The sequence below is a fragment of the Lentibacter sp. genome, from assembly GCF_965658795.1.
Classification (GTDB): domain Bacteria; phylum Pseudomonadota; class Alphaproteobacteria; order Rhodobacterales; family Rhodobacteraceae; genus Lentibacter.
This window is the reverse complement of the sequence record NZ_CBFHTG010000016.1, coordinates 24,370-66,111: the sequence shown is the minus strand read 5'-3', so window position 1 is coordinate 66,111 and position 41,742 is coordinate 24,370. Positions and strand designations below refer to the sequence as shown.

41 protein-coding genes and 1 riboswitch are annotated in these 41,742 nt (G+C 58.9%); of the genes, 21 read left to right on the top strand and 20 right to left on the bottom strand.

Annotation, left to right across the window (positions count from 1 at the left end; all coding sequences use genetic code 11):
• Positions 1-99 precede the first annotated feature (99 nt).
• Complete coding sequence (locus ACTG3X_RS11510; RefSeq protein WP_439111415.1) at positions 100-744, bottom strand: hypothetical protein; 645 nt, start codon at positions 742-744, stop codon at positions 100-102.
• Positions 745-910: 166 nt separating this feature from the next.
• Here ACTG3X_RS11510 and ACTG3X_RS11505 point away from each other — a divergent pair, with 166 nt between their 5' ends.
• Genes ACTG3X_RS11505 through ACTG3X_RS11495 form a run of 3 tightly spaced genes read left to right on the top strand, consistent with a single transcriptional unit; the run spans position 911 to position 3,425 of the window.
• Positions 911-1,459 carry a hypothetical protein gene (locus tag ACTG3X_RS11505; RefSeq protein ID WP_439111414.1) on the top strand — a complete coding sequence of 183 codons (549 nt, stop codon included), beginning with the start codon at positions 911-913 and terminating at the stop codon, positions 1,457-1,459.
• Positions 1,456-2,415, top strand: a complete 960-nt coding sequence (locus ACTG3X_RS11500) for a glycosyltransferase family 2 protein (protein ID WP_439111413.1) — start codon at positions 1,456-1,458, stop codon at positions 2,413-2,415. Before ACTG3X_RS11505 ends, ACTG3X_RS11500 begins: the two co-directional genes overlap by 4 nt.
• Positions 2,409-3,425, top strand: a complete 1,017-nt coding sequence (locus ACTG3X_RS11495; RefSeq protein WP_439111412.1) for a hypothetical protein — start codon at positions 2,409-2,411, stop codon at positions 3,423-3,425. The genes ACTG3X_RS11500 and ACTG3X_RS11495 overlap by 7 nt, the downstream gene beginning before the upstream one ends.
• An 11-nt stretch (positions 3,426-3,436) precedes the next feature.
• Here the strand turns inward: ACTG3X_RS11495 and ACTG3X_RS11490 are convergent, their stop codons facing one another.
• The 3 genes from ACTG3X_RS11490 to ACTG3X_RS11480 are packed head-to-tail and all read right to left on the bottom strand — an operon-like array spanning position 3,437 to position 5,358.
• Entirely contained in the window at positions 3,437-3,751 is a 315-nt protein-coding gene (locus tag ACTG3X_RS11490; protein ID WP_439111411.1) for a hypothetical protein, read from the bottom strand.
• Positions 3,738-4,073, bottom strand: coding sequence for a hypothetical protein (locus ACTG3X_RS11485; RefSeq protein ID WP_439111410.1), 336 nt, complete (start codon positions 4,071-4,073; stop codon positions 3,738-3,740). Before ACTG3X_RS11485 ends, ACTG3X_RS11490 begins: the two co-directional genes overlap by 14 nt.
• A gap of 10 nt (positions 4,074-4,083) precedes the next feature.
• On the bottom strand, positions 4,084-5,358 hold the full coding sequence (locus ACTG3X_RS11480; RefSeq protein ID WP_439111409.1) for a DUF2793 domain-containing protein: 1,275 nt from the start codon (positions 5,356-5,358) through the stop codon (positions 4,084-4,086).
• A gap of 150 nt (positions 5,359-5,508) precedes the next feature.
• Between ACTG3X_RS11480 and ACTG3X_RS11475 the strand changes: the two genes are divergently transcribed.
• Positions 5,509-6,489, top strand: coding sequence for a glycosyltransferase (locus ACTG3X_RS11475; RefSeq protein WP_439111408.1), 981 nt, complete (start codon positions 5,509-5,511; stop codon positions 6,487-6,489).
• 5 nt (positions 6,490-6,494) lie between these two features.
• Here ACTG3X_RS11475 and ACTG3X_RS11470 read toward each other — a convergent pair whose 3' ends face one another.
• The 3 genes from ACTG3X_RS11470 to ACTG3X_RS11460 form a co-directional block, all read right to left on the bottom strand.
• A complete protein-coding gene (locus ACTG3X_RS11470; RefSeq protein WP_439111407.1) occupies positions 6,495-7,364 on the bottom strand; it encodes a hypothetical protein in 870 nt (289 codons plus the stop codon).
• A 207-nt stretch (positions 7,365-7,571) separates the two neighbouring features.
• Positions 7,572-8,753, bottom strand: a complete 1,182-nt coding sequence (locus ACTG3X_RS11465; RefSeq protein ID WP_439111406.1) for a hypothetical protein — start codon at positions 8,751-8,753, stop codon at positions 7,572-7,574.
• A gap of 35 nt (positions 8,754-8,788) precedes the next feature.
• On the bottom strand, positions 8,789-9,937 hold the full coding sequence (locus ACTG3X_RS11460; protein ID WP_439111405.1) for a hypothetical protein: 1,149 nt from the start codon (positions 9,935-9,937) through the stop codon (positions 8,789-8,791).
• A 152-nt stretch (positions 9,938-10,089) separates the two neighbouring features.
• Here ACTG3X_RS11460 and ACTG3X_RS11455 point away from each other — a divergent pair, with 152 nt between their 5' ends.
• Entirely contained in the window at positions 10,090-11,895 is a 1,806-nt protein-coding gene (locus ACTG3X_RS11455) for a glycosyltransferase (RefSeq protein WP_439111404.1), read from the top strand.
• Positions 11,888-12,901, top strand: coding sequence for a glycosyltransferase (locus tag ACTG3X_RS11450; protein ID WP_439111403.1), 1,014 nt, complete (start codon positions 11,888-11,890; stop codon positions 12,899-12,901). Before ACTG3X_RS11455 ends, ACTG3X_RS11450 begins: the two co-directional genes overlap by 8 nt.
• On the opposite strand, the gene ACTG3X_RS11445 is transcribed toward ACTG3X_RS11450, so the two are convergent.
• Positions 12,840-13,661, bottom strand: coding sequence for an ABC transporter permease (locus tag ACTG3X_RS11445; protein ID WP_439111402.1), 822 nt, complete (start codon positions 13,659-13,661; stop codon positions 12,840-12,842). The genes ACTG3X_RS11450 and ACTG3X_RS11445 overlap by 62 nt on opposite strands.
• Positions 13,662-13,767: 106 nt before the next feature.
• Between ACTG3X_RS11445 and ACTG3X_RS11440 the strand changes: the two genes are divergently transcribed.
• From ACTG3X_RS11440 to ACTG3X_RS11425, 4 genes are all read left to right on the top strand, one after another.
• Positions 13,768-14,961, top strand: a complete 1,194-nt coding sequence (locus ACTG3X_RS11440) for a sugar transporter (protein ID WP_439111401.1) — start codon at positions 13,768-13,770, stop codon at positions 14,959-14,961.
• A gap of 5 nt (positions 14,962-14,966) precedes the next feature.
• Complete coding sequence (locus ACTG3X_RS11435) at positions 14,967-15,620, top strand: ABC transporter ATP-binding protein (protein WP_439111400.1); 654 nt, start codon at positions 14,967-14,969, stop codon at positions 15,618-15,620.
• 122 nt (positions 15,621-15,742) lie between these two features.
• On the top strand, positions 15,743-18,250 hold the full coding sequence (locus ACTG3X_RS11430) for a hypothetical protein (protein WP_439111399.1): 2,508 nt from the start codon (positions 15,743-15,745) through the stop codon (positions 18,248-18,250).
• A 125-nt stretch (positions 18,251-18,375) separates the two neighbouring features.
• On the top strand, positions 18,376-19,764 hold the full coding sequence (locus ACTG3X_RS11425) for a M10 family metallopeptidase (RefSeq protein ID WP_439111398.1): 1,389 nt from the start codon (positions 18,376-18,378) through the stop codon (positions 19,762-19,764).
• Between the two features lie 49 nt (positions 19,765-19,813).
• On the opposite strand, the gene galE is transcribed toward ACTG3X_RS11425, so the two are convergent.
• Positions 19,814-20,827 (bottom strand): UDP-glucose 4-epimerase GalE, encoded by a 1,014-nt coding sequence (gene galE, locus ACTG3X_RS11420; protein ID WP_439111397.1) that lies wholly within the window; start codon positions 20,825-20,827, stop codon positions 19,814-19,816.
• A 172-nt stretch (positions 20,828-20,999) separates the two neighbouring features.
• On the opposite strand from galE, the gene ACTG3X_RS11415 reads away from it, so the two are divergent.
• Genes ACTG3X_RS11415 through ACTG3X_RS11405 form a run of 3 tightly spaced genes read left to right on the top strand, consistent with a single transcriptional unit; the run spans position 21,000 to position 22,918 of the window.
• The gene (locus ACTG3X_RS11415) at positions 21,000-21,638 is read left to right on the top strand and encodes a glutathione S-transferase (protein WP_439111396.1); all 639 of its coding nucleotides are present in this window, start codon (positions 21,000-21,002) and stop codon (positions 21,636-21,638) included.
• A 3-nt stretch (positions 21,639-21,641) separates the two neighbouring features.
• Positions 21,642-22,262 carry an FMN-binding negative transcriptional regulator gene (locus tag ACTG3X_RS11410; RefSeq protein WP_439111395.1) on the top strand — a complete coding sequence of 207 codons (621 nt, stop codon included), beginning with the start codon at positions 21,642-21,644 and terminating at the stop codon, positions 22,260-22,262.
• Positions 22,263-22,321: 59 nt separating this feature from the next.
• On the top strand, positions 22,322-22,918 hold the full coding sequence (locus ACTG3X_RS11405) for a glutathione S-transferase (protein ID WP_439111394.1): 597 nt from the start codon (positions 22,322-22,324) through the stop codon (positions 22,916-22,918).
• A gap of 63 nt (positions 22,919-22,981) precedes the next feature.
• Here ACTG3X_RS11405 and adh read toward each other — a convergent pair whose 3' ends face one another.
• The gene (gene adh, locus ACTG3X_RS11400) at positions 22,982-24,505 is read right to left on the bottom strand and encodes an aldehyde dehydrogenase (protein WP_439111393.1); all 1,524 of its coding nucleotides are present in this window, start codon (positions 24,503-24,505) and stop codon (positions 22,982-22,984) included.
• Between the two features lie 127 nt (positions 24,506-24,632).
• Positions 24,633-25,604 carry a GAF domain-containing protein gene (locus ACTG3X_RS11395; protein ID WP_439111392.1) on the bottom strand — a complete coding sequence of 324 codons (972 nt, stop codon included), beginning with the start codon at positions 25,602-25,604 and terminating at the stop codon, positions 24,633-24,635.
• 254 nt (positions 25,605-25,858) lie between these two features.
• On the opposite strand from ACTG3X_RS11395, the gene petA reads away from it, so the two are divergent.
• The 4 genes from petA (at position 25,859) to ACTG3X_RS11375 (ending at position 30,153) form a co-directional block, all read left to right on the top strand.
• On the top strand, positions 25,859-26,419 hold the full coding sequence (petA, locus tag ACTG3X_RS11390) for a ubiquinol-cytochrome c reductase iron-sulfur subunit (protein ID WP_439111391.1): 561 nt from the start codon (positions 25,859-25,861) through the stop codon (positions 26,417-26,419).
• Positions 26,420-26,430: 11 nt separating this feature from the next.
• On the top strand, positions 26,431-27,756 hold the full coding sequence (gene petB / locus ACTG3X_RS11385; protein WP_439111390.1) for a cytochrome b: 1,326 nt from the start codon (positions 26,431-26,433) through the stop codon (positions 27,754-27,756).
• 17 nt (positions 27,757-27,773) lie between these two features.
• Positions 27,774-28,559: a cytochrome c1 gene (locus tag ACTG3X_RS11380; protein WP_439111389.1), complete on the top strand. Its 786-nt coding sequence runs from the start codon at positions 27,774-27,776 to the stop codon at positions 28,557-28,559.
• Between the two features lie 376 nt (positions 28,560-28,935).
• A complete protein-coding gene (locus ACTG3X_RS11375; RefSeq protein WP_439111388.1) occupies positions 28,936-30,153 on the top strand; it encodes an MFS transporter in 1,218 nt (405 codons plus the stop codon).
• Positions 30,154-30,298: 145 nt separating this feature from the next.
• Here the strand turns inward: ACTG3X_RS11375 and ACTG3X_RS11370 are convergent, their stop codons facing one another.
• From ACTG3X_RS11370 to thiB, 3 genes are read right to left on the bottom strand one after another with little or no spacing between them, the layout of a single operon-like run.
• Positions 30,299-30,994 (bottom strand): thiamine ABC transporter ATP-binding protein, encoded by a 696-nt coding sequence (locus ACTG3X_RS11370; protein WP_439111387.1) that lies wholly within the window; start codon positions 30,992-30,994, stop codon positions 30,299-30,301.
• The gene (locus ACTG3X_RS11365; RefSeq protein WP_439111386.1) at positions 30,981-32,525 is read right to left on the bottom strand and encodes a thiamine/thiamine pyrophosphate ABC transporter permease ThiP; all 1,545 of its coding nucleotides are present in this window, start codon (positions 32,523-32,525) and stop codon (positions 30,981-30,983) included. Before ACTG3X_RS11365 ends, ACTG3X_RS11370 begins: the two co-directional genes overlap by 14 nt.
• Complete coding sequence (gene thiB / locus ACTG3X_RS11360) at positions 32,501-33,484, bottom strand: thiamine ABC transporter substrate binding subunit (protein ID WP_439111385.1); 984 nt, start codon at positions 33,482-33,484, stop codon at positions 32,501-32,503. Before thiB ends, ACTG3X_RS11365 begins: the two co-directional genes overlap by 25 nt.
• Positions 33,485-33,521: 37 nt before the next feature.
• Positions 33,522-33,620, bottom strand: a riboswitch (TPP riboswitch).
• Between the two features lie 147 nt (positions 33,621-33,767).
• Here thiB and aroC point away from each other — a divergent pair.
• Both aroC and ACTG3X_RS11350 read left to right on the top strand, forming a co-directional pair.
• Positions 33,768-34,883: a chorismate synthase gene (gene aroC, locus ACTG3X_RS11355; protein WP_439111384.1), complete on the top strand. Its 1,116-nt coding sequence runs from the start codon at positions 33,768-33,770 to the stop codon at positions 34,881-34,883.
• Positions 34,883-35,827, top strand: a complete 945-nt coding sequence (locus ACTG3X_RS11350) for an AEC family transporter (RefSeq protein ID WP_439111383.1) — start codon at positions 34,883-34,885, stop codon at positions 35,825-35,827. Before aroC ends, ACTG3X_RS11350 begins: the two co-directional genes overlap by 1 nt.
• On the opposite strand, the gene ACTG3X_RS11345 is transcribed toward ACTG3X_RS11350, so the two are convergent.
• From ACTG3X_RS11345 to ACTG3X_RS11325, 5 genes are all read right to left on the bottom strand, one after another.
• Entirely contained in the window at positions 35,822-36,229 is a 408-nt protein-coding gene (locus tag ACTG3X_RS11345; protein WP_439111382.1) for a thioredoxin family protein, read from the bottom strand. The two genes, ACTG3X_RS11350 and ACTG3X_RS11345, sit on opposite strands and share 6 nt — an antisense overlap.
• Before the next feature lie 16 nt (positions 36,230-36,245).
• Entirely contained in the window at positions 36,246-36,959 is a 714-nt protein-coding gene (locus tag ACTG3X_RS11340; RefSeq protein WP_439111381.1) for a cytochrome c biogenesis CcdA family protein, read from the bottom strand.
• 58 nt (positions 36,960-37,017) lie between these two features.
• Positions 37,018-37,893, bottom strand: coding sequence for a DMT family transporter (locus tag ACTG3X_RS11335; protein WP_439111380.1), 876 nt, complete (start codon positions 37,891-37,893; stop codon positions 37,018-37,020).
• Positions 37,894-37,972: 79 nt separating this feature from the next.
• The gene (locus ACTG3X_RS11330) at positions 37,973-38,260 is read right to left on the bottom strand and encodes an HU family DNA-binding protein (RefSeq protein WP_298803265.1); all 288 of its coding nucleotides are present in this window, start codon (positions 38,258-38,260) and stop codon (positions 37,973-37,975) included.
• Positions 38,261-38,388: 128 nt separating this feature from the next.
• On the bottom strand, positions 38,389-39,858 hold the full coding sequence (locus ACTG3X_RS11325) for an AMP nucleosidase (protein WP_439111379.1): 1,470 nt from the start codon (positions 39,856-39,858) through the stop codon (positions 38,389-38,391).
• A gap of 100 nt (positions 39,859-39,958) precedes the next feature.
• On the opposite strand from ACTG3X_RS11325, the gene ACTG3X_RS11320 reads away from it, so the two are divergent.
• A complete protein-coding gene (locus ACTG3X_RS11320) occupies positions 39,959-40,381 on the top strand; it encodes a VOC family protein (RefSeq protein WP_439111378.1) in 423 nt (140 codons plus the stop codon).
• A gap of 92 nt (positions 40,382-40,473) precedes the next feature.
• Here ACTG3X_RS11320 and ACTG3X_RS11315 read toward each other — a convergent pair whose 3' ends face one another.
• Positions 40,474-41,412 (bottom strand): GlxA family transcriptional regulator, encoded by a 939-nt coding sequence (locus ACTG3X_RS11315; RefSeq protein ID WP_439111420.1) that lies wholly within the window; start codon positions 41,410-41,412, stop codon positions 40,474-40,476.
• Between the two features lie 75 nt (positions 41,413-41,487).
• Between ACTG3X_RS11315 and ACTG3X_RS11310 the strand changes: the two genes are divergently transcribed.
• Positions 41,488-41,742: acyl-CoA dehydrogenase family protein (locus ACTG3X_RS11310; RefSeq protein WP_439111377.1), on the top strand; the 255-nt coding region annotated here is incomplete at its 3' end.

Genomic DNA, 41,742 nt, shown 5'->3' with positions numbered 1-41,742 from the left:
AAAGATTGCTCATTATACCCCCAAAGCTTTGGGAACTTGAATCACGCTACCCTGATGGTCTCAAGCGGATTAATGGGTCAAGAGCCTAGTTCAAACTTTTCACACAAGCTTTGCAAGCGCCTTGTCATAAGCCCCGCTCTCTCCGACGAAGCTTGCCATCATAAACGTCGCGACGATCTCGCTCAGGTCCTGAAGGGTCACGAGGCCGGGTTTGGCTTCAAAGACGGCCATGCGCCCCACGGTCTCGCTGGGTTTTATGTAGCGCTCCACCACATGGTAGCTGGGGCGCTCGGTGTAGTCGTCAAACAGGATGGTCACAGGCTTTGTGATCCGCGCCAGTGTTGTCATCAGGCAGGCCACGCGAAAGCGGCCATCGATCAGCACCACATCGGGCTCAAGGAAGTAGGGCTGGTCCCAGATTGCCAAAGGGTAGGTGTGGAAAAGCTGCCAGTGCGACCCGTCCAGCGGGCGGCCCCAGGCGCCTGTCGGCCCGATGTCGGCGTGGTAGAGCGTTGTTGGCGAGGGCAGGTCCTGTGCATCGATCTGGGTCTGGAGCCGCAAGGCCCAGGCTTTATCAGACTCAACAGAAAACACGCGTTTGCCCGCCAGACTGGCCGCAAGGGTCGTCGAGCCGCCCGAACCATACTCCAGAATAACCCGCGCGCCGCTATAGACGCCGCGCAGATACGACGCCTCGGCATCGGGCAGAGAGAGTTCGGGCCAGAGATCTTGCGTATTGGTCATAGGTAAATCTTGTCTAATTTTTCGCAGAATAAAAGAGCTAACACAGAGAGGTTAGCGAACTGTGGCTAAACATGCTCAACCCCGTGCCACTGTGAACGCACAGATATTTGAGCTTGTGCTTGCAAGGGCTATAATCCACAAACTTTGCAGACCCGAGGAGACCTATATGTTCAGAAAATCACGTGCGAACCTTGTTCCTGGTCCTGACGGGCAAGCCAACTACAGCCTTGGCGTTCTGCGCGAAAAGGCAGCCCATGGCCCACTGGGCACGAGCACAAAGTTCATCGAAGGTTTCTCTTTTCAAGCCGATCCGCTCTTGAAGATGGGGGGAGACTACCGCTCACCCGTTGGAAGGCTTCTGGACATATCCGCCAAGCCCGCCTCTGACGCGGGAAGCTGGTGCGCGCTTCACCTCAGCCTTCCGGCCCGTGACCTGAGCGAAGACAGTCTGATCGGCTTTGTTGCCCGTATTGCCGCGCCGGAGATCGCCGTTGCACGTGTCAGCCTGCGCAGCCAGACGTCCGAGGGGTTTGTGGACAGTTTCTTTGACAAACACATGCTCTTCCGCCCCGAAGACTCAACACACATGGACGTCATGCAAGCCCATTTCAGCGCCGAGGTGCCTGCACGCGCAGACTGGCGCGAACTTGTGGTCTTCTTACCCGTGCAAGCCTTTGACATCTCGTTCCTTGACCTGCGTGTCTTTGTGATATGAGCCTCGCCCTGATCATACCTGTGCGTGATGATCAGGCCAACCTGACACGCCTGCTCACGCAGGCAAAAACCCTCGGCATCTTTGCGCAAATCATTGTGGTTGATGATGGCTCAGAGGCCCCCGTAAACGTGCCTGACCCTGTTGAACTTCTGCGACACAGTGTGAGCAAGGGCGCAGGAGCTGCGCGCAACAGTGCTATCGCGCATCTTCGGTGTGACCACGTAATTTTCTTTGACAGCGACGATATGTTCACGCCCGAGTTTCCCTGCCTCTGGGCAGAGCTTGAGGGGCGGCTGTTTGATTTTTGCATCTTCCGCCACCACGACAGCGGGCTAGAGGCCAGCGGTTACAGCGGCCAGCTTCCCTCTGACACGGGGCTTTGGCAACTTGCTGGCAGCCTCTCGGCGCCGCTTAAAACAGTCACCCCCGAGGCGCATTGGATCTTGGCAGAGACAAGCAACTACCCCTGGAACAAGATTTACCGCACCGCATTTATCCATGCTCACGGCCTGCGCTGCACAGAGACCACCGTGCACAACGATATCGAGCTGCACTGGCGCAGTTTTCTGGCCGCAGACACAGTGCTCTCGTCCAGCCGCATTGCTGCGCTGCACACCACAGCGCCAGAGGGTGCACGTATCAGCAACACCAAAAGCAGAGCACGGCTGGAAATGTTCGTTGCGCTCGAAAGCTTGCGGCTCGCATTTGAGGCCGCCCCCGAACAGAGCATCGGCCAGCTGGCTTTCTTGAGGTTTTGCAGCAACCTGTTTCTCTGGGCTGAAAGCATGGTGACAGCCGACATATTGCCAGAGCTGCGCAGCAGAGCCGCTAAGTTTATCGCTGCAAGTCTAGCTCCAGCCACCTATGAAAAACTCGTCAAGACCGATCCCAAACTGGCGCTACAACTCGCCCTTCAAATGCAGGCAGAACCGAAAGCAGAGGCCATCGCATGTTAACACTTTGCCTCATTCTTCAGGACGATGCCGCCGATCTTGAGCTGGCTCTGCCAAACTTGGGTCAAGCCATTGCAGCAGGCTGCGCTTGTGTGGTGGTTGATCGCGGCTCATCAGACGCAAGCCTCGATGTTTTGCATGGGTTCTTGCGGCGCACTGGCGCTCAGCTCATGCGCGCAGAGCGCTCTACTTCTGCGGCAGAGGCGCTTGCACTCGCGGCAAGCGTAGTCGACGGCACCAGCGTTCTCCTGCCTATTTCGGCGCAAGAGCGCATTTACCTAGCAGGTATCGATGCACTCTTGTTACGACTGGCAACAAACAGCTCTCAGCTCCTGATCACGCGGCGCGCTCTTTATGTCGCTGACCCAGATCACCCTGTGCAAGCACCCGAGGCCAAGCGCTCTGGTTTGACGGGCCCAAGCGTATCATCTTTGCACCCCGATATGCGCCAGATTTTGCGCCACGCCAAAGACATGCGTAAGCCTGAGCCAACCCAAACACTTGCCCAAACATGGGCTGCCTTTCACAGCTTGGTTCAGTCAGAGAGCCTCAGCTTTTTTGCCGAGACCCCCCTTCTGCTGCGCCCCATACCGAAGGCCAGCGCCGCCCACGCCTTTCAAGCGGCCACAGCTTTTGTAGCAGAGGGCAGCGAAGCAGACGCGCGGCTGGCACACTGCCTGCCCTGGCTAGACGACGCGCTCGCGCTCTCCCCCCCTGAAGCCGCATTTGAAACACTCGCCGAGGCCAAGAGCTTTCTGGCAAGTTTGCCCGCACCGCTACAGGCCAAAGCAACTGATGCTACAAGCGTTACCTCGCGGCTGTTGCACAGCCTCGCACAAGACAAAAAGAGCGAGGCGCTCGCGCAACTCGCTCTTCTGGGGCAGGCTCGCTCCAACATGATCAATGATGCACTTGCCCAGAGCCAGAGGGCTCTTTTGCGGGTGGTGGATCGGGCTTTGCCAAGCTCTGACTATCTGAGAGACCTATACCACCGCACACGCGGCGACATCTGAGAGCTTTGGCGTCAGAACTCCCACGCCAGCGCAACCAACCCTGCGGGCACCTCTGGCCACTCGGGCACACCGCCCTCGGCTATCGCTGCGCGGCAGGCTTGCTGCATGTCACGCACCCAAGCGAGCCCTGCGCGCATAACATCCATTTGCCCCGCATCAAGCTCACCTGCGATCGCTGCACCCTGCAGGTTTAGCGACGTTGTCACGGTCATGACCGCGCTGATCTGTGCAGCACAATCTGCCTTGATATCTGCGGCACGCTGGCGGGCGGCTTGTTCCGCGCGCGTTTCGGCATCCACGATCTGGCCAAAATCAATCTTGCCCATTTTGAGCCTCCTCGTTGTTGTCGTTGCTGTCGTATGGCGGCGTCGGAACCGGCCCGTCTTGTGACATGATCACAGGCGCGGGAAACAGCGTTTCATCCGGAGCATGTGCCCCGTGGGGCAAGCGGACAGACAGGTGGAGAACCCCGCCCTCACGGCGCACAACACCTGTAAACCAGTCGCTCTCAATCGCCTCGGCTGATAGCTCTGCACCCTCCGGCAGCGGCGCAAAGTCAAACGCCTCTCCATTGATCACAAGGCTATCGCCACGGCGCTCAAGCACCACTTCTTCCTTCATACGGCTGGGGGTAAATTCTAGTCTCATCTGGCTCTCCTCAATACCAACGGCCAATGGCCGTCACATGCAAAAATCCTGTGTGGATCGGATCCCCCGCGACGAGCAGAAACCCGCGGCGCGCACTTGATGTGCTGTGGCCACTCGCAATCATGGCCCAATGGCTATGAGCCCCTGTTTCGCGCAGAGCTGTAGCCGTCGTCACAGGCGAGCTGACAAAACTGGCCGGAAAATCCCAAACAAATGCGTTTGACGCATGAAAGCCCGTTGACCCAACCGCAAAACTATTGGTCTGCAACGCGGGCGAAACATGGTGGCAGATCTGCGTACCATCGGCAAAACGGGTGTAGTGACCGTTCGCGTTTGTCCCATGTTCAGGTACGAGCGCCACCCAATCTGTCCAGCCAGCACCGGATTTGGTGCGCATAAAGTTTGCACCCGGTGTGCTCACGCTGACAAACATCTGGTGCTGCCCGTTTGCAGAGCGGCGCGTATGCGCAATGAAGCCCGCCCCGGCTGGGCGGTTGGCCGCCGAGCCACTATAGTACCATCCTGTGCCAACAAGATGACCATCGTCCAGATCTCCGACAGGCCAGTCGGGCGCAGCGCCGCCAAGGCCAAAAGCCCCCGTTGTCATCAGCTTGCCGCTGCCTGCATCTATAGCGTCTGACTGAACAGCAGCCCCGCTTGCAAGCCCGCTTGTGGCGTTGAGCAAAAGCGCCTCGGTCCAGCCATTGCCGTCGGCGGAGACTTTCAGATGAAAGTTGTCATCCCCCGCAAGACCCAGCTCCGCGCGCCCTGAAAACCCCGTTTGATAGAGCAACGCAGCCGTGTCAGAGGCACTGGCCTTGTTGATCTTGAGTTGGTGGCCCGCGCCATCATGGGTGAGTAAAGTCGCGTCACTGGCCACAGACAGCTTGTTGGTGCTGTCAAAGCTCGTGTTGATGCCAAGACCGGCCATATTCTGAAAATCGCCGGTAGCTGGGCTCCAGCCACTTGGCCCCAAGACAAGCAATTGGGCTGTGGCCTGATCCCATGCGCGCCACCCCTCTTGAGGGGTGACAAAATGCCAAGCGTTGTTTTGCCAGAAAGCAATCTGACCACTCTGGCCCGCCCAGTCTCCGCTCGGGCTGGCCCCGATGGCATAGGCCTGCCCCTCTTCCACCGTGGTGGGCGGGGTGACCTCATCAGCCCCCGCAAGCGTAAGCTGCACCAAGCTATCGAGCCGTAGCAGCGCTTCATTGTGGGTGACATGTTTCTGAGCTTGGGACGGCACGATAAATGGCAGTTCCAGCCGCGCAGATACTTCAGGCATTGGGCTCTCCTAATTCAATCAGATTGCCCAAGGCTTAGACGCGCGCTGTTTAACATCTGTTAACCCTGCGTTCGCAGCCTTGCCGTTTGACCTGCCCTTGGCGAATAGCCTATTGCTCTGGCAAGGCCAGACGCGGCCAGGGAGCCTGCAATGCAAGAGAAACAAACCAAAGGGGCAACACTCGTTGCCGTGGTTGTGACACACAACAGGCTTGCGCAGCTCAAAACCACCCTGAAGCGCCTGCGCGACACACCTGCACAGGCTCTTGCCGCTGTGGTCGTGGTCAACAATGCCTCAAGCGATGGCACAGAAGCCTGGCTGAGCTCTCAAACAGACCCCCGCCTGACCTGTCTGCACATGCGCGAAAACCTAGGTGGTGCAGGTGGCTTTGAAGCCGGACTGCGCAAGGCGGTAAACGCCTACAACCCCGACTGGCTTGTTGTCATGGATGATGATGCGCGCCCAACAGCCAGCGCGCTCACCGATTTTGTCTCACAAGACCGGTCAAAAGCCGAGGCTTGGGCCGCAGCCGTCTACCACCCAGACGGGCGCATCTGCGATATGAACCGCCCGTTTCGCAACCCGATGTGGCACAGCGGCCTGCCCCAAAAAATCCTCACAGGGGGCCGCAATGCCTTCTACCTCAGCGCGCAAGACTATAGCCAGACGGTCACAGCCAAACCCGTTGACGGGGCCTCTTTTGTTGGGCTTTTTGTCTCGCGGCGTGCGATCGACCGTGTTGGCTACCCCAATGGGAACCTCTTCATCTACGGCGATGATGTGCTCTATACGCTCGGGCTCTCCAAGGCCGGCGGCACAGTTTTGTTTGATCCCTCACTGCGGTTTGAGCACGACTTTGAGAGCCAGCCCGCCGCACGTGGCCGCTTCTCTCCCTTGTGGAAAAGCTATTACCACCACCGCAACCTGATCCTCATCTATCGTCTGACGATGGGCTGGCTGTTTTGGCTGGCGCTACCGCTCGTTGCCGCCAAATGGGCGCTGAAAGCCCGTCGCTACAAAGGTGAGCGTCTGCGCTACCTCATGCTAACCGCGCGCGCACTCGTGCACGGGCTACGGGGCAAAACCAACGTGCCTCATCATACAGTTACCGCCTGGGCACAGCGCAGCTAGTGCGCTCAGCGCTTGGTCGAGGTCTCAGGCAAAACAAGCTTATCATCTTGCAAAAGTTGCATCAGCATCGGGCCGACATAGCGCGCAACAACGGCTTCGCTCTCGCTCGGGATATCCAGTGTTGCGAGCGGTGTTTCAGGCTTGGGCAGCGGATCAAGAAACAGATCTTGGCGCCCAAAATAGCGTTTTGCCACACGCCTGTTGCCCGCAGCATACTGCTCCAGAACATGGCTGCGCGCCTCTGGTGACATCAGCCGCTCGCTCTGCTTGGCGGTGTGTCCAAGGACACTGCGGTCAACACGGTCAAGCGCATTGCGAAAAACAGCACGCGCAGAGGTCTCGACCGCATCCAACGGCAGGTGGCGCAAAAATTCCGTCATCTCGGCAGAGAGTGACGAGTTCACATGCGGAGGCGTAGAAAACCCGTCCAAATCCGTCAGGCCCAACTGGTGGCAAAACCCTACAACCGGTCCTTCTGGCATCTGACGTTTTTCAAAGACCGAGAGCAGCAGGTTTTCACGGCCAAACAAAGCCTCAAGCCGCCCCAAATGCGCAGCATAATCGATCCAATGGAACTGTTCACGCACGCCTAGAAAGGCATCCCATGTCAAATGGCTCAAAGCGGGGTTCCACTGCCATTTCACGTTCTGAAAATACCAGCTCTCCAGCCAGATATCCTGTCGCCGCATCGAGAAAATGATTTTAACATCAAAGAAATGGCGCAAGCCCTGAAGCAGCTCAAGATTGGTTTTCTGGCTGATATCTTCATCGCTCAACACGATCTTTGCCGCTGCGCCCACATGTTCCAGCGCCCCGGCGTGCAGCTGCTCGGCAAACTCTTCAACACTCAATTCGCCGTCAAAAAGCCGGCTCACAAACGCGCTTTGACGGCCCCGCCCAAAGGGTAGGTAGTAGCCTCGCTTTGCCAGCAAAGCCGCGTTGGTTCTTAGGTAGTTCTGAATAGAGGTTGTCCCGGTTCTGTGGCACCCGATGTGCACAAAAAGCTGCTGCCCGAACTTAGGTGCAAACTTGGGCTGGGGCCGAAGCCAGCTTGGGAGCTTCATCGCGCTCAACATATCCCCTTACACCCCCTGCACAGCGTCTTGCAGCGTCTCTTCAGGCAACATGAGCTCTGCCAGCTCAGCCACCAAAGCCCATACCTGCGCGATGTGCTTATCTTGCAGCTTACGAACAAGCTTGGTTGCAAGCGTGTCCTCAAACTGGCCTTCCTGAACAAGCCTGTCCTGCATCCAGTCTTTTGGCCGCTCTTTCAAAATCACGCTCAATGCGTCAGCAGCTCTCCGGATTCGAGCCAAGCGCCCTTCTGAGAAATACACCTCCGGCTTCACATTCGGGAATGTGGCTGTCGCCTGTGCCGCCGCCTGCTGCATCGCCTCTTGCAAGACAGGCGCGCCAAAGAAATGGTCGTCCATAGCGCGCGCATCAGAGCCGAATTTTTTCACAATCTCGCTGGCATCACGCGCGGTGAGCTCCAGGCGCCGTTCAAAGCGCCCGTTCAAGCCGCTCAAGGCATCACTTACCGCACTGCCAACCTGGTGGCGCAGACTTCTGTCAAGCGACTGCTCTATGAGCCGCACATGCAGATGGCGCAAAGCGGCCATCTCTTCAACAGCCAAGGCCTCGTTGATCCGAAACGCGCCTGACAGCTCAAACGCAGCCCCCTCCAGAACCACGTTAAAAAAGTCCTCCACAATATCGCCGCGAAAAAGAGCGCTGCGCACAAAAGGGCGCAGGGTAAAGTTTGCGCCGAAACACGCCTCCCAAGCCTTAAAGCGCGGCAGATAGCTGAGGAACTCGTTCTCAATCAGCTTTTTGGCGAGCTGCTTTGGCGGCCCTGTAAACGCACCTGTCTTGATCCGCTGGCCATAGGCCGAAACAAAGCGCCCGCAGTGCGGGCGTACATAGGCCAGAATGCGCACATCTTGCGCAAGCTCTGGCACAAACTCTTCCAATGCGCTGCGCAAATCCTGGGGCGCTACACGCTCAAAAAACTCGCTTGAAACCACGCCAATATCAGCGTCCGACTGCCGCGCCCAGCGCGCGAGGCGGCTAAACTGTGCCACGCGGTCATGTGGATTGCCGCTTTTGGGCGCAAGCGACTTGCCCAACCCCACCGCGTTAAGCTCTTTTTGCGGCCAGATCGTTACGCTGGCGCAGTGACACGCCCCCGCCTGCAGAGCCGCCTGAATAGACGAAGTGCCCGTCTTCGGGTCACCAATATGAATAAGCAGTCTCTTTATCATCCGTCTCAAAACATCCTGAACATATACCGCCACACTCAGTTGAGCATCAATTTACTCAACTTATGGATCAAAGCCCAAACGTGTTTGGCGTTTTTCATCCGCTGTCGGGCGTCTGGCCCGTCTTTCAACGCAACAAACCTCTGCCCGCGCAGATACTGATAGTCGGCGCGCCATGCGCCAGGCACAGCCTCAAACGCATCGGCTATCTGGCCTGCCACTTTGCGCATTTTGGCAATTCGTCGGGCACTATAGTAGGCCTCGGCCTCAAAGCTCTGTTCGACCTGAGCGGCCTGCGCAACGGCTTCTTCCTGCGCACGCATGAGGATCGGAGCCTCAAAAAAGAGGCGGTCTGTCTCGGCAGCATCCTTCGCATAGCGCGCAAAAAGCGCCTCTGCGTGTAGCTTGGTCAAGACAGGCTTGCCGCCCAAGCGCTTTGCATGTTGCGGCATAGCGCGGCCCAAAGCGCCCCCGAGAGAAAGCCTGAAATAACGCGCGATTCCGCGGTCTGTCAGCACATCCTGAATTTGGCGCATCGCGGCAAGCTCGGGCACTGTCAGCGCTTCGTTCACCTTGGGCATCGGGCGCAGCGAAAAAGCTTCCCCCTGCAAAGCCTGATTGAAGAAATCTTGCACAACATCATTTTTAAAAAGTTCGCTGCGCACAAACGGGCGCAGAGTGAAGCGCTCACCGAACACCTCGCGCCATGCCGCGAAACGCGGCGCATAGTTCCAACGCGCCTTGTTGAGCGCTACAGGCAAAAAAGCGTCCATATCGCCTTGAAAACCACCTGCTTTCACACTCTGTGCATAGACAGAAACAAACCGGTCTGAATGCGCGCGCGCATAGGCCAATATGCGTGTCTGTTCGGTATGCTCTGGCAAAAAGTCTTGTAGCGCGCCGCGCAGAGCCTCTGGCGATACCCCCGAAAAAAACTCAGCCGATATCAGGCCCAGATCTGCCGTTTCCTCCGTGGCCCACTGCGCCTTATCGCTAAAGTGTTTGCGACGTTTTTCGGCGGTGCCTTTGGGTTGTTTGAGGGAGTTGGCCAAGGCCGAAGCGTTGGCTTCTCTTTGCACAGCCAAAGAAACAGTCGGGCAGTCACAGGCCCGCGCCTGCATAGCCGCCTGGATTGACGTTGTCCCCGTCTTCGGATCACCGATGTGAAAGAGCAACGATTTAATCATACAATTTTGCTACCTTTAAAAACACACCAGTCAAACCGTTTTAACGGTTTGATCACATCACCCAACGCCATGCAAGCGCTGGACAAAAACGTACCGACACACTAGGCGCTAGATATAAAGATTTCGTTTTCTTGACTGTTTAGGGCCGCGTAATGCGAGTAAAAACACTGTTACAAGCCCTGTTATGGCCCAATCCCCTGCTTGATCCGAGCCTTGCGTCCTATCTGCGGCTCAGCGCAGGAGCCGATTATACTCCAGACACAGCCCAAATCGGCTTTGCCAAAGGCGACAGCCTGCGCACAGATACATATTTCAACATTTTCAACTATGGCAAATGGGCCCGCGTCGCGCCGCTCCAATCGCTCATGCTCACCTTGGCAGGCCATGGCAAGTTTCGGCTCACGCTCTTTGCCGCATCGGGCGAAGCCCCAGCAGAGGCGCTGCACACAGAAGAAGTTTCGCTCACCGAAAGCACCAATGTTAGCTTACCTGTGCCCCTTTCAAAGCTGGCAGGCCGCGCTTCGGCGCTGTTGTTTTTTGAGCTGCAGTGCCTGTCTGAAAGCGGCACCCTGACAGCCGCAGACTGGGCCACGCATGACGCGCCCCGCCGCACACCCAAACTTGCCCTCTGCATCACAACATACCGCCGCGAAGCGCAGGTGCACAAAACAGTGCAGCGCTTTGAAGCCTTCGCCAGCGCCTCCCCGATTGGGGCAAACCTCAGCCTGATCGTTGTAGACAACGGACAGTCCCTCACCTTGCCACCCAGCCAGTACGTCACTTGTGTGCCCAATGAAAACCTTGGCGGGTCGGGAGGCTTTGCGCGCGGGTTTCTTGAGGCCGAAAGCGCTGGCGCCACCCACTGCCTTTTCATGGATGACGACGCCTCGGTGCATATGCCCGCCATCGCAAGAACATGGGCCTTTCTGGCCTACGCCAAAGACGAGAGCGTCGCTGTCGCCGGCGCAGTTGCACAGTCACAAGCGCCCCACAAGCTCTGGGAAAACGGCGCACGCTTCCACATGATTTGCCGGCCAGAGCTTCAGGGGCTGGATCTGCGCAAGGCAGAAGAGGTGCAGCGCCTCGAAAGCGCGACGACCCCGCGCAACCCAAGTGATTTCTACGGCGGCTGGTGGTATTTTGCCTTTAGCGTTTCCGCGCTCAAGCATATGCCCTTCCCCTTCTTCGTGCGCGGAGATGATGTGAGCTTCTCACTCGCACACGACTTTGACATCGTCACATTACCCGGCGTCTTGTCCTATCAGGATGAGGATTTCCCCGTGAAGGAAACGCCCCTCACCGTCTATCTCGACCTGCGCTCCCACCTTGCGCACCATCTCGCTCTGCCCGCCTTTGAGATCGGGCGCATCGGGATTGCCAAGATCATTGCGCGCTTCTGGCTGCGTAGCCTACTGGCCTGCCACTACGAAACACTCGCTGCCGCAAAACTGGCTGTTGATGATGCCTTCGCAGGGCCCGAGCTTTTTGCGCGGACAGCAGATGTCGCCGCGCGGCGCGCAGAGATCGCGGCGCTCACACAGACAGAGCGCTGGCAACCAGTCGACAGCCTGTCACCCCCCAAGGAGACGGCCCACGCGTCTCTGCCTTGGCGCCTGCTTATGAAGCTCACGTTCAATGGCCACCTGCTGCCCGCGTTCTCCTGGCTTGGCAAAAGCATCACCTTGCCAGCCGAGCAGCGCGGCGCGCGGCGCCCACTCTGGGGGGCGCGTCAGATCACCTATATCTCACCTGAGACATCCCGCGCCTACACAGTGCGCCACAATAAGGCCAAGGCTCTCGCGCTCAGCCTCCCGTTCTTTGCCGCAATGGTCGTCGCTCTGACACGTTACCAAGCGATCAAAGAGCGCTGGCGCACTGGCTATCCAGCCTACACCCAGCGTAGCTTCTGGCAAAACCGCCTCGCAGTAGAGACACAGAAGCGAGACGCACATGACTAGCCCCCAGCGCCTCACGGCGATTGTCGTGACCTACAACAGGCTTGAAGCGCTCCAAACGACGCTGGCGCGCCTGCTGGCCCATGATGCAAAAACGCTTTCAAAGCTGATCGTCTGCAACAACGCGTCGACGGATGGCACAGATGCCTACCTTGCCACGCTGAAAGACCCGCGCCTCACCGTGCTGACGCTACCCACCAACACAGGCGGCGCAGGCGGCTTTGAGGCGGCCCTACGCCATGCCGAGGCCACAGAGCCCAGCGACTGGTACGTGTTGATGGATGACGATGCCTTCCCCGACACAGGCGCACTGGCCCGGTTTCATGCAGCACCGCGTGATGACCACGATGTCTGGCTGTCAGCCGTGCGCTACCCCAACGGGCGCATCTGCGAAATGAACAAGCCTTGGCGCAACCCGTTCTGGAGCTTACCGCTGTTTGGCGCATCGCTCCTCAAAGGGCGCAACGCTTTTCATATCGGGCCACAAGACTACGCCCAAAAGCAGCCGCTCGATGTTGATGGAGGGTCTTTTGTTGGCCAGTTCATCTCACGCCGCGCCATTTCCAAAGCCGGCTTTCCGCGCGGTGAGCTTTTCATCTACGCCGATGATGTGCTCTTTACCCTCGCCGTGCGCCGAGCGGGCGGGCGCGTGGGCTTTGACCCGCGAATCGCATTTGTACACGACTGCGAGACCCTGTCAGAAAGCGATATGCTGATTTCCCCTTTGTGGAAGGTCTACTTCTACCATCGCAACGTCACGCTGGTGTATCGCAAGGTGGCAGGGCCGGTGCTGTTCTGGCCGCTTATCGCACTCAAGGCTGTATCGTGGCACAAGCGCGCAAGGCTATATGGCGCCGAGCGCCCACTCTATCTGCGGCTGCTCAAACTTGCCCTGAGCGATGCACTTGGCAAGCGCGTCAGGTATACGGCTGCTGACATCAAAGCGCTTATCTCGCCTCAAGAACACGCAGATGATAGCGGCGCAAAAGCACCAGACCAAACGCCGTAAACGCAATCGAAATCCCAAACACATAAGCGGGTGATACAAATTGCGGGCTGTAAGTTGGATAGATACCCTGACGGAACAATGTGGTGAGGTGAATGAGTGGGTTGTAATAGATCACATCCTGCGCCGCGCGCGGCAGATCTTCATAGATGTACAAAACCCCCGAAGCCAACAAAAGCGGGCGCGTCACAATCCCCCAGATAGAGCGCCAGACAGGCAGAAGGCCAAACAAAACCGCGTTGATAAGGCCCACACCAAACCCGAGAAGCACCATCCCGATCATCGAAACAAAGAGGTACTCAAGGTGCAATTGCTGGCTGCTTTCCACAAAAATCATGATGCCCGTCAAAACCACAGCCGTCACGGTCACACCTGTCAACACGTGCAAAAAGAGCCGGGCAAAAATGGCGTCAAGCCAAAGAACGCTCGGATATTGCAACAAGGCTTTGGAAAAGCCGAGCGCATTGCCGATCACCCGCGCGATGGTCTGAAACATCAGGAACGGCAGCATCCCCGTTGCATAAAACAACAGAAAGCTCGTGCCCAAAGAGGGGCTGCGCAGCACCAGAGAGAAGGCCACCGACAATATGACAATCGCCCCCAGCGGCTCAATGATCGCCCAGATATATCCGCCGGGATTCTTCCCATAGAGCACGGCCATCTCACGCAAAACGAGCGCAAACATAGTCCGCAGCCGTTCGCGCCACAGGTTTGTATCAAGCCCGCGCCGCGCGGGAAGAGTATTTTGCTTACCGTCTGGCATATTCGCCTTTTGCGCTCCATAAAGCTGGCATGTAATACGCCAGCTATGTAATTTAATTGTGAAAAGATCAAACCAGCAGATCGACTTGGCAGAAGAAAGACACCCCATGTCTCAGAGCAGCAACGATACCTCCGGCGCAAGCGACACCACGCAAGCGGCCCCACCCGTGCCGCCAATGGCACAAGCCGCGGAGATGAAACCGCGTCACTGGGGCCTGCTGATCAGCTTTGTGGCGCTGGTCGTGCTGCCCATTTTGCTCAGCGCTTGGTATCTTTGGGCCCGCGCCGATGACCAATACGCCTCGACAGTCGGCTTCACAGTGCGCAAAGAGGGTGGCCCCTCGGCCTCCGATATCTTTGGCATCGCCTCGCAAATCACCGGCGGCTCGACACAGTCTGACACCGATGTTTTGTTTGAATATCTGCAAAACCAGAACATCGTTGAAAGCATCGACAGCGAGATCGATCTTGTTTCACACTACTCCGCAAATCACGCAAGCAACCCGTTTTTCACGCTCGCCAGCGACTCAAACCTTGAAGAAAAGGTCGACTTCTGGAGTAAGATCGCCCGCATATCCTATGACCGCGCAGCAGGGCTCATCGAGGTTCAAATCCTCGCTTTTGACCCTGACACAGCTTTCGCTATTGCCAACAGCGTTCTGAAAAATTGTCAGAACTTGATCAACAAACTCAACGCAACCGCGCGACAGGACAAAATCAAATACGCCCAGGAAGATCTCAACCTTGCGGTTGAACGCCTGCGCAAATCACGGGAAGATCTGATCCTGTTTCGCACCAAAAACAAAATCGTCGATCTTGACGCCGATCTTCAGGGCCGCCTTGGCGTCGTCAACACGCTACAAGCCCAGCTTGCCGAAGCGCTGGTCGAAGCTGACCTGCTCGCCATCAACACCTCCCAGAGCGACCCCCGCTTTGTACAATCCCAGAACCTGATCAATGTCATCCGCGCCCGTATCGAAGCCGAGAAAGCCAATGTGATTTTGGGCAACGATGATGTCGTTGGCGACGACTACCCCACGCTTCTGGCCGAGTATGAGGGCCTTGTGGTCAACCGCGAATACGCCGAGCAGAGCTATCGCGGCGCACTTGCCTCGCTTGATGTGGCCCGCGCCGAGGCCTCGCGCCAAAGCAGCTATCTTGCTGCCCACCTGGAGCCCACTTTCCCTCAGTCAGCCCAATATCCCCAGCGCGAAATACTCTTGGGGCTTATTGCCATGTTCCTCACACTCGGTTGGACTATTCTAGCACTGATTTACTACTCTATTCGCGACAGTCGGTAAGTCCCATGATCCGGCTCGAAAACCTGACAAAAAGCTACATCGTCGGACAGCAACGCAAGTATATCTTTCAGGGGCTCAACATCGAGCTGCCAACAGGCAAGGCATTGGCGCTTCTGGGCCGCAACGGCGCGGGCAAGTCCACACTGCTCAACATCATTTCAGGCGCGATCCCCGCCGACAGCGGACGCGTGGTGACCGACGGCACCATGTCGTGGCCCGTTGGCTTTGGCGGCTCGCTCAACCGCGAGATGACAGGCCAGCAAAACGTGCGCTTTGTGGCTCGGGTCTACGGTGTGGACACCGCCACGCTGGAGGCTTTTGTGCGGGACTTCGCCGAGCTTGGAGAACACTTCTACACCCCGATCCGCACCTATAGCGCAGGGATGAAGGCGCGGCTTGGCTTCGGGCTGTCTATGGGTGTGCCTTTTGATACCTACCTCATCGACGAGACAACCGCCGTGGGCGATGCGCGCTTTACCCGCAAGAGCCGCTCGGTGTTTCGCGAGCGTGTGAAAAGCGCCAGCGCCATCATGGTCAGCCACCAGATGAAAATGGTGCGCAACTTCTGTGACAGCGGGCTGCTGATGCACGAGGGTCAACTGACCTACTTTGATGACCTCGACGAAGCGATAGCCCTGCACCTCAAGCTCAACGGCTGAGACAAATCGTTTTAAACTCACCTCAAATCTGACCGACAAACCGCCTTCCTGCCAGAATCCGGCCCGAAGAAAAGCCGCTGTCGCGCGGCACATCTGCTTCCACATTTCTGGAGCAGGCCAAAATGCCAACCTTGAGTTTTGCGGGTCATATAAAGGCGGGCGACGCGTTGTTTGATTTCGGCGTCAGCTCTCTGGCTGTCGCTCATGTCGGCGGCATGACCTATCTGCTGGCTGCCTCGGGCCAAGATGGCGGCATAGCCAGCTTTTCGCTCAACAGCGCGCTCGGCCTACCCGAGGTTTCACATACCTTCACGCTCACAGCCACCGTGGCCACGGGCACAGGCCACCCGATCACACTCGCCGAGCAGGGTGGCGAATTGCTCGTCCTCACAGGCCAGCACCAAGGGCCAAATGCCGAGGTTGTGAGCCTTGCAACCAACGGCGCGCTCGTAACAGCAGACGCGCTTGAAGGCCTCGGCAGCGCCCCGCTCAACTGGCTTGCACAAACCGGCTCCAGCCTCGTGAGCGCCGAACTGGGCAGCAGCACACTCCAGATATCAGGCTGGGGCGGTGGCAACACAGCCGTCGCAACACTCTCAGACACGGGCGCAAGCCATCTGGCGGGCCTGTCAGCCCTTGCAACAGCCACGCTCGCTGGCACCTCGTATCTGGTCACAGGCAGCGCAGAAGAAGCAGGCGTCAGCCTGTTTACGCTGTCAGGCACAACCGCCACTTTGCACGCAAGCATCAGCGCAGCCTCGGGCCTTGGCCTCATGGTGCCAACCGATATCAAGCTGGTCGAAATCGGCGGCAGCGGCTTCGTCCTTGTGGCCTCGGCCCCCAGCCACGGCAGCGGTGGCGCAGTTTCAGTGATGAGCCTGGATGCGAGCGGCGCGCTGACGCCTGTTGACCATATCCTTGACACCCAAGAGACCCGCTTCGGCAGTATAACTGCGCTGGAGACCATTGAGGCAAACGGCCATATCTTTGTCGCCGCCGCTGGGGGCGACGGGGGCGTGAGCCTGTTTCAGCTCGCCCCAAACGGGCAGCTTGTGCACCTCACCAGCCTTGAAGGGACAGCCGCCGCCCCGCTTCTTGGCGTTACCGATCTGGCGCTGCATCTGTCGGGTGAAACGTTGCAGGTCTTCGTCTCCACGCAGGCAGGCGAAGGTGTCACCATGCTCACGGCCAACCTTGGCGTACTTGGCGGGCCACAGCTTGGCTCAGCTGCCAACAACACGCTGACAGGCACAAACGCCGCCGATATTCTGGCAGGCGGGGCAGGCAACGACCTTTTGCGCGGCGACGCGGGCGATGATATTTTGCTCGGCGGGGCTGGCTCAGACACGCTGATCGGCGGTGATGGCCACGATATTATTGTCATAAGCGCGGGCGGCACAGCTGACAGGATAGAGGATTTCGACCCGGCAAAAGACAGGATCGACCTCTCAAGCTGGCCCTTTCTTTATGACACAACCGCAGTGGATATTGCGATTTCGGGGCGCAACGCCACCCTCACGTGGCGGGGTGAAGTGCTTCAGATAAACGGCACCGAGGCGCTCAGCCTGCCCATGGTGCAAGCGGCTCTTGTGATAGACAGCAACCGCAGCTTCACCATGCCCGCCCAAGAGCTGACAGGCAGCGCCACCGCTGATGCGCTGACGGGCGACTGGGGTACAGACACACTCCTTGGCGGCGATGGCGACGACACGCTCACAGGCGGGCGCGGAGATGACCGCATCAACGGCGGCACTGGCACAGACACCGCCATCATCAACGACAGTTTCGCCAACGCCAGCTTTGAGCTGGACGTTGCAGGCACTCTGCAAATCACCTCCGCTGACGGCACCGACACATTTGAGAATGTCGAATATTTTATCTTCAACGACACCGCCCTGCCGTTTGAGAGCATCGGCGCAAACATTGTCTTGGAGACATATGGCTCCGCGGGCAGCGAGCGGGTGGAGGGCGGGGCCTACACCGATATGATCTTTGGCCAAGCAGGCGATGACACCCTCTTTGGCAACGCCGAGAACGATACGCTCGACGGTGGCGCGGGACACGACAGCCTCGAAGGCGGCGCAGGTGACGACAGTCTTCTCGGAGGCACGGGCGATGACACAGTGCGCGGCGGCGCTGGCCACGACACCCTCCGCGGCGGCAAGTCTGACGACACGCTCTTTGGCGAAGACGACAACGACATCATCAAAGGGCAAAAGGGAGACGATTTTGTCAGCGCAGGCGCAGGCAATGACGTGGCACGCGGCAACAAAGGCAGCGACACCGTCTTTGGCGAAGCAGGGGACGATCTGCTTGTTGGCGGCGGCGGGGCCGACACGCTCCATGGTGGCACAGGTGACGACACTGTCAAAGGCGGCGGGGGCGATGATGTGTTTGTGTTTCAAAAAGGCGATGAAAAAGATGTCTTTCGCAGCTTTGGCAATGGCGACGACAGCCTGCTCATCGACGCCAGCCTCTGGGGCAGCGCCACCACGGCCCGCGACCTGATCCGCGACTATGGCAGCAGCACAAATCGCGGTGTCGTCTTTGACTTTGGCGAGGACGACAGGATCATCCTTGCGGGCTACCACGACCTTTGGGGGCTGGCCGATGATATTTTCATGGGCTAATGCAAAACGGCGCAAATGCTAAAATTTTGCCTGTCCGCCACAAGAAAGATCGACGCCTGCCTTTTTTCGCACTAATTAACTAAAGATACATATCAGTATCTTTAGTTTCAAAAGGATGAAGCCACATGCCGTACCCGATTTCGCTGATGCGCCCGACAGATTCGCTCAACACGGGCCAGGGCATGAACGGCAACGCGTTCGATGTTTACTTTGCACCTGTCGGATATACCGAGACCTCATCCTACGTCACATCTGATGGCTGGAACAGCTACGAGAGACAGCAGTTCCAATCTGTGTTTGACAGGATCGAAGAGGTCGCGAACGTTAATTTCAACATCACAACCTCATCCTATCAGGCCGAATATATCCTCGTTCTTGATACAAACGAGAGCTACTTCTACGGCGAGAGTACGCTGGGGTATTTCTACCTGCCCAACGGCTTCAGCTCGCAGCTTGTCGGCGTCTTCAACGGTGATATGTGGGATCGCTTCTCTGGTGGAGACCTTGAGAAAGGCGGCTACAGCTACACCACCATGATGCACGAGATGCTGCACGGCATGGGCCTTGGCCACCCCCACGATACAGCTGGCGGCACCGACATCCTTGACGGCGTGACCTCCGACTTTGGCGACTATGGCGACTACGGTCTCAACCAGGGTGTCTACACCACCATGACCTACAACACAGGCCATGAAACGGGTGTTCAAGGCGACTGGGGCTGGCAATGGGGCTATGAAGCGGGGCCAATGGCGCTTGATATCGCCGTCTTGCAAGAGCTCTACGGTGCCAACACGACCCACGCCAGCGGCAACAACACATATGTCATGCCCGGCGCCAACGTCTCCGGCACCGCTTGGGAGGCCATCTGGGACACCGGCGGAACCGACACGATTGTCTTCTCAGGCTCAACAGACGCCACCGTCGATCTGCGCGACGCAACGCTGGAATATGAAGCAGGCGGCGGCGGATTTATCTCCTCTGTCACCGGCGTGGCAGGTGGCTTTACCATCGCCCATGGTGTCGTCATCGAAAACGCAACGACAGGCCGAGGTGATGACACGATCACAGGCAACGAAGCCCGCAACATCATCAAAACCGGCGCTGGCGACGACAGTGTCTTTGGCGGTGCGGGCCGTGACAAGGTCAAAGGCAACGGCGGGCGCGATGACCTCTTTGGCGAGGCTGGTCGAGACAAGCTCGTTGGCGGCGCAGGCTCCGACTTGCTCATGGGCGGCACAGGCAACGACAAGCTCAAGGGCGGCGGCGGCGCTGATATTTTCGTGTTTGACTCCGCAGGAGGCCACGACAGCGTCAAAGACTTTGGCCGCGGCAATGATGTGCTCGAAATCTCTTCTGTCTTCTGGAGCGGCGTCTCGACGGCACAGCAGCTGGTAGACCGCTACGCAGACGATAGCGGCGATGATGTGGTGTTTAACTTTGGCACCCGCGATTCACTCACCATCGAAAACGTCGCCGACGCACAATCCTTGGTCGATCACATCAACTTCTTCTAAAGCCCGGTACATCCGGCTCCAAGCCCGCTCCCTTCAGGGGCGGGCTTTTCTATGCCCCGTAGCCCCTCGGGTTGTCTGACTGCCACTTCCAGGTGCTGGTGCAGATATCTTCAATACCCCTCTCAGCGCTCCAGCCCAGAACCGTGCCCGCTTTCGCAGGGTTGGCATAGTAGGAGGCAAGGTCACCCACACGGCGCGGCGCAACCTCATAGGCGATCTCGCGCCCAGAGGCTTTGGAAAAGGCCTTGATCATATCCAGAACCGAATAGCCTGTCCCTGTCCCGATGTTGAACACATCCGTGCCAGCCTGTTTGACCCCGTAATCAAGCGCACTGATATGCGCGCGCGCCAGATCGGTTACATGAATATAGTCGCGCACGCCCGTGCCGTCGGGCGTGTCATAATCATCCCCAAAGACAGCAAGCTTCTCGCGCCGCCCCACAGCCACCTGCGCCACAAAGGGCATCAGGTTGTTGGGCGGGCCGTCAGGGTCTTCCCCCATACGGCCCGAGCTATGGGCCCCCACAGGGTTAAAGTAGCGCAAAAGCACAACCGAGCTGTCTGGGTTGGCCAGTTGCCAATCCGTCAAAATCTGCTCTGCCATATGCTTTGTTTGGCCATAAACATTGCTTGGCGCGCAGGGGTGCGCCTCATCATAGGGCAGATACTGCGGCGCGCCATACACCGTTGCAGACGACGAAAATACAACTGTCTTGCAGCCCACGGCCTGCATGGTCTCAAGCAAGACAACCGTGCCCTGAACATTCACATCATAATACTCAAGCGGGATCTCGGCTGACTCACCAACCGCTTTCAGCCCCGCAAAGTGGATCACGGCCTCGGGCTTGTAGCTCTCCATCACAGTTTTCATGCCCGCTCTGTCGCGCACATCAACCTTGTGCAAAAGCGGTCGTACCCCAGTGATTTCCTCCAAGCGGTTCAACACCTCGGGCGAAGAGTTGCGAAACGTATCCACGATGCAAACATCGTGACCTTTAGCCACCAGCTCGACAATCGTATGCGAGCCGATATAGCCGGCTCCTCCCGTCACAAGAACGCGCATCATTTACCCTTATATACTTGTTCCGAGCCATGTCTGACAGATCGCCATATGGCCCAGCATCCACCAGCACAGCGCTGTTTTGCGGGCAGACTATGCAGCTTGCCCTACGCTTGCAAGCGCAAGGCGCGCCTTTTCGTTTGGCCTTATCCGTTACCCGCGCTACTCCTTCTGCATGACACAAACACCTGTTCTCTGGTCTTTCCGCCGCTGCCCCTATGCCATGCGCGCGCGCCTTGCGCTCGCCTCCGCCGCGCAACCCGTGGCCCTGCGCGAGATCGTCTTGCGCGACAAGCCCGAGGCCTTTCTGGCCGCCTCGCCCAGCGGCACAGTGCCGTGCCTTGACCTTGGCACAAGCCAGATTGACGAAAGCCTTGATATCATGATCTGGGCGCTGGAGCAGTCAGACCCTGAGGGCCTTCTCAACATGCCTGCCGAAGGCCACCCGCTGATTGCCGCCTGTGACGGCCCTTTCAAAGCCGCACTAGACCGCACCAAATACGCGACCCGCTATGAGGGGAGCGACACCGAGGCAGAGCGCGCCAAAGCCAGCGCCTTCATAGCAAGGCTCGAGGCGCAGCTTGGCGACAAACCCGGGCTGTTCGGCGCGCGGCCCACACTGGCCGACCTCGCCATCCTGCCGTTCGTGCGCCAGTTTGCGCATATTGATCAGGCGTGGTTTGCCGCGCAGCCCTGGCCTGCGGTGCAAAGCTGGCTCGCGGCGTTCAAAGCCTCCCCCCGCTTTGAAACCATCATGCAGAAATACCCCCCGTGGCAGTCTCCCGAGGCAGGCCACCCCTTCCCCGAAAGCTGACAGATGCACCCGAACCCGACCTTTCGCAGCGCCCAAGCAGCCCAAAACATCGCTTTTGCCCGCGCCCAGAGCTTTGGCTTGCTCAGCATAAGCACAGAAGGCGCCCCCCTGATCAGCCACATCCCGTTTCAGCTCTCGGAGGATGCCCGCTTTGCCGAGCTGCACCTTGTGCGCTCAACCGAGATCACCCGCGCGCTCAAAGCGCCCGCGCCTGCGCGCCTCGCTGTGCAAGGCCCACACAGCTACATCTCGCCCGACTGGTACGGCGCTGACGATCAGGTTCCGACATGGAACTACGTCGCCGTCCACCTCATCGGCACGCTTGAGCGCCTGCCCGATGCCGCGCTTGAAGGCATCCTCGCGCGGCTCTCGGCCCAGTTTGAAGCCCGCCTTGCGCCCAAGCCCGCATGGGCAATGGGCAAGATGACCCCTGAGGTGCTGGACAAGATGATGCGCCAGATCGTGCCGTTCCGCCTCACTCTCGAGGCGATCGAAGGCACATGGAAGCTCGGCCAGAACAAGCCCGATGCCGCCCGCCTTGGCGGCGCAGAGGGCGCAGACGCGGCAGGGCTTGGCCTTGAAACAGCCGCGCTTGCCGCGCTCATGCGCGACCCACCCGCATAGGGCTAGACAGCCGCGCAGCGCGCCCCTAGCGTCACCGCAAACAACAAAGGTATGACCCCATGCAACTGATCTCGTCACAAGCCTCGCCCTTCGTGCGCAAAGTCCGCGTCCTCCTGCTCGAAACAGACCAGGCCGCCGACGTCGAAGAAGTCGAGGCTGGCACAACACCCATCAACACGCCTGACCACGTGCGCGCCGCCAACCCGACAGGCAAGATCCCCGCGCTCATCCGCCCTGATGGCCCTGCGCTCCACGACAGCCGCGTCATCACCCGCTATCTGGATGCACGCGCAGGCGGTGCTTTTTATCCCGAAGCGCGCATCTGGGAGGTGCTCACGCTCGAGAGCATGGCAGATGCCATCATGGATGCCGCCGTGCTCATCACCTACGAAGGCCGCGTGCGCCCCGAAGAGCAGCAATCTCCCGTCTGGATGGAGGCCCAATGGGGCAAAATCCGCGCCGCGCTTGATGTGATCAATGCGCGCTGGATGAGCCACCTCGCAGGCCCTCTTGATGCCAGCCACATCGCCGTTGGCTGCGCGCTCAGCTACCTTGATCTGCGCCATGACGCGCGCGGCTGGCGCACGGGCGTTGATGCGCTCGCCAAATGGCACGCCACCTTTGAAGAGCGCGAGAGCATGAAAGCCACCGCCTAAGCCAAACAGAAGCGCCCCCGCCCATGACAGGCGGAGGCGCGCACGTCTCTTGGCGTTCAGGCTCTAGAAAAAGCCGAGCTTGTTCGGGTTGTAGCTCATCAGGATGTTCTTGGTCTGCTGGTAGTGATCCAGCATCATCTTGTGGTTTTCCCGCCCGATACCCGACTGCTTGTAGCCCCCAAAGGCGGCGTGGGCCGGATAGGCATGGTAGTTGTTCACCCAGACACGCCCCGCCTCAACAGCGCGGCCAAAGCGGTAGCAGCGGTTGGCATCACGGCTCCAGACACCCGCGCCAAGACCATACATTGTGTCATTGGCAATCGCGAGCGCCTCGGCCTCGTCCTTGAAGGTGGTCACCGACACGACAGGCCCGAAGATTTCCTCCTGGAACACGCGCATCTTGTTGTGCCCCTTCAAGATCGTCGGCTGGATGTAGAACCCACCCGCAATATCGCCGTTGAAGCGCGCAGCGTCACCGCCCACGAGCACTTCTGCGCCCTCTTCGCGGCCAATCGTCAGATAAGACATGATCTTGTCCTGCTGCTCCTGGCTTGCCTGCGCCCCGACCATTGTGTCCATCTCGCGCGGATCACCTTGCTTGATCGCCTTCACACGCTCGATACAACGCTCGATAAAGGCCTCATAGATATCTTCCTGCACAAGCGCACGGCTCGGGCAGGTGCAGACTTCGCCTTGGTTGAAGGCAAACAGCACAAAGCCCTCCACCGCCTTGTCCAGAAACGCATCATCCTCGGCCATGATATCAGAGAAGAAGATGTTGGGGCTTTTGCCGCCCAGTTCCAAAGTCACAGGGATCAGATTTTCCGTTGCGGCCTTCATGATGATACGGCCCGTTTCGGTAGACCCCGTGAAAGCGATCTTGGCAATGCGCGAGCTTGTTGCCAAAGGCGCGCCCACATCGGGGCCCATGCCGTTGACGATGTTGAGCACACCCGCGGGCAGCAGATCGGCGATAAGCTCCGCCAGAACCATAATCGCCGCTGGCGTCTGCTCGGCTGGCTTCAGCACAATGCAGTTGCCCGCCGCCAGAGCCGGCGCAAGCTTCCACGCCGCCATCAGGATCGAGAAGTTCCAAGGGATAATCTGACCCACAACGCCAAGTGGCTCATGGAAGTGATAGGCCACTGTATCGGCGTCAATCTCGCTCATCGTGCCTTCCTGCCCGCGCAGCACACCTGCAAAATAGCGGAAGTGGTCAACCGCCAGCGGAATATCGGCTGCGGTTGTCTCGCGGATCGGCTTGCCGTTGTCCCATGTCTCGGCCTGTGCGAGCAGGTCGAGGTTTTCCTCTAAGCGGTCTGCAATCTTGAGAATGATGTTGGAGCGCTCCGCCGCAGAGGTGCGGCCCCAGGCGTCTTTGGCAGCATGGGCAGCATCAAGCGCAAGCTCCACATCTGCCGCATCCGACATCGCCACTTCGCAGATCTTACCGCCCGTGATGGGCGTGATGTTGTCAAAGTATTTGCCGCTCACAGGCGGAACAAACGTGCCACCGATAAAGTTGTCATAGCGGGCCTTGAACGGCGAGGCATAGGCCGCGCCTTTGTTTTGTGTCATCTCGTTCATGACTCTCTCCTCCTAAAAACCAGATCCTCCATCTGGATTGAGGACACAAAAGCAGAGCCTGCCCGCCCGCAAAAGAGGGGGCCCGTCCGTGGGCGGCGTAACCTGTCTCACTCCTGAGACAGGTTTGTCAGCTTTCGTCCAGACCCAGCCGTTTCATGCGGCGGTAGAGCGTGGCGCGGCCCACGCCAAGCTGGCGCGCCGCTTGGCTCACGTTGCCATCAGCGCGCGCCAAAGCCCGCACAACGGCGGCGCGCTCGGCTTTCTCAAACCCGCTTGCGCGCGCAGAAGGCTCCTCACCACGGCCAAAAATATCAACAGCAGGGCGCGGCGCAATGACCCCCGAGGCGTCAAGCCCGAACACCTTACGCGCCTCGCGTGTCGCGCCAATGACAAGGTCGTTCTCGTCAATAGCCAACAAGGTAGAGGCGTCGGTGTCATCGCTGTCACAGACAACAATACGCGCGCGTTCAAACGCGGCCCTGAAATGCGCCTCTTCAATCGCACGGGCGGTTTGCGCCACCTGCGCACCGATCAGGCGGTTAAACCCTTCGGTCTGGTCAGACCGCGCAGACGACACATCAAGCGCTCCGAGGATCTCGCCATCATAGCCATATATTGGCGCATCCATGCAGCTCATGGCCGTGTTGCGCGCAAAAAAATGCTCGTCGCGGTGGATCGTGACATGGCGTTCTTCCACAAGGCAGGTGCCGATGCCGTTGGTGCCTTCGCGGGCTTCGCTCCAGTCGGCCCCGCTCCACAAGCCCCAGTCTTCAAAAACAGCCGCATCGCCGGTGTTCATGCGCTGGTCCAGCACAACACCCTGCGCATCGGTCAACAAAACGGCGCAGCCTGACTGGCCCACCAGCGAGAACAGCCTGTCCAGACGCGGCGCAGCCACCCTCAGAAAGGCCTGATGCTCTTCGCGGCGCGCGGCCACATCCTGCGCGGCGAGCCTGTCGGGGGCGCGGGCCTCGGCCGGGTCAAGCCCGTGGCGCGACACCGAGCGATACCAGCTGGCCGCAAGCCGCGACCGTGCTGCGGCCGATGCCGACTGGGTGACCTCCATCACCCGTTCGATATGTCCAATCAGGCGTGCCATGTGCCTCCTCCGCCCATAACACCCCTAGGTTATAAGGATTCGCTGTATTCTCCAAACAATGTCTCAAACAGCGTAAAGCACCCGCCAAAACGCCATTTCAGCCCCCAGACCCCCGCGACACAACGTATCTGTAACCAATCTAAGCTAGACCTGCGCCAAAAGCAGGTTTAAAGAACGCCACCAAGAGGCTGCAGGAATCTGCGGTCCCGTATACCGTGTAGGCGGCAAACGCCTGAGAAAAATGGAGAATGCTCGTGTCCAACGCAGAAGATCACGCAGGCACCCGTAGAGACTTTATCTACTATGCCACAGCTGGTGCTGGCGCTGTAGCCGCTGGGGCTGCAGTCTGGCCAATGGTCAACCAGATGAACCCTTCAGCCGATGTTCAGGCTTTGTCGTCAATCCGTGTCGACATTTCTGGCGTCGAGGTGGGCACACAGCTCACTGTGAAGTGGCTCGGCAAGCCCGTGTTCATCCGCCGCCGCACCGAAGCCGAAATCGCTGACGCCCGCGCTGTGACGATGGATCAGCTGACCATCGACCAAACATCGCAAAACCGGAACAACTTCGACGCCGACGCAAGCGACGAAAACCGCGCGCTGGACGAAGCTGGCGAATGGCTGGTCATGATCGGCGTTTGTACACACCTTGGCTGTGTTCCGATCGGTGATGGCGCCGGTGACTACGGCGGATGGTTCTGCCCGTGCCACGGCTCACACTACGACACAGCAGGCCGCATCCGCAAAGGCCCGGCCCCTCTCAACATGCTCATTCCAGTCGCTGCCTTTGAAGGCGACGAACTGATTCTCGGATAAGGAAGCGCGCAATGTCTGGTATTCCACACGATCATTACGAGCCAACCTCAAGCGGCGCCAAGTGGCTTCACAAGCGCCTGCCCATCGTCGGCCTCATGTATGACACCCTCATGATCCCAACACCGAAAAACCTCAACTGGTGGTGGATCTGGGGCATCGTTCTTGCCTTCTGCCTTGTGTTGCAGATCGTCACAGGCATCATCCTTGCGATGCATTACACACCCCATGTTGACCTTGCGTTCGCCTCTGTCGAGCACATCATGCGCAACGTGAACGGTGGCCACTTCCTGCGCTACCTGCACATGAACGGCGCATCGCTCTTCTTCTTTGCGGTCTACATCCACATCTTCCGTGGCCTTTACTACGGCTCATACAAGTCACCCCGCGAGGTGACATGGATCGTTGGTATGTTGATCTTCGTTCTCATGATGGCGACAGGCTTCATGGGCTACGTTCTCCCATGGGGTCAAATGTCCTTCTGGGGCGCGACTGTTATCACAGGTCTCTTCGGTGCCATTCCTTTTGTGGGCGAAACCCTGCAAACATGGCTCCTCGGCGGACCAGCCGTTGATAACGCAACGCTCAACCGCTTCTTCTCGCTCCACTACCTGCTGCCCTTCGTGATCGCAGCGCTGGTTATGGTGCACATCTGGGCCTTCCACACCACGGGCAACAACAACCCGACAGGTGTACCTGTGCGCACAGAGTCAAAAGCAGAAGCCGAAAAAGACACGCTTCCGTTCTGGCCCTACTTCGTCATCAAGGATCTTTTCGCTCTGGCGATCATCCTTATGGTGTTCTGGGCCGTTGTCGGCTTTATGCCCAACTACCTTGGCCACCCCGACAACTACATCGAAGCCAACCCGCTTGTGACCCCTGCGCACATCGTTCCCGAATGGTACTTCCTGCCGTTCTACGCGATCCTGCGTGCCTTCACGTCAGAAGTCTGGATCGTTATCGGCGCAAGCTGGATCACCGGTGGCATCATCGACGCCAAGTTCTTCGGTGTTCTGGCCATGTTCGGCGCGATCATCGTGATGGCCCTCGTGCCATGGCTTGACACATCACGCGTCCGCTCGGGCCGCTACCGCCCCATGTTCAAATGGTGGTTCTGGCTGCTGGTTGTCGACTTCGTGGTGCTCATGTGGCTCGGCGCAATGCCAGCTGAAGAGCCCTACGCAACCTGGTCGCTCATCGCGTCTGCCTACTGGTTCGGCTACTTCCTCGTGATATTGCCACTCCTCGGCGTGATCGAGAAACCGCTGGCCATGCCAAACACCATCGAAGAAGACTTCGAAGCCCACTATGGCGCCAAAAGCGCCACACCGGCCGAATAAGAAAGGACAAGGGAACAATGCTTAAGAAACTTGCACTCTCAGCAGTCACCGCCCTCGCCCTTTCGGGCGCGGCCTTCGCGGCTGGCGGAGCGGGTCACGTCGAAGATGTGGACTTCTCCTTCGAAGGCCCGTTTGGCGCCTTTGACCAAAACCAGCTGCAACGCGGCCTTCAGGTCTTCACCGAAGGGTGCGCAGCCTGCCACGGCCTCAAGTTTGTGCCCCTGCGCACACTTGGTGACGAGGGCGGCCCGCACTTCTCGGATGCAGAAGTGCGCGCCTACTCGGCGGCAAACTTCACGGTCTACGATGCTGATCTGGACGACGACCGCGAAGCACGCCCGACAGACCACTTCCCTGGCTCAAGCCTGGAAAACGCACCCGACCTTTCGCTGATGGCGAAAAAGCGGGCAGGCTTCCACGGCCCCTACGGCTCGGGCATGAACCAGCTCTTCAAAGGCATGGGCGGACCCGAGTATATCTACTCGATCCTCACAGGCTACACAGGCGAAGAGAAGGAAGAGAACGGCACGGTCTTTTACGAGAACAAAGCCTTCCCTGGCGGCTGGATCGCAATGGCCCCACCGCTCTATGACGAGCAGTTCGAGTTCAACGACGGCCACAGCAACACCATGCACCACGCCGCCGAAGACATTGCGGCCTTCCTCATGTGGACAGCCGAGCCCAAAATGATGGCGCGCAAGCAGACAGGCTTCATCGGCGTTCTGATGCTGGCGATCCTTGCGTCACTGCTCTACCTGACAAACAAACGCCTCTGGGCCCCACACAAGCCCAAGAAAGACTAAGCCAACAGCGGGGTGCGTTCCGCTAAAGCTTAGTCCGGTCAAGACTACTCAACCCCCCGTCTGAAAAGCGGGGGGTTTTGCTTTGCCTGATGCAACACTGTCCAGAAAGGCCAGCGCGTCTTTAGGACAGGCTTTGCGCTGCCTTCGGCATCGCGGTGGAGCGACGCACGTAAGTGCGGCGCCACACCTGAAAGGGCAATTCATTTGGCCGATGTGGGATTGGATATTTTTAGCAAAAAGAAAGGCCAACCGCAGGCTCTTGAACGCGCGCGACACCAGAGGCACTTGGCACCCCCACCAGTCTTTGACTGTCGCAAACAATCAGCCGCGTCGAAAACAGAACAGATCATAGGGTTGCAAAGCGCAGGCTGGCCCTATGTTTGAACGCCGTATCCCCGAGTGGCTCCGCCACGCGCCTGCCCCCTCTGTGCACGGTTTTGCCCTTTTGGCGGGGCTTGAGGGCGTGACCCGTGGCATGCTGATCTCGGTCTTTCCGATCGCGCTCTATGAGGCTCTGGGCAGTGCTTCAGCGGTGAGCGAAGTTTACTTCTACATTGGCATCGCCTCACTTGTCGTTGGCCTGCTTGTGCCTTTCCTCAACCGCTTTATCCCGCGCCGCTGGCTCTATGCTCTGGGTGCGAGCCTCTTTGCGCTTGGCTGCGCCTTTGCGGTTGGCCTTGGCCCGCGCGGTATTGTCCCCGCCCTGACGCTCAACGCCATGGCCACCGTTGTCACCTTTGTCTGCTTCAACGCCTATGTGCTCGATTACATCAAGCGCATCGAGCTTGGCCGCAGCGAGACCCTGCGCATGGTTTACTCTGCCCTCGGGTGGACAGGCGGCCCGCTTATCGGCATCACGCTGTATGGCTGGTGGCAGCCCGCGCCGTTCCTGCTGTCTGGTGCGTCTGCCCTCACCATGCTGGCGATCTTCTTTTACATGCGCCTTGGCAACGGCAAGCTTATCACCCGCGCGCGCCGCGCCTCGCCCAACCCCCTCGCCTTCCTTGGCCGCTTTGTGCAACAGCCGCGCCTTGTGGCGGGGTTTACCTTTGCCGTCATCCGCTCCTGCGGCTGGTGGGCCTATGTTGTCTACCTGCCGATCTATGCCGTCCAGAGCGGGCTGAGCGACCAGCTTGGCGGCCTGCTCCTGTCTGTCACCAACGCAGCGCTTTTCGCCTCGCCCGTCATCCTCAAGCTGATGCAGCTCAGCTCGGTGCGGATCGCGGTGCGCACAGGCTTCTTTGCCGCCGCCACGCTTTTTGGCCTTGGCGGCGCGCTTGAAGCGCTCCCGTTTGCAGCCCTTGCAGCGCTGTTCCTCGCCTCGTTATGTCTCATCACGCTTGATGTCTGCGCAGGCCTTCCCTTCCTCATGGCCGTGAAGCCCTCAGAGCGCACAGAGATGTCGGCGGTCTATTCTTCCTACCGCGACGTCTCGGGCATCCTGACACCCGGCCTCGCTTGGGCTGTGTTGCTGGTCGCACCTGTCTCGGGGGTTTTCCTGCTGACCAGCGGCGCGCTTTTCTGCGCGTGGCTCGTCACCAGCACGCTGCACCCCCGCCTCGGAGCGCGCCGGATGATGTTGGCTGCCGAGTAACGCGCGCTACATTCAGTTAATGCCTGTTAACAACCGAATCACGAGAGCGGTGCACGGGTGGTGCACGCCCGGTGCACGGGTTTCACCCCCCCTGCTGACGCCGCTCCAGAGCGTTAACCAGGCCGCACGGTGCGGTCATACCGTCTTAGGCACCAAGGTAGTCGCGCAGCGCTTGGGGCGGATTGGCAAAGAGCGCGTTGGTCTCTTGGGGCGCATGCGCGACGCCCTCGGCCACCACGCTCACGGCTTGGGCAAACTGCACCGCATCGCGCGGCTCATGGCTGACCATCAGCACAGCGCGCTTGTGCTCGGTTGCAATTTCACCAACCAGACCAAGCATTTCACGGCGCAGCGCAGGGCCAAGCGCGGCAAAAGGCTCATCCAGAAGCAGAAGCGGCTTGTCTTGGCAAAGCGCGCGCGCCAGCGCCGCGCGGCTCGCCTGCCCGCCCGAAAGCTGCGCTGGTTTGCGCGCTTCAAAGCCCGCCAGCCCGACCCGCTCCAAAGCGCCTTGCACCCGAGCCGTTTCGGCCGCGCTCAGCTTTAAGCGGGTGTTAACGCCCAAAGCGGCATTCTCAAACACGGTCAGATGCGGAAAAAGGTTCCCCTCCTGAAAGAGGTTCGCCAAGGGCCGTGCGCTCGGTGCGGCGTCGGTGATGTCTTTGCCCTGCCAAAGGATGCGCCCCGCGCTTGGCGCAAGAAAGCCACCGATAAGCGCGAGCAGCGTTGATTTGCCCGCGCCAGACGGCCCGACGATGGCCACGCGCGCCTCCGGCTCAAGCGCCCAATGCGCGCTCAGCGCGAAGCCCGCCTGCGTGTAGGTCACATGTTCAAGTGTCAGCACCGCGGCGCCCTCCCCAATCAAACAGCGCAAAAAGCCCAAAACTCAGCCCAACCAGCAAAAGCGCGGCCCCCGCCGCCGCCTCCATACGGTAAGCGCCCATAAGGCGATAGACCTGCAACGGCAGCGTCGCAGTTTCCGCATCAGCAAAGAGCGCAATGACCCCCAAGTCACCCATCGACAGCGCCGCCGCAAGCCCTGCCGCAAAGCCAAGCGCGCGGCGGATTTGCGGCAAGATCATCCGCCGCAAACGGGCCAGACCCTTTAGCCCCAAGGCATCTGCGAGGCGGCCAAAATCTGCCTCCGCACGGGCGTATTCAGGCCCGACAATGCGCAGCGCAAACGGCAGCGCCATCAGCGCGTTGACGAGCACCGTTATCGGCAAAGCCAGCGCTTGCGGGCTGAAATACGGGTTGATCAGAAGGAACAGCCCTGTGCCCAAAACAAGCGGAGACACTGCGAGGCCCAAGAGCCCCACCATCTCGGCCCACCGCCCCCGCGCAGCAGCCAGCGCGAGCGCGGCTGCAATGCACAAAACAGTCGAGCAGAGCGCAATGATGAGAGAGGCCCCCGCAGCGCGCCAAACAGAGGCAGGCAAATCCGCCAAGGCGGTAAAGCCACGCAGCGCAACCATGGCCAAAGGCAGCGCGATAAAGCAGGTGGCCAAACCAAGCACAAACGCGTCCTGCGCCTTGAGCCAGAGCGCGCCCACATCCCACCTTTGGCGCATGGCACCGCGCCCGGCCCCAAAGCCCGCCAAGGTACCAAGGCGCAGCGCAGCAAGGCCAACAGACAGCACAAGCGCCAGCTGCACCAGCGCCAGAAGGGCGGCCCGCCCGAGGTCAAATTCCAGATGAAACGCCTGATAAACCGCAAGCTCCAGAGTGGTCGCACGCGGCCCCCCTCCCAGCGTCAGCGCAACAGCAAAACTGCTGAGGCAGATCAGAAAGACAACGAGCAATACAGCGGGCAACCGCTCTTTCAGCATAGGCCACTCCAGCCAGCGCAACACCTCCTGTGGCCCCATGCCAAGGCTTGCAGCAAGGCGAAAGCGCTCTTGCGGAATGGCCTCCCAACCTTGCAACAAAAGCCGCGTCGCCAGAGGCAAGTTAAAGAAAACATGCGCCAGAACAACGCCGTGCAGCCCGTATATCTGCACAGGCGGCAGCCCCAGAGCCACAATGCCCGTGTTGAGAATCCCGCTCTGCCCAAAGACCGCCAGCAAGCCCATCACCGCCACAATCACTGGCAAGATGAACGGCGCACCCATCAGCAAAACAAGCGCGCCACGGCCCCGAAACTGCCGCCGCGCCAGTGCCCGCGCCACAGGAATAGCCAGCACAGCACTGAACACAGCAGACAAAACCGCCTGAAACACGGTGAACCGCAGCGCTGCCCAATCAGCTGCGCCCAGCCCGTCGGGCCACCCCGCACGCAAGCCAACCGCCCCGATAGGGGCAAGCACCAAAAGCATCACCAGCGCCGCAACGGCCGCGCTGGTGGCTGTGCTTATTGCGAGAGCGCGGCGCGCCATTCTTCCAGCGCCTCAGCCCGCACAGCGGCCGCCTCATCCGCGCTCAAAAGCAGCGCTTTTTCAGGCTGCACAAGGCTATCAAACCCCGCGGGAAGCCCCGCCGCAGGGGTCACAGCAGGGTACATCCAGTTGGTTGTCGGGATGACACTCTGGAAGGCTTCGCTCACCATAAATTCGAGAAACCGGTCTGCCAGCTCAGGCTGATCACTTGCCGCAAGCTTGCCTGCCACTTCAACCTGCAAATAGTGGCCTTCGTCAAACAAAGCCGCCGTCTTGCTGGCGTCTTCCTCGGCAATCAGGTGGTAGGCCGGCGAGGTTGTGTAAGACAACACCATGTCTGCCTCCCCCTCAAGAAAGAGCCCATAGGCCTCAGACCAGCCCTTGGTCACCGTGACAATATTGTCCGCCAGATCAGCCCAAAGCCGAGGTGCCTCATCACCATAGGCCGCCTTCACCCACATCAGCAGGCCAAGGCCCGGTGTAGAAGATCGCGGGTCTTGAATAAGGATTCTCGCGTCACTCGCCGCCAGGGCTTTCAGGCTTGTCGGCGCATCAAATTCAGCCTGATGTACAAAGGCAAAATAGCCCCAATCATAGGGTGCAAAAGTGTCATCATCCCAAGCCACAGGCAGGCTGTAATCAGCGGTAACACTATGGGATGCAAAGAGACCCGTTTCTTTGGCGGCTGAGGTCAGGTTGGTATCAAGCCCCAAAACAATATCCGCCTCCGAGCGGTCCCCCTCAAGGCGCAGGCGCGAGAGCAGTGCCGCCCCGTCACCCGCCGCAACAAACTTCAAATCACAGCCACACACGGCCTCAAACGCTGTTTCAATCTGTGGGCCAGGGCCCCACTCGGACACAAAACTATCATATGTGTAGACAACAAGTTCAGGCGTTTCAGCCGCTGCGATCCCCGCAGCTGACGCAAAAACTCCCGTAGCAAATGCAAGATGTTTCATCTCATCCTCCTAATATTGCGACGGGCGGAGATAGCAGGATGAATTTCCTAACCTTCCCTCCGCCGGTCCTAACCGGTTCAGGTTCAACGGGTCCGCTTTCGCATCTCAGCTCACATGAGCCCCCCGAGGTAGCCCCAACCTATGCAGCCTCATCTTCCGCCGCAAGTGCGGTCTTTCTTTTTGCTACAAATATCCCAGGGGGCTTGGGGGACTGGTCCCCCAACGGATCGGATTGCGCGTAAGCGCAATTCGACATAAACTTCTGCTCAAAGGAGCTTGCGTCATGAGCATGAACACATTCGGTCACCTCTTCCGCGTCACCACTTGGGGCGAAAGCCACGGCCCTGCCCTTGGCGCGACAGTCGACGGCTGCCCTCCGGGTGTGCCTCTGGACGAAGCCATGCTCCAAGTCTGGCTCGACAAGCGCCGCCCCGGTCAGAACAAAAACACGACCCAACGCCAAGAGCCCGACCAGGTACGCATCCTGTCCGGCGTCTTCGAGGGCCAGACAACAGGCACCACAATCCAGTTGATGATCGAGAACACCGACCAACGCTCCAAAGACTACGGCGAAATCGCCCAGACCTTTCGCCCGGGTCATGCCGACATCACTTACCATCAGAAATACGGCCTACGCGATTACCGCGGGGGTGGCCGTTCGTCAGCCCGCGAGACCGCCGCGCGCGTGGCGGCGGGGGGTGTGGCACGTGCAGCGCTCAAAGCACTCGCGCCCGAGCTTGAGATCATCGGCTACATGACAACCATGGGCGAGATGGAAATCGACCGCAGCACATTTGACTGGGACGCAATCGACCAGAACGATTTCTGGATCCCGCAAAGCGCAGAAACCGCCAAAGTCTGGGAGGCCTACCTCACCAAAGTGCGCAAAGACAAAAACTCTGTAGGCGGCGCAATTGAAGTGGTCGCCCGCAAAGCCCCTGTTGGCATTGGCGCACCGATCTATGCCAAGCTTGATACCGATCTCGCCGCCGCAATGATGAGCATCAACGCGGTAAAAGGCGTCGAGATCGGTGAAGGTATGGCCGCCGCCAAGCTCTCGGGTACAGACAATGCCGATGAGATTTTCATGGGGCCGAACGGCCCTGAATACAGCTCCAACCATTCAGGCGGCATCCTCGGCGGCATCTCGACAGGGCAAGACATTGTTGTGCGCTTTGCGGTCAAGCCGACCTCGTCGATTCTCACGCCACGCGCGTCGATCCGCCTTGATGGCTCCGCCACCGAGGTGATCACCAAAGGCCGCCACGACCCTTGTGTCGGCATCCGGGCTGTCCCTGTGGGCGAGGCCATGATGGCCTGCGTGATCCTTGATCACATCCTCCTGCACCGTGGTCAGGTTGGCGGCGCAGTGGGCGAAACGCGCGGGCGCATTGGCTAGTGTTGGCCGTTCTCGGCATCATCTTTCCGATTTTTGCAGTTATAAGCCTCGGCTATCTCTGCGTGCGCTTTGGCCTGTTCAAGCCCTCTGACATGCGCCTCTTTGGCAGCTTCGTGCTTAATCTGGCCTTGCCAGCTTTGCTCTTTCTGGCTGTTGCAACACGCGATGCACGTGACGTGTTCAACCTGACCTATATGGCTGTTTTCGCCCTCGGCGCGCTCCTCACAATTGCCGTGTCTTTCACTGTTCTGGGCCTCTTCAAGGTCGGCCCAAGCCGCCGCGCTGTGGCGGTGATGGGCACCTCCTGCCCCAACTCGGGCTTCATAGGCTACCCGCTCATGCTCTTGGCGTTCCCCGATATGGCGGGGCAAATTCTTGCGCTCAATATGCTGGTTGAAAATATCCTGATCATCCCGCTATGCCTTGTTCTTTTTGAGCTCACCAAAAAGCGTCGCGGCATCAGCATTCTGCACCTGTTTGGGCAGATCGCGCTTGGCGTCCTGCGTCGCCCAATGGTCGTCGCCCTTCTGCTCGGCCTTGCTGTTTCCGCGCTCAAGCTCCCTCTCCCCGAGCCACTGACGCGCACAGCAGGTCTCTTTGCAGCCTCGGCTTCGGCCCTTGCGCTCTTCACAATCGGTGGGGCGTTGGTCGGATTGCCCTTCAAGGGGCACCGCGCGCTTGCGGCCTTCACAGCGGGGGGCAAGCTGCTCTTGCACCCGGCCATGGTTGCGCTGGCGCTCATCCTAGCAACAGCGCTTGGCTTGCCACCCCTCAGCCGTGAAATGGCCGCAGCGCTCATTCTGTCTGCGGCCATCCCGATGTTTTCAATCTATGCGCTTTTTGCTTCAGAGCTCGGCCACGAGGGCATGGCATCACTGGCACAAGTCGTTGCAACAGGTGCCTCTTTCATCACCCTTAGCGCCTTGATGCTCTGGGTCTTATGACACTGCCGCCAAGGCGACATCCATCAACGCTTTGATTTCAGCTTCTCCCGTACCTGCCACAATGCGGCCAAGCTCGTCTTCGCCCTTCATCACAACAAGCGTCGAGCGGCGCGGGATATTAAGCTCGCTCACAAGCGTGCCTTTGCCGTGCTTGTCCCAGTCTACATCAATGAATGTAACCTTGGCTTCATAGTCGGGGTTGGCTGCCTTCAAAGCATTGAGAACCCGCTCCTGCGCCTTACAAGTGCCGCACCAATCAGCGGTGAAATCAAGAAAGACAACCTCGCCTTTGGCAAGATGCTCCTTGGCCAGCCCCTCAGTGTAATCAAGCGGCGCGGCCAATGCGAAGCTCGGGGTGGCCAGTGCCGCGAGGCCTGTCAGGCAAAAGTGACGTCTGTTCATGAAAACTCTCCTTGGGTCAGATGGATACAGAAAAATCGACAACCCAGGCGGGGAGAATACCCAGCAACCAAGCGTCGATCATATGGTGAACATTGAGAAGAAGCGCCACACCCACGGCCACAAACACAGCGCCCATAACAGGCCGCGCAGCCACTGCGAGCTTTTGCATTCGCGCACGGTTGCGCGTGAGCCAAGCGCGCGTGCCATAGCCGAGGCCAATTATGAGAGTGCTCACACCGAGCGCGAAAAAGATCATGATGAGCGTGGCGCGCCCCAAGCTTTCGCCCTGCGAAGCCAGCGCAATAGCGCCACCCAGTGTTGGCCCGATACAGGGGCTCCAGACCGCACCAAGCAGCAAGCCGCCTGCAAACTGGCCTCGGAGCGATCCTTGGTCGATCTCGTTCATCTGCGCATCCGCGCGCGCCGACATCCCCGCTGTTGCGCCCGAAAGCACCATCCCAAAACGCGGCACCAGCAGCATGAGGCCAAAGGCTATCATGAGCACAGCCCCCGCTTGCGCCACGCTTTGCTCATCAAGCCCAACGGCGCGGCCAAAAGCCGTGACGCCAACGCCCAACACAACAAAAGACACGCTCATCCCCGCCGCCAAGGCCAAGGGGCCTTTCGGGTTGGCCCCCAGCGCACCCGCGAGGACAACAGGCAGGACCGGGAGAACACACGGGTTGATCAGCGTCAGCAGCCCGGCGGCATATGCGAGTATAAATTCCATAGGGCCGATTTAGGCTCGCACCCTATGGCTTGTCACTAAACGAGTGTCTGACGCGGCTTCACGAAGGTGTGGGCTTTTGTTTCGAAAGCTGCACCGCAAGAATCCCCAGCGCAATGATCGCCACACCGAGGAAGTCGTGCCAATCCAGCGCTTCACTAAGCACAACCGCCGCAATACTCACCCCGATAAACGGGTTGAGAAAATGGAATGTCGCAGCCCGCACAGCACCAATGCGGTTGACGAGAAAGAACCACACAAGCGTCGCAAGCAGGCCCGTGACAAGCGTTGTGTAGGTAAAGGCCAGACCAAGCTGCCAGTTCAGCTCCACACGCGGCACCTCAAAGGCCAGCGCCGCCATAAACAGAGCCACAGACCCGACCAGCATTTGCAGCCCGACCACCATCAGAAAGTTACCCCCCGACGTGGCCCCGCGCAAAACAAGCGTGGCCGTCGTCAGCGCCAGGACCCCCACAACACAGAGCATCAGCCCGAAAGGGTCAACACCCCCTCCAAGACGTGCGCCCATGATGATACTCACCCCGACAATCCCCGCCAGAAGCCCGGCCAGCGCCAAAGGTCTGATCTTATCCGCAAAGAAGAGCCACCCCGCCACCGCCACGAGCAGCGGCATGGTTGAGGCAATAATAGCTGCGAGCGAGGCTTGGATTGTCTGCATCGCAACAAAATTGAGGCCGAGGTACAGCGCGTTTTGGCACAGTCCAAAGACAATCGTGGCGCGCCATTGGCCCCGCGTGAGATGCCAGGTTTGCCCCATCAGCCGCGCAATAAGAACGCCCAGCAAACCCGAGATCAGAAACCTGAGCGACAGCGCCCAAAGCGGCGAGGCATATTCCACAATGATACGTGCAGACGTGAAGGCACTCGACCACATAAAGGCAAAGGCCACGCCCATTAAAATCGCTCTAATATCCACGCACCATATCTCCCAAATGCAAAAAGGGCCGCCTCTTGGGCGACCCTTTCGTAAACTTGTGAAACATACAAGCGTCGGCTTAGCCGTTAACGCTGTCTTTAAGAGCTTTCGCAATTGTCATTTTGACAACTTTGTCCGCGTCTTTCTTGATCTGCTCACCCGTGGCAGGGTTGCGAACCATACGCTCAGGACGCTCGCGGCAATAGATTTTGCCAACGCCAGGAAGGGTCACTGCGCCGCCGCCTGAAACTTCTTTGGTGATGATTGCGATGATTGAATCCAACGCGCCAGTCGCTGTTTTCTTGTCTGCACCCATCTCTTCAGCAATTGCTGCAACGAGCTGTGTTTTTGTCATTGGTTTTGTCATTGGTCGTCTCCTGTAATTGCCCGATCTTGGGCCTCATCGCGGTCATATAACTGTATGATGCGAGGCAACACAACGAATTGTGTGCCAAAACCCCTAGAAAAACCGCATTTTGAGGCGCTTTTTTGCCCCTACAGGAAGGCTGTCTCGTTAAAACTGCGTAATTTGCGGCTGTGCAGGCGTTCCAGGGGCATATCCCGCAGTGACTCCATCGCCTTAATTCCAATCATCAAATGGCGCTCTACCTGTGTTTTGTAGAAGTCGCTGGCCATTCCGGGAAGCTTCAGTTCGCCATGAAGCGGCTTGTCCGAGACGCACAAAAGTGTGCCATACGGCACCCTGAAACGGAAGCCGTTGGCCGCGATGGTCGCGCTCTCCATATCCAGCGCAACTGCGCGGCTCTGGCTAAGCCGCTGTACTGGCCCCTCCGTTTCGCGCAATTCCCAGTTACGGTTGTCGAGGCTTGCAACCGTGCCGGTGCGCATCAGCCGTTTGAGTTCATAGCCCTTGAGGGCTGTCACATCCGCAACCGCCTCCTCCAACGCCACCTGAATTTCGGCCAAAGCTGGCACAGGCACCCACACGGGCAAATCATCATCCAGCACTTTGTCTTCCCGCAGATAGGCATGCGCCAGAACAAAGTCACCCAGAAGCTGACTGTTGCGCAGCCCCGCACAGTGGCCCACCATAATCCATGCATGAGGCCGCAAAACAGCGATATGGTCGGTCGCTGTTTTTGCGTTCGACGGGCCCACGCCGATATTCACCAGTGTGATGCCGGAGCCATCGGCACGCTTGAGATGAAAGCTCGGCATCTGCGGCTGCTTCTCTGACAAGACAAGCGGAGCATCCGCCTCGGTGATTTCGGCATTGCCCGTACCCACAAAGCTTGTGTAGCCGCTATCTGGGTCTGCCAGCATGGCGCGGGCATAGGCTTCGAATTCGTTTACGTAGAATTGGTAGTTGGTAAACAGCACATGGTTCTGAAAGTGCTCAGGTGCTGTCGCCGTATAATGCGAAAGCCGCGCAAGCGAATAATCCACCCGTTGGGCTGTAAACGGCGCAAGCGGCTCTGCGCCACCTTCACCAGCCTTATATGTCCCGTTCACGATATCATCATTCGTGGTGCTCAGATCAGGCACATCAAACACATCGCGCAAGATAAATGCTGCCGCGCCCTCTTGGGGCACAGAAATACGCGCATCATTGGCCACCGCAAAATGAATGGGCATGGGCGTGTCAGAATAACCGACATCCACATGCACACCATGGTGCTCCATCACCAGTTCAAGCTGCTGTGTCAGGTAGTTGCGAAACAGGTCAGGCCGCGTGATCGTGGTTTCGTGGCGGCCGGGTTGTGAGACATGGCCATAGCTCAACCGCGAGTCAATCTGGGCGTAGCTCGTCGTCTCGATCCGCACCATCGGGTAAAAAGCCCGAATGCGCTTGCCCTCTGGGGGTGTCTTCATGGCTTTGGAAAAGGCTTTGCACAGAAAGTCACAGGACGCCTCATAAAGCACCTCGAGCTGTGCCACCGCCTCATGCGCAGAGTCAAAGCGCTGGAATTCGCCCTGATCGGGTGTCACAAATTGTGAAGGCATCGGCAGCTCCTTGGCTGATAAAGAGAAATGGCCCGCCCCTTGCGCTGCCTGCTTGAGGCAAAGGGTGGCACGAAGCGAAGAGGGGTTCAAGAACCGCATCATGGATTACAACACCATCAGCCCCGAAGCCTTTGGCGCGTCGTTGCGCGGTATCGGCTTTAACCTTCTCGTCACCGATGTGCACCGAACCGCGCGCTTTCTCGAGGCGACTTTCGGGATGACGGCACATAGATTGAGCTCTGATTTTGCCATAATGGCCAAGGGCAGCAACCTGCTCCAGCTGCACAGTGATGCCACCTACAGCACCAATCCGCTGCTCGGCCTGCTGCCCGAAAATCCGCCGCGCGGTGCAGGTATCGAAATCAGGCTCTATGAATGCGACCCCGACACAGCCGTTGTCCGTGCCAAAGCTGCTGGTGGCACCGTTCTACAAGCCCCCACAGACAAACCCCACGGCTTGCGAGAAGCTTATATTCTCTGCGCAGATGGGTACGCATGGGTGCCGTCACGGCCCAAAACCTAGGCACGCTTCGTCTTTCTTTTTGCTCCAAATATCCCACGGGGGTGTGGGGGTGTGAAACCCACACATGGTCGGACGCGCAGCGTCCGATCTTCCTACCCGCGCCGCTCGTCACTCGGCCGCAATCCAAACTCGGCCTTATATGCACGCGCCATTGCACTGGAATCTTGATAGCCAGCCCGCAGAGCCACCTCTGCCATCGGCAGTTCGCTTTCCTTGAGCAGCTTGCGCGCCGCCAAAAGCCTGATGCGGCGGTAAACACTGCGCGGCACTGCGCCAAGCTCGCGCTTCATCCGCAGTTCGAGATCTTTCTGCGAGCGGCCCACAGCACGGGCGACCTGCCCCATGGTCAGAGGCTGCTCTATGTTTTCCTGCATCACCCGTATGGCCCGCGCCAAGCTGCGCCCGCGTGCCACTGGGATATCCTGCGGCGTGCGCTCATCAGGGCTCATAAAGAGCATAGCCAGCTCAAGTCTCAGCGCCTGCCCGTGACGCACCCCGATACGGTGCGTCATCACATCAAAAGCCGCCTGCGCCCCGGAACATGTGACGCGGTCGCAATCCTCAACAAACCGCGCACGCTCAGACACCACATCGGGAAAAGCCTCCGAAAAGCGTTCGATCTCCTCCCAGTGAATGGTCGCGCGGAGACCATCCAAAAGCCCCGCATCCGCCAAAAGCCAGCTGCCCGTATCAAAGCCAGCCATTACGGCATAGCGGGTGGCAGCCACGCGTAGCGCCCGCGCAGTGGCTTCGCTGGCGTGGCGTGCAAACTCGTAGCTTGGCATCACAATCAGCATGTCCCCGCTATGCCCGCTCAAAGCGCCATGCGCCGCCACACTCATTCCGCTGGAAGAGGTTGCAGGCCCACCATCTAACGTCAGAAAGCGCCAGCGATACAGCACCCGGCCCGCCAGAGTATTGGCCGCTCGCATAGGCTCAACCGTGTTGGCAAGGCAGAGCGCTGAAAAGGCCTCAAAAAGCAACACATCCACTTGCTGCGTCGCGGCGGTATGATTCTTCCAAACCTGCATGAATATTTCTAATTCGGCATGGCTGCGCAACGCAAGGCTCTTAAGCTCACCTGAAACCAACCCGAGGACAGTCAGATGCATTTCGCGCCCACCGAAGAACAACAGATGATCATCGACACCACCCGCGCCTTTGTCGAGACGGAGCTTTACCCCCATGAGGCCCTTGTCGAGCGCACGGGGCATCTGCCGATGGAATTGGTGAAAGAACTGCAAGTCAAGGCGATGTCAGCTGGGCTCTATGCGGCCAATATGCCCGAAGAGGTTGGCGGTGCAGGGCTCGATACGCTCACATGGCTGATGTACGAAAAAGAGCTGGGCCGCGCCAATTAC

Excerpts from the sequence above, each read along its gene's own strand:
- adh (WP_439111393.1), bottom strand. The coding sequence starts at position 24,505 with ATGAACGAGATGACACAAAACAAAGGCGCGGCCTATGCCTCGCCGTTC.
- ACTG3X_RS11430 (WP_439111399.1), top strand. The coding sequence starts at position 15,743 with ATGCCAACCTTGAGTTTTGCGGGTCATATAAAGGCGGGCGACGCGTTG.
- petB (WP_439111390.1), top strand. The coding sequence starts at position 26,431 with ATGTCTGGTATTCCACACGATCATTACGAGCCAACCTCAAGCGGCGCC.
- ACTG3X_RS11320 (WP_439111378.1), top strand. The coding sequence starts at position 39,959 with ATGGATTACAACACCATCAGCCCCGAAGCCTTTGGCGCGTCGTTGCGC.
- ACTG3X_RS11500 (WP_439111413.1), top strand. The coding sequence starts at position 1,456 with ATGAGCCTCGCCCTGATCATACCTGTGCGTGATGATCAGGCCAACCTG.
- ACTG3X_RS11480 (WP_439111409.1), bottom strand. The coding sequence starts at position 5,358 with ATGCCTGAAGTATCTGCGCGGCTGGAACTGCCATTTATCGTGCCGTCC.
- galE (WP_439111397.1), bottom strand. The coding sequence starts at position 20,827 with ATGCGCGTTCTTGTGACGGGAGGAGCCGGCTATATCGGCTCGCATACG.
- ACTG3X_RS11345 (WP_439111382.1), bottom strand. The coding sequence starts at position 36,229 with ATGAACAGACGTCACTTTTGCCTGACAGGCCTCGCGGCACTGGCCACC.
- ACTG3X_RS11395 (WP_439111392.1), bottom strand. The coding sequence starts at position 25,604 with ATGGCACGCCTGATTGGACATATCGAACGGGTGATGGAGGTCACCCAG.
- ACTG3X_RS11325 (WP_439111379.1), bottom strand. The coding sequence starts at position 39,858 with ATGCCTTCACAATTTGTGACACCCGATCAGGGCGAATTCCAGCGCTTT.
- ACTG3X_RS11505 (WP_439111414.1), top strand. The coding sequence starts at position 911 with ATGTTCAGAAAATCACGTGCGAACCTTGTTCCTGGTCCTGACGGGCAA.
- ACTG3X_RS11445 (WP_439111402.1), bottom strand. The coding sequence starts at position 13,661 with ATGCCAGACGGTAAGCAAAATACTCTTCCCGCGCGGCGCGGGCTTGAT.
- ACTG3X_RS11375 (WP_439111388.1), top strand. The coding sequence starts at position 28,936 with ATGTTTGAACGCCGTATCCCCGAGTGGCTCCGCCACGCGCCTGCCCCC.
- ACTG3X_RS11415 (WP_439111396.1), top strand. The coding sequence starts at position 21,000 with ATGACACAAACACCTGTTCTCTGGTCTTTCCGCCGCTGCCCCTATGCC.
- ACTG3X_RS11315 (WP_439111420.1), bottom strand. The coding sequence starts at position 41,412 with ATGCAGGTTTGGAAGAATCATACCGCCGCGACGCAGCAAGTGGATGTG.
- ACTG3X_RS11485 (WP_439111410.1), bottom strand. The coding sequence starts at position 4,073 with ATGAGACTAGAATTTACCCCCAGCCGTATGAAGGAAGAAGTGGTGCTT.
- thiB (WP_439111385.1), bottom strand. The coding sequence starts at position 33,484 with ATGAAACATCTTGCATTTGCTACGGGAGTTTTTGCGTCAGCTGCGGGG.
- ACTG3X_RS11440 (WP_439111401.1), top strand. The coding sequence starts at position 13,768 with ATGTCTCAGAGCAGCAACGATACCTCCGGCGCAAGCGACACCACGCAA.
- ACTG3X_RS11380 (WP_439111389.1), top strand. The coding sequence starts at position 27,774 with ATGCTTAAGAAACTTGCACTCTCAGCAGTCACCGCCCTCGCCCTTTCG.
- ACTG3X_RS11330 (WP_298803265.1), bottom strand. The coding sequence starts at position 38,260 with ATGACAAAACCAATGACAAAAACACAGCTCGTTGCAGCAATTGCTGAA.
- ACTG3X_RS11405 (WP_439111394.1), top strand. The coding sequence starts at position 22,322 with ATGCAACTGATCTCGTCACAAGCCTCGCCCTTCGTGCGCAAAGTCCGC.
- ACTG3X_RS11475 (WP_439111408.1), top strand. The coding sequence starts at position 5,509 with ATGCAAGAGAAACAAACCAAAGGGGCAACACTCGTTGCCGTGGTTGTG.
- ACTG3X_RS11465 (WP_439111406.1), bottom strand. The coding sequence starts at position 8,753 with ATGATAAAGAGACTGCTTATTCATATTGGTGACCCGAAGACGGGCACT.
- aroC (WP_439111384.1), top strand. The coding sequence starts at position 33,768 with ATGAGCATGAACACATTCGGTCACCTCTTCCGCGTCACCACTTGGGGC.
- ACTG3X_RS11455 (WP_439111404.1), top strand. The coding sequence starts at position 10,090 with ATGCGAGTAAAAACACTGTTACAAGCCCTGTTATGGCCCAATCCCCTG.
- ACTG3X_RS11495 (WP_439111412.1), top strand. The coding sequence starts at position 2,409 with ATGTTAACACTTTGCCTCATTCTTCAGGACGATGCCGCCGATCTTGAG.
- ACTG3X_RS11365 (WP_439111386.1), bottom strand. The coding sequence starts at position 32,525 with ATGGCGCGCCGCGCTCTCGCAATAAGCACAGCCACCAGCGCGGCCGTT.
- ACTG3X_RS11510 (WP_439111415.1), bottom strand. The coding sequence starts at position 744 with ATGACCAATACGCAAGATCTCTGGCCCGAACTCTCTCTGCCCGATGCC.
- ACTG3X_RS11490 (WP_439111411.1), bottom strand. The coding sequence starts at position 3,751 with ATGGGCAAGATTGATTTTGGCCAGATCGTGGATGCCGAAACGCGCGCG.
- ACTG3X_RS11460 (WP_439111405.1), bottom strand. The coding sequence starts at position 9,937 with ATGATTAAATCGTTGCTCTTTCACATCGGTGATCCGAAGACGGGGACA.
- ACTG3X_RS11410 (WP_439111395.1), top strand. The coding sequence starts at position 21,642 with ATGCACCCGAACCCGACCTTTCGCAGCGCCCAAGCAGCCCAAAACATC.
- ACTG3X_RS11340 (WP_439111381.1), bottom strand. The coding sequence starts at position 36,959 with ATGGAATTTATACTCGCATATGCCGCCGGGCTGCTGACGCTGATCAAC.
- ACTG3X_RS11425 (WP_439111398.1), top strand. The coding sequence starts at position 18,376 with ATGCCGTACCCGATTTCGCTGATGCGCCCGACAGATTCGCTCAACACG.
- ACTG3X_RS11435 (WP_439111400.1), top strand. The coding sequence starts at position 14,967 with ATGATCCGGCTCGAAAACCTGACAAAAAGCTACATCGTCGGACAGCAA.
- ACTG3X_RS11450 (WP_439111403.1), top strand. The coding sequence starts at position 11,888 with ATGACTAGCCCCCAGCGCCTCACGGCGATTGTCGTGACCTACAACAGG.